The sequence below is a fragment of the Variovorax gossypii genome (genome assembly GCF_003965815.1).
Taxonomy (GTDB): Bacteria; Pseudomonadota; Gammaproteobacteria; order Burkholderiales; family Burkholderiaceae_C; genus Variovorax; species Variovorax gossypii.
On the sequence record NZ_RXOE01000010.1, the window covers coordinates 1 to 57087 of the forward strand.

A 57087-nucleotide genomic window follows, 5' to 3' on the forward strand; every position below is an offset into this window, starting at 1 on the left:
CCGGGAAGAAAAACGAAGAAGGGCCTTCATCTCACCCCTCCTCCGCAAACCCAAGAAACAAAGCATCGAACTGCTCATCCCGAGGCAACCCGGTACTCAACATCCGAACCCCATGCTCCGCAGCAGGATCACTCAGCCAAAGCGAGGCCCCCGCCAGAGGCAAGTCCAGCGACTCGACAGAACTCTCAGGCACACCAGAAGAAGCGCCTTCAACAAACAGCCGATGCAGAACAGCATCGAACCGCAAGGCATCCAGATCCCCATCAAGCCCTTCCAACGCAGCCTGCGTCGCATGAGCCCACCACCGCAACGCAGCAGCCAGCGCCTCCCCCTGCAGCTGCCCAGGCGCCGAAGCATCGAGCTCGATCGCAAGAGCAAACGGAAAGTACCGCCCCACCCCATCCACCGAGGGCATCAACACCCCGATCCAGGCCTGGTCGCCAGCCACCTGCCGACCGAGCGCAAAGCACCAGATGGGCGCTTCCAGATACCGCTCGGTCCAGTCCGCCCGGTCCCGCAGCCGCGACATACCCCGCTGCAGCCACTGATCCCACACCGCGCGGAACGGCTCAGGCAGCCGCCGATGCGCGAAGTCCCCCATGCCCGGCAGCTTGCCGAACCACCCCGGCAGCGCAGTCGATGCAAACAGCAGTGGAGAAGAAGGAGAAGAAGAGGAAGCCTCGCTCACAACCCCTCCGGACATGAGAACTCGCGCAACTCGCGCAAGCGGATCGGATGCTGCACGCTGTTGGTGGTCACCTCGAATCGCGTCTTGCGCGCGCCGATCTGGAAGGTGATGAAGAACTTCTCGGGCGCGTCGCCTGCCTCGAGCTGGCCGTCGTCGAGCGCGCGGAACAGGGCCCATGGACCGTCCACGGCGGCGCCGGAGCTGCCGGTGGTCGAGGGGGGGCTGACCTGGATGCGCACCTGGTTGCTGCCCTTCGGCCCCGGCCACTGCACGGCCATGGGCACGACCGGACCGTGCGCGTATTTCACGAGCTGGCCGTCGACGTCGAGGATGAACTGCGTGATGCCCGCGTCCATCTCCACCGGCTTGAAGTCCAGCCGCATCGAGGGGCCCCGGCCGCCGCCGCGGAAGAAGATCTCCTTGATGCGTGCCGCGCGTTCGAACTGCGCGATTGCCTGCGTGGTGATGGCGCCGCGCTCGGCCACGGGCTTGTAGCGCCACGGGCGCGTGCTGGTGTCGACGATGGAGGCAAGGCGCTTCTGGAAGAAGTCGTCCATCAGGCCGCCGGGGCCGAACATCTGGCCGAAGTCCTCGGGCAGCACGTCGCGCTTGCTGCTCTGCACGAAGGGGTAGCGGCCGGCGATGGCGCGCGCGCAGAACTCGGTCACGGGGCGCAGGTCCTGGCTGAGGTTGCCGCGCTCGGCTACCTGGGCCTGCGCGGCGCCGGCCTGGCTCAGGTTCTCGACCATGGAGCGCACCGGCTCGGGCAGCCGGCCGGCGTCGGACTTGAGCTTGCCGGCCACGTCGCCGGGCGGCGGCGAGGTGCGGCCTTTCACTGCCGTGTCGACGGCGTTGAGGTACACGTACACCTCGTTGAAGAGCTTCAGCGCGTCGTCGATGGGCGCGGGCTGGTTCGGGCCACCGGCGGTGACGAGGCGGCGCAGCGCCTCGAAGCGGTCGTCCACGATGCTCTCGATGCGCTTGCCTGGCGCCACCTGGCGGCCGGGGTCGCTGCCGAACAGGTCTTCCAGGCCCTTGCGGGTGTTGCGCACGGTCTCGGTGGCCTTGCTGACCACGTCCTTGTTGGCGTCGGCGGCGGGTATCAGCGTGGTCTGCTTGACCACGGCGCGCAGGAAGTTGGCGAGCGGCGAATCGACGCCCGAGAGGATGCGCGCGGTCTCGATGTTCTTCTCCAGGCCGTTCACGCGGATCAGGCGCACGTCGGCGAGCAGCGCCTCCCACTGCTTGACGTACTCCTCCAGGTAGAGACGGCGCACGCGGTCGGTCAGCGCGCCGAGCGCGGCCACATCGCGCAGGCGGTCGGCGGCGTTGCGGTCCTGGCCCAGCACCCACGGGTCTTCATTCGCGAGCAGGCCGGTGAGCACAGTCACCTCGTTCTGGAAGCGCTTGTGATAGCCGTCGTAGGTGAACATGCCCGGCACGCCATCGGACAGCGGCTTGCCGCTGATGCGCTCGAACACCAGCGGACCCGAGGGGCCTGTGGCGGTCGCCACGCTGAAGGCCGGGATGTCCTTGCTGGCGCGCTGGCGCTTCAGGCGGCTGAACACGCGCTGCTCCAACGGATAGCTCGCGAGCACGGCGCGCACGCTGCGCACCAGGTTCTCGTCCATCTTCAGCGGCGAGCGCGGTGGACCCTGGGCGATGAGCACGTCGAGCTGGTCCTCGAGCTGCTTGCGCTGGTCTTCGGGAATGCCGCGGTCGAGGTTGCGCGCCCAGTCGAGGGTGATCCAGGCCTTCAGCGCCTCGGCGTCGAAGTGCTCGGGCTGGTAGAGCATCAGGTAGCTCTTGAGCGCCTCGTAGGTGAATTCGAGGTTGTCCTTCTGCGCGGTGCGCAGCTGGTCCTCGATGCGCTTGGCGATCTGCGGCAGGAAGGCGTCGTTGAGCGCGCGCTGGTGCGTGAGCATGGCGGCCGCGTCGAGCTTGTCTCCCTGGTAGAGGCCCAGCGTCATCGACAGCGGCTCGTCGCCCTGGCGGTTGTCGGGCGTCTTCCAGATGTCGCGCAGGCTCTGCAGCACGGGCGCGACTTCCACCAGGTTCTGCACGCGCGCCGGCAGCGCCGCGAGGTTCTGCCGGGCGGGCTCGACGCGGGCCTCGACCGACTTCAGGTAGTTCATGTTCTGCAGCGTGCTGTAGCCCCAGGCCGCGAGCAGGCCGACGGTGAGCAGCGTCATCGCCGTCACGCCGATCACGCGCAGCGTGTGGCGGCGGCGCTCCAGCTTCACGTCGGCGCCGGCCAGGCGCTGCTCGGGGAACACCACCTCGCGCAGCAGCGAGGTGAGGAAATAACTGCGCCCGCTGGACTTCTGCGGCGCGAGCATCGCGCGCTCGATGCCGAAGCTGCGCGCGAGGCTGCCCATCACGCGATCGATGGGGCTGCCTTCCTGCGTGCCGCTGGTGAAGTACACGCCGCGCACCCACGGCGGCTGCGCGAAGCGCGAGCCGGTGAACACCTGCTCCAGCAGGTCGGACAGCAGCGGGCCGATGGAACCGAACTGCGCCGGAAAGCCGAAGATGGCCGCGCGGCGATTGCCGTCGGTCTCGCGCTGCATGCGCGCGATGAGGCCGTCGTTCACCCGGTTGTGCAGCAGCGCGAACTCGCGGTTGAAGGCGGTGGAGAGCCCCTTCTCCTCGACCTGCAGGTTCTCGTCGGCCGGCAGCGTGAAGCCGAAGACCTGCGCACGCTGTTCCTTGCCGAGGTCGTCGAAGTAGTCGGTGAAGCCGTAGAGCAGGTCGCTCTTGGTGACGAGCACGTACACCGGCAGCCGCGTGGTGAGCTTGCCGTCGAGCTCCAGCAGGCGCGCGCGGATCGATGCCGCGAGCTGCGTGCGCGCCTCGGGGCCCTGGCTCAGCAGGTCGGCCACGCTGACGGTGAGGAACACGCCGTTCAGCGGCCGGCGCGGACGCACCTTCTTCAGCAGGCCGAGAAAGCCTTCCCACGCGCTCTTGTCTTCCGACTGGTGGCTGTCCTGCGTGGTATAGCGCCCGGCGGTGTCGATGAGCACGGCCTCGTCGGTGAACCACCAGTCGCAGTTGCGCGTGCCGCCCACGCCGCGGATGGCGCCGGGGCCGAACTTCTCGGCCAGCGGAAAGCTCAGGCCCGAGTTGACCAGCGCGGTGGTCTTGCCCGCGCCCGGCGCGCCGATGAACACGTACCAGGGCAGGTCGTAGAGATAGCTGCCACCCGAGATGGAGAGCCAGTCGCGCCAGCCCGGCTTCTTGCCGGCGGCGTGCATGCGCATCTGCTTGAGCGTGGCGACGGCTTCGCTGAAGCGGGTGTCGAGGATCTTCTGCTCGCCGTTGACCGGCGCATCGGCCTTGGCGGCCGGCGCCTTCATGAGGCCGTCGGTCAGGTGCTGGCTCGCGCGGCGGGCGCGCCAGCGGCGGTACAGCGCGCGCAGCACCACGATGAGCACGATGACGCCGATGACGACTGCGCGCGTGGTCTCGCCTTCGAGCGGCGCGAGCGAGCCGATCTTCACCAGCGGGCCGATCCACCAGATCAGCAGCGCGACGACGATGAGCGCCAGCAGCGTGAGCAGCAGCGGGCTGAACAGGAAGCCGAAGATTTTCTTGATCATTTCGTCGCTCCCGTGGCCGGAGCAGCAGCCGGAGCGGCTGCCGGAGCAGTGGCGACGACGCCTTCAGGCCCGGTCAGCAGCACGACCTCGACGCGGCGGTTCTTCGCGCGATTGGCCGGCGTGTCGTTGGGCGCCACCGGCTCGGCGTCGGCCTTGCCGTCGGAACGCATGCGCGCCGGATCGACCAGCGTGGAGAGCGCCCCCTTCACCGCGTCGGCACGCGCGGCCGACAGGTGCCAGTTCGACGGATAGCGCAGCGAGCGGATGGGCTGGTTGTCGGAGTGGCCGGTGATCAGCACCTCGCCCTTCACCTCGGCCAGCGCCTGGCCGATGCGGCGCAGCACCGGCAGCGACTGCGCCATCGGCTCGGCGCTGCCGGAGCCGAAGAAGGAGTCGCCGCGCAGCCGCACCACGCTGCGGTCGGCCTCGTCGGTCACCGTGACCAGGCCCTGCTTCACCTCGGGCTCCAGGAAGCGCGCGAGGCGCGGCGTCTTCGCCGGCAGCGCGGGCGGCGCGATCTGGATGTTGGGCGCGCGCAGGCTGGACACCGCGGCGTACGTGGTGTCGGAGCGGTAGTTGAGCGTGAGCCGCAGGCCGAACCATGCGAGCGCCAGCAGCAGCGCGAAACCGGCCGCGAACACCCACAGCGGCAGCGATTCGCGCAGCCGCACCGTGCCGGCGCCCTGCCCGCGCCAGTGCGGCGAGAGCTCGGCTTCCACCGGCGGACGGTCCTTGGCGATGAGGTCGGCCAGGCGCTGGCGCACCGAGTCGAGTTGCGCGCGGCCGTTGTCGATCACGCGGTAGCGGCCCTCGAAGCCGAGCGCGAGCACGCTGTAGATCAGCTCCAGCAGCTGGCGGTGCGTGGGCACGTCCTGCGCGAGCTTGGCCAGCAGCTGGAAGACTTTTTCGCCGCCCCAGGTCTCGTTGTGGAACTGCACCAGCAGGCTCTGCTTGTTCCATCCGGCCTGCACGCCCCAGGGCGTGTTGGCCACGGCCTCGTCGAGCGCGGTGCACAGCACGTAGCGCGCGGCGAGCACCGACTCGTTGCCGACGCCGGCGCGGCGCGCGCTGGCGTCGAACTGGTTCACCGCATCGGCGGTCGATGCGCGCAGGGCCGGCACGTTGGGCGGCTGCGCGAGGTTGCGCAGCTTGCCGATCAACACCAGCAGCTTGCCGGCGGCGGATACCAGCGGATTGAGCAGGCCCAGCTCGCCGACGTCGGCGGCCGGCGTGGGATCGGCCCCGCCGAAGAAAGGCGCCGGTGCCGGCGCGGGCGGCGTGCCGCCCGGCGTGCGCGGCTTGGGCTTGATGACCGTGCGTTCCGACTCGAAGGCGGCAAAGGGATCGGGAGGTGTGCTCATGATGGCTCCACGCTGACGGCGCCAATTCGTGGAACGCCGCGGAACCGGCTTTGCCGGGCCGCAAGCACCGCCCCCTGGAAGGGGGTTGGCGTAGCGACACGAAGTGCGCGAAGACTGGGGGTCATGCTCGGATTGCCCAGAATTGAAGGTCGAGGCCGGGGAAGTCGCCCGCGATGTGCATCGCGATGCCGCCCGACTGCTCGAGCTGGCGCCACAGGTCGCTGTTGCGCGTCTCGAGCTCGAAATAGTTGGCGCCCGTGTGAAAGGGAATCTGCCTCGGCGCCACCGGCATCGGCGTGAGCGTGACGCCCGGCAGCGCGAGGTTGACCAGGTCGCGGATGCGCTCCACCGGACCGATCTTGACCTGCGTGGGAAAGCGCGCGCGCAGCGCCTCGCTGGGCATGCTGGCGTTCACCGCGAGAACGAAGGTGGCCTTGCGCTGCAGCTCCACGTCGGTGACCACCGCCACGCGCACGCCGTGCTTGCGGTCGTGCAGCTCGATGCGGATGGCCGACTGCTCGAACACCATCGAGAGGCTGCGGCGCAGGTCGTCCATGAGCGGACGGAAGCTCATGGCGAGGTCGTCGTGGATGTAGGGGCCGAAGCGCGACACGCGGCGCGAGTCGCGAAAGCTCGCGAGGTCGCCCGCGAGGCCCAGCGCATGTTCGAAGAAATGCTGCGGATGCAGCATGGCGCTCTTGGCGAGGTGCGCGAAGATGGCCTCGTTGCGGTTCACGGCCTGCAGCAGCATGAAGTCGGCGATCTCGGCCACGCCGCCTGTGCCGCCCTGTGTGAGGCGGCCGGCCAGCGCCTCGCCGCGCTGGCGCAGCAGGCCCAGCAGCTCGTCGAGCCAGGCGCGGATGACGGCATGGCCGGCCACGTCGAGCAGCGGCGGCAGCATGGCGCGGTCGAGCTGCACCTGGTTGTCGACACGGCGCTCGACCACGCGGGCCACGCCGATGGTGGTCCAGGCGTCGGTGGCCTCGCTGGCGCGCATCAGCCGCGTGTGGAGCTGGCCCAGCTGCAGCATCGCGGTGCGCTCGCCGGCGGTGTTGGAGTCGGGCACTTCCGACTCGAGCACGCGGTGGCGCACCAGCTCTTCATATTCTTCCGCGTCGGCTTCGCGCGCGCCGGCGCGGCGCAGCGGCAGCGCGAGCACCACGGCCTCGTCGCGCATGGACGATGGAATATCGATGGGCTCGGGCAGCGGGTCGACCGCCGGCATGTCGAAGACGGTGCCGTCGCCGAAGACGCCGACCGCGCGCACCAGCGCCAGCTTGCCCAGCGTGAGCGCGGCGGGGTCGATCTCCAGTTCGGCGAAGCCCCACGCATAGGGAGTGGTGGAACGCAGCAGCACGTGCCGCGCGTGATCGGCATGACGCTCGCTCTGCTGCAGGTGCTGAGGCTGCAACAGCATCCCCTCGCTCCAGACCACTTTTGTTCGCCAACTCATCCGCACTCCGTCAACGGCAAGGGTGCCTGAAAGAAACACGAAGTTTCCGGCCCGGTGGACGGGAGGCAAATCCGCCTTAAGGCCTAGCTAATGGCCTAGGCGCGGGGATTTGGAGCTACGGCGAAGGGAGTAGAAAGGAGCGCGAAAGAAGCGCGAAGGGAGCGGCAGGCCCGGCTCAGCGGGCGGCGGCGGCGCGCAGCGTCTCGACCTGCTCCGCGTAGGTCTTCTCGATGCGCTGCAGGCGCTGCTCGCGCGCGGCCTCGTTGACCCACGATGCGGCCATGGCGCGCTGCCTGCCGAGCTGGTGCTCCAGCCGCGCCTGCGGCAGCAGCGCGCTGTCGTCGGCCGCGACGTAGCCGTAGGCCGCGCGCAGGCTCTTGAGCACTTCGCGCTCGGCGTCGCCGCGCGCACCCTTGGCCTTGCCGTAGCCGGTCAGGAAGTTCTGCAGCCGCGCCTGGAACTCGGGCGGGAAGTCGCGCCGCACCACCATCGGTGCGCCGGGCGGTGGCTCCGACTCCCACACCACCTGCAGCCGCTCGGCCTCCACCGGAAACTGCTGGCGGAAGCGCTCGAAGTCGGTGGTGTTGTTGGTGGCCACGTCGGCGTCGCCGTTGGCCACGGCCAGCGCGGTGGCCTGGTGGGTGCCCACGATCTCGCTGCGGAAGCGGGTTTCCATCTCGATGTTGTGCGGCAGGAAGAGCTGGCTCTGCGGCACGATGAAGCCGGTGACGGAGCGGCTGTCGCCGCGCGCGAGCCGCCACTTCTCGGGCTGGGCGAGCAGGCCCTCGAGCGTGTTGAGCGGCCCGGCCTTGCGCACCAGCAGCACGGCGCGGTGCTCGGGCACGCTGGGGTGGCGCGCGATCTGCGCCAGCACCTTCATGCGCCGCTGCATCACGGCGTCGAGCGCCATCTTGGCCGAGAGAAAGGCCATGTCGATCTCGTCGCGGCCGATGGCGCGGTCGAGTTCCTCGTAGGTCGGCACCGAATACATGCTGACCGGCATGCCGAGGGCACGGCCCATGTCGGTCATGAGCGGGGTCCACAGCGCGCGCGATTCGACCGTGCCGCCCAGCGGCAGCACGCCGAAGCGGATCATCCGCACGGCGGGCGGCGGCGCGGCCTTCTCGCCCGGCGCGGCGGCGGTGCCGTGCTGCACCTGCCCCATGGCCGGCGGACCGGCGAAGGCGGCAAGGACGACAAGCGAGGCGAACACCCCGGCGGCCGCGCGCCGCAGCTTCCCGAGCGGCGTCGTCGAGGTCACGGCGACACGTCCTTCAGCACTGCGACCTGGTCCGCGTAGTTGCTCTCGATGCGCTGCAGGCGGGCCTCGCGGGCGGCGTCGTTCACCCATTGCGCGGTCATGGCGTTCTGCTTCGCGAGCTGGTAGGCCAGCTTGGCCGCCGGCTGCAGCGAACTGTTGTCGGCGGCCACGAAGCCGGCCAGGTCGTGCAGCGACTTCAGCACCAGGCGCTCGGCGTCGCCGCGCGGTCCCTTGGCGCGGCCGTAGCCGACCAGGAAAGCCTGCACGCGCTTGCGCAGTTCGGGCGAGTATTCGCGTCGCACCACGATCTGCGCGTGCGGTATCAGGTCCGACTCCCACAGCACCTGCAGCCGCTCGGTCTCGGCCGGAAAGCGCGTCTTGAAGCGTTCGAAGTCGGCGGTGTTGTTGGTGGCCACATCGGCCTCGTTGTTGGCCACGGCCAGCGCGTTGGCCTGGTGCGTGCCCACGATCTCGCTGCGGAAGCGCGTCTCCATCGCGATGTGGTTCGGCAGGAAGAGCTGCAGCTGCGGCACGATGAAGCCCGACACCGACTGCTTCTCGCCGCGCGCCAGCCGCCAGCGATCGGGCTGGTCGAGCAGGTTCTTCAGCGAGTTGAAGGGCGGCGCCTTGCGCGCGAGCAGCAGTGCGCGATAGCCCGGCAGGCCGTCGTGCCGCACCACCTGCGCCACCACCTTCATGCGGCGCTGGGTGACGGCGTCGAGCGCCATCTTTCCGGACAGGAAGGCCATGTCGACCTCGTCGCGCTGGATGGCCTGCTCCAGCGCCTCGTACGAGTTGACCGAGAGCACGCTCACCGGGCGGTTGATGGCGCGGCTGAGCTCGGCCAGCAGCGGGTCCCAGTCGCTGCGCGACTCGAAGGCACCGCCGAGCGGCAGGATGCCAAAGCGCACCGGGCCGTCCAGCGGGCTCACCTGGGCAGGGGCCGCGAGCGGCAATCCGGCCAGCAAGGCGAGCGTCGCCGCACGGAAGAAAGCGGCTGAGAACTCGGCGAATCGGCGCATGGAAGCCTGCATTTCTGGAGCGAAAGACATAGGGCCGGCGCGCATCGGCGGTCTAACATGGGCAGCGCGGACGTCATTAAATATCAATTACAAGCATTTTTTGTGATGTTTTTCCTAGCTTTCCCGCCCTGGAGCGCCCTCATAAGCTCGGCGCCCATGAGTCCGTTGCCCTCATGAACTGGAATTTCCGTGTCATCCGCGGCCTGGCCCGCCTGACCTTCGCCCAGCAGCTGATCCTGCTGGCGATGGTGCCGGCGGCCCTGGCCACGCTGGCGGCGATCGCCGTGCTGACGCGGCAGCATCTGGGCAACCTCACCGAGCTGATGCGGGCCAATGCGCAGACAGTGGCGCTGCAGGTGGCCACCGTGGCGCAGGCGCCGCTGGCGCGCATGGACCGCCGCGCGCTGGCGCGCACCGCCCAGTCGGGCACCTACCAGCCCAACGTGCAGCAGGTGCAGATCTGGACGGAAGACGGCGAGATCGTCGCCAACTCCGAGACCCTCGACCGCGCCCGCGGCGAGGGCCTGCAGGTGGTGGTGCCCATCGTGGGCGACGACGGCCGCCACAACGGCAAGGTGATGGTCGAGATGAGCCTGGCCGCCGTGCAGAACGCGCGGCGCTCGGTGTGGTTCAACGTGGGGCTGGTGCTGGCGATCAGCCTGGTGGGCGTGGGCCTGGCCGGCTGGTGGGCGGCGCGCCGCATCAGCGAGCCGATCCGCGCGCTGGGCAAGGCGGTCGACCGCCTGGGCGCGGGCGAGGACGCGAGCGTGTCCATCGAGGGCACGGCGGAGGTGCGGCACCTGCAGCACGGCTTCAACCAGGCCGCGCGCGCCCTCGCCGAGAGCCACCGGCTGCTGCAGAGCCGCATCAACGAAGCCACCGCCGAGCTGGCCCGCAAGAACCAGCAGCTGGAGGTGGCCAGCCAGGCCAAGACCCGCCTTCTGGCCGCCGCCAGCCACGACCTGCGCCAGCCGCTGCACGCGCTCACGCTGTTCTCCGACGGTCTGGCCAACGGCGAGAGCGACCCGGTGAAGCTGCAGCGCATCGGCCACATCCGCGAATGCGTGGATTCGCTCGACCGGCTGTTCTCCGAACTCCTGAACCTGTCGCAGCTCGACGCGGGCGTGCTGCAGCCGCAGTGGATCGACTTCCCGCTCGACCGGCTGTTCGAGGAGATCAGCCGCAACTTCCGCCCCGTGGCCGAGCAGCAGGGCCTGCGGCTGGTGGTGCGCAAGACCGACGTGTGGGTGCGCTGCGACTACGTGATGCTCTCGCGCATCCTGAACAACCTGGTGTCGAACTCGCTGCGCCACACCATCGAGGGCGGCGTGCTGATCGGCGCGCGGCGGCGCGGCCGGGGCGTGCGCATCGACGTGGTCGACACCGGCGTTGGCATCGCCGCGCATCACCAGGCCCGGGTGTTCGAGGAGTTCTACCAGGTGGAGCCCGCGAGCCGGCAGGCATCGCGCGGCGCGCGCGGCATGGGCCTGGGCCTGGCCACGGTGCAGCGGCTGGCCGAGCTGCTCAACACGCGCGTGGAACTGAGCTCGAAGCTGAACAAGGGCACCTGCGTGCGGGTGCTTGTGCGCTCGGCGCCGGCCGCGCTGCCCGCGCCCGTGGCGCCGGCGGCCATTGCCGCCATCGACGAGGAGGAAGGCCTGGCCAACGTGCGCATCCTCGTGATCGACGACGAGCGCACCATCCTCGAGGGCCTGACGGTGGTGCTCACCAACTGGGGCGCCGAGGTGCTGCCCGCGCAGACCCGCGCCGAGGCGCTGGCCATGGCCGACAGCTGGGAGCGCCCGCCCGACGTGGTCATCAGCGACCTGCTGCTGCAGGGCGGCGACAACGGCCTGGACGTGATCGCCGCGCTGGAGCGCCATCCGCGCGGCATCGGCGCGGGCACTGCCCGCCTGCTCGTGACCGGCGAGACCAAGCCCGACCGCCTGCGCGAAGTGGCCAGCGCCGGCATCACGGTGCTCTACAAGCCCGTGTCGCCGCGCGTGCTGCGCCAGGCGATACAGGCGCAGCGCGCGGCCGCCGCACAGATGACGGGTGCGTAGAACACAGGAGTCTGTCCGTGCGTGAAACACCGCGGAACCGGCTTTGCCGGGCCGCAGGTGTTGCCCCCGGAAGGGGGAAGGCGTGCGCGACACGAAGTACGCGAAGCCTGGGGGAGAGCCGGATATTCCATCGGACATAGGCCGAGCGGCCATTCCCCTCGTGGAATCCGTCACGCGGGCAGGCCACTGCCGACGCTGACATAAGCCCTCCGCCTTATCGCGCTAAGAAGGGGTCGTCCTTACATTGGATCATCGCCCCTCGCTGCGGAAGCAGTCCATGTTTGTTGCCGTGAATCCCGTCCTCCCGCCCTTCTTTCGAAGGCTGTGGCGCGCCGCCCGCACCGTGCTGGCCGCAAGCCTTGCATGCGCCGCGGGCGCGGCTTTCGCGGCGGTCAACCTCACGGTGCTGATGGGCGACGACATGGCGGCTTCCTCCGAGTTCGTGCAGCGGCTGCGCGCGGACCAGGAACCCGGCGGCAAGTTCGAGCTGGTTCGCCTCGGGCCCGGCGGCACCGAGACTCAACCGGCGGCGGAGCAGGCCGCGGACGCCGAACGCGCCGCGAACGCAGGCGTGCGCACGCGCAGCCTGCGCGGAGCTTCCTCTTCGTCTTCTTCCTCCGACGTGCCGCTCACCATGGCCGTCGGCCCCGCCGCCGCGCGCGCCGCCGTCGAGCGGCCGGGACAGGAGCCGCTGGTGCTCGCGATGCTCAGCCGGCTCGAATACGAGACCCTGAAGGCGACCAGTCCGGCGCTCAAGCGCGCCGACCGCCGCGTGGGCGTGCTGCTGCGCGACCCGGCCATGACCGACCAACTCGCGCTGGTCAACGCGGTGCTGCCGCAGAAGCACCGCCTGGGCGTGGTCGCCACGCCCGAGTCGGAACCGCTGGTGCGCGAGCTGCAGCGCGCGGCTCAGGGCGCGAACCCGGCCTGGGACCTGCGCGTGGAATACGCGCCCGACGCCCGGTCGATCGCCTCCGCCCTGCGACTGGTGGTGCCGAACAGCGACGCGCTGCTGGTGCTGCCCGACCTGATCGGCGACAACCAGGCGGCCACGCTCTCGGTGCTGCGCGCCGCCGCCGGCGCCGGCCTGCCGGTGTTCGGCGCCAGCGAGGGGCTGGTGCGGTCGGGCGGACTGGCGGCGGCGGTCTCGACGCCGTCGCAGCTGGCCCAGCAGGCCCGGCAGCTCGGCCAGAAGGTCGCGAGCGCCGGCAACAGCAGCAATGCACCGCTGGTGGAAGCCGCGACGCCCGCCACCGTGCGCGTCAACGCCACCGTGGCACGCGGCCTCGGCCTGCGTCTGCCGGAGGAACGGGAACTGACCGACCGGCTCGCGGCCCCGCGATGAGCAGCGCAGCACCTCCCCACGAACGGGCGGCGCCCACGGCAACGGAGGGCGCGGGCGCGGCACTGCCGCCGCAGTCGCCCCCACCGCCTCCCCCGCCTCCATCGGCCCACACGCTGGTGGTGCGCGGCAACCTGCAGCGCGACCTGTTCCGCCTCGGCGTGGTGCCGTGCGCGGCGGTGGCGCTGGCGCTCACGGGCTGGTTCACGCACAACCGACTGCAGACACTGGAGGCCGCCTTCGACGCCGAGGGCCAGGCCGTGGCGCGGCAGGTGGCCGCCATGTCCGACCTGAGCCTCTACGCGGGCGACGTGCCCGCGCTGCAGAACGTGGCCAACGCAGCGCTGCGCGGCGGGCAGGTGACGCGGGTGGAGATCAGCAACAGCGCGGGCGTGTACGTCACGGCCGGGCCCAAGACCGCCTCGCTCGCGCAGCTGCGCATGTTCACCTCGCCGGTCACGCTGCGCGAGGCATCGCGCGCCAGCGCCTTCGCGCCCGCGGGCTCAACGGCGGCGGGCGACACGCCCATCGGCCTGGTGCAGACCTTTCGCGACACCACCGCCTACACGCGCGAGCGCAGCCGCTCGCTCATCGCGGGCATCGGCATCGCGCTGGTCGCGCTGATCGCGGCCTGGGCCTCGGTGCGGCACATGGCGCGCACGGTGGCGCGGCCGCTTCGGCGCGTGTCGCGCACGGTCGCGGCGCTGGAGGCCGGGCATTTCGAGGTGCGCTGCGACGTGGTGGAAGGCGGCACGCGCGGCACGCACGAGCTCGCCGTGCTCGCGCACGACATCGACCGCCTCGCCGAGCGGCTGCAGCGCAACCGCCAGATCAGCGAGGAGCGCGTGCGCGAGGCCACCGCCGTCGCGCTGCAGCGCATGGCCGAGGCGGAGCAGGCGGCGCTTTCCCGCGCGCGCTTCCTCGCGGCCGCGAGCCACGACCTGCGCCAGCCGCTGCACGCCATGGGCCTGTTCATCGACGGCCTGCTGCCCGGAGCTTCACCCGCGCAGCGCCCGGCGGTGCTGCGGCTGCAGGAAAGCACCGAGTTCATGGGCGTGCTGCTCGACGACCTGCTCGAGATCTCGCGGCTCGACGCGCAGGTGCTGACGCCGGCCATCGCCAAGGTGCCGCTCGCGGAGCTGTTCGACCAGCTCGACGCGCAGCACGCCGCCGCGGCCGTCGAGGCCCGCGTGCGACTGCGCTGGAGCGACCGCGGGCTGGCGGTGCGCAGCGACGCGGCGATGCTGCGGCGCATCGTCGGCAACCTGGTGACCAACGCGCTGCGCCACGCGCCCGAGGGCGGCACCGTGCTGGTGGCGGCCCGGCGCAGCGCATCGGGCGTGCGCATCGAGGTGCGCGACAACGGCGTGGGCATCGCGCCCATCCACCAGGGCCGCATCTTCGAGGAGTTCTACCAGGTGGCGAACACCGAGCGCGACCGGCGCCGCGGCTTCGGGCTGGGGCTGGCCATCTGCGCGCGCATCGCCACGCTGCTGGGCACGCGCATCACGGTGCGCTCGGCGCTTCAGGCGGGCAGCACCTTCGCCTTCACGCTGCCCGCGGCTCGGCTGGCCGACGTGACGCCGCCCCAGCCGCCTGCGCTGGCCCCGGCGCCGCTGGCGGGACTGCGCTGCCTGGTGGTGGACGACGACCCCGCCATCCTCGACGGCAGCCGCGCGCTGCTGGAGCAGTGGGGCTGCCAGGTCGAATGCGTGAGCACCGGCGCCGAGGCCATCGCGCGGCTGGGCACCGGCGACATCCACTACGACGCCGTGCTGTGCGACCTGCAGCTCGCGGGCGACGGCGACGGCGTGGACGTGATCGACGCCGCCAAGCGGCTGCAGCCCGAGGCGCTGGCGGTGCTGGTGTCGGGCGCCACCGGGCCCGAGGTGCTGCAGCGGCTGCGCCATGGCGGCGTGATGCTGCTGACCAAGCCGGTCGCGCCGGCCAAGCTGCGCGCGCTGCTCACCACGCGGCGGCAAATCATGGTCTGACCCCCAGGCTTCGCGCACTTCGTGTCGCTTCGCCATCCCCCTTCCAGGGGGCGATACCTGCGGCCCGGCAAAGCCGGTTCCGCGAAAGCTTGAACTCACCCCCAGGCTTCGCGCACTTCGTGTCGCTTCGCCACCCCCCTTCCAGGGGGCGATACCTGCGGCCCGGCAAAGCCGGTTCCGCGGTATCCCCGGCATTCAGGGTTTCCTGATGCGAAGCACGCCCTCTTCCTCATGCCCGCGAGAACTGCTGGCGGTATGCCGTGGGCGACAGCTTGAAGGCCGAGACGAAGTGCTTGCGCAGCGACACCGCCGAGCCGAAGCCGGCGCCGGTGGCCACGCGCTCCACCGGGTGGTCGGTGGTCTCCAGCAGCCGCTGCGCGAGCGCGAGGCGCTGGTTCTGCATCCACTGGCCGACGGTGGTGCCGGTGGATTCGCGGAAGCGCCGCGTGAAATTGCGCCGGCTCATGAGCGCGCGCCGCGCGAGGTCGTCGAGCTCGTGCGGCGTGTCGAGATGCCGGCCCAGCCATTCGAGCAGCGGCGCGAGGCGGTCGCGCTCGGCGGCGGCGGGCACGGGCTGCTCGATGTACTGCGCCTGGCCGCCCTGCCGGTGCGGCGCCACCACCATGCGCCGCGCGGCGCGGTTGGCCGTCTCGGCGCCATGGCGCACGCGCAGCAGGTGCAGGCAGCAGTCGATGCCCGCGGCCGTGCCGGCGGAGGTGAGCACGCTGCCGTCGTCCACGTAGAGCACCTCGGGCTGCAGCTTCACCTTCGGATACTGCTTCGCGAAGATCGGCGCCAGCTTCCAGTGCGTGGTGGCGGGCCGGCCGTCGAGCAGGCCAGCCTCGGCCAGCACGAATGCGCCGAGGCAGAGCCCCATCACGATGGCGCCGCGCCGGTGGGCGGCCTGCAGCGCGCGGATCAGCTCGGGCGGCGCCGCCGAGCAGTCGTCGCGCCACGAGGGCACGACCACGATCTGCGCGCGGCGGATGGCCTCGAGCCCGTGCGGGACGACGAGCGCGAAGCCGGCGTTGGTGCGCAGCTCTCCCGGCTCGGGCGCGCACACCTTCACGCGGAAGCGCGGCTCGCCGGTCTCGGTGCGGTCCTCGCCGAAGACCATGCAGGGCACGGACAGGTGGAAGGGGCTGATGCCGTCGAAGGCGACGACGGCGACGGTCTCGGCGGTTGGCTGCGGCATGGCCCGATCTTATCGATGAATGGCTTTCGGGCCACTTTCTGGACGTGACGCCGGCGGGAAGAATCCAGTCATCCGAACCACACAAGAGAAGGAGCCCAACATGAGCAACACCACCACGCCGCGCCGCGCACTCGTCGTGATCGACGTGCAGAACGAATACTTCGAAGGCGGCGGCCTGCCGATCGAGTACCCGCCCATCCTGGACACGCTGCCGAACGTGACGAAGGCCATGGACGCAGCCCGCGCCGCCGGCACACCCGTGGTGGTGGTGCGCCACCATGCACCCAAGGGCGCGCCGGTGTTCCAGGCCGACACGCACAACGGCCAGCTGCACCCCGAGATCGCGAAGCGGCCGCACGACCACCTCGTCACCAAGAGCTTTCCGAGCGTGTTCACCGGCACCGACTTCGCCGACTGGATCGCGCGCAACCAGATCGACACGCTGAGCGTGGCCGGCTACATGACGCAGAACTGCGACGCCTCGACCGTGTTCGAGGCCATGCACCGGGGACTGAGCGTGGAGTTCCTGTCGGACGCCAGCGGCGCGCTGCCCTACGAGAACGCGGCGGGCAAGGTCACGGCGGAGGAGATCCACCGCGTCTTCAGCGTGGTGTTCCACAGCAACTTCGCGGCCGTGACCACGACGGATGCATGGATCTCGGCGATGCGCGAAGGCCAGGTCATCCCGAAGGACAACGTGGTGCTGTCCAACCGCCGCGCACGAAAGATTGCGTAACCCCCCAGGCTTCGCGCACTTCGTGTCGCTACGCCCACCCCCCTGCCGGGGGCGATACCTGCGGCCCGGCAAAGCCGGTTCCGCGGTATCCCTGATACGGAGGATCGACGCGACCGCAAAGATCGCCGCTAGAAATCCGCGCAGCCGTTGCGCTTCTCGGTGTCGACGCAGCTCGACAGGTTGGGCCGGGAGCGCACGCGCGACCATTCGCGCGCCAGCACGTCGCCGCCCTGCGTCGCGCGGTCGCCTTCCAGCGGCCCGGTGGCGAAGCAGATCGGCGGCGGGCCGATGTTGCGGTCGTACACCCAGGTGGCGGGCAGGTCGCGCAGCGTGTCGGGGCGCGGCAGGTCGGGCACGCCGCCCACGAAGAGGTTGCCCGGCACCACGTTGACCCTGTAGCCCTCTGCCGAGGTGAAGGCGCCGTTGATCGGGTACACGCCCGGCGGGCTGGCCTGCAGCGCGGGCGAGAACATGAAGCCCGCGAAGCCCGCGCCCGTGTCGCCCAGGATCAGCCCCGTCACGAGGTAGCTGAAGAGCGGGTTCGGATAGCCGAAGGGCCTGGTCGCATTGCCGATGAGCACCGTGGCCACCGGCTGCTGCGCGTAGATGAAGTGATTGGCGCCCGCGGGGATGCTCACCGCGCACAGGCCCGAGTAGGCGCAGTGGTACAGGTTGGGATAGATGCCCGACCCCGCGAGCCCGCCGCGCGTCTCGCCCACCCAGGTGTCGGCCCACACGCGCCACGGTGCGCCGGTGATGCTGTAGCCGCCGGTGTTCTGGAAGCGCGACCCCGCCACCAGGTCGGCTCCGCTGGTGCTGCTCACGTTGGTGCCCAGCAGCAAGTCGCCGCTCAGGGTGCGCACGAACACGGTGTCGGCCGCCATCGAGCCGGCCGACACGACCTGCGGCGCATTGCCCGCCGCGTCGTAGCCGGTGACGCTCACCGAACCCAGCTTGACGGTGTCGACGTCCACGTACCTGAATGCGCCGGCCGCGCCGCCGCCCAAGGTGTCGGCACTGACGTTGTTCGCCGCCTGGTCCAGCAGCACGCTGCCGCCGGTGGAGCGCGCCAGCAGCGTGCCGGCGGTGATCGGCGCGGCTGCCGTCTGCGTGATGTTGCCGCCGGAGATCAGCCCCACGGTCGAAGCCGTGAGCGCACCGCCGAGCTGGATGCCGCCGCCCCCGCCGGTGTTCTGCAGGGTCAGCGCGCCGGGCACGGTGAGCGGGCCCACCACGTTGATGCTGCCGGCGTGCGCGTTGCTGCCGGCCACGATGGTGGGCGCGTCGAGCCGCGTGAACTCGTCGGCCGACACCGCGAAGCCGTTGGCCGCAGTGCCGCCGAGCGTGATGGTGTTGGCCGTGCGGTCCGCCGCGTTGCCGGCCGCGTCCACGCCACCGGGGCGCAGGTTCAGCACGTTGCCGGCGCGCACAGTGCCGGTCAGCACCACCGCGTCGGTGCTGCCGTCGTTGCTCGCGCGCAGCACCACGTTGCGGTTGCCGTCGATGCGTCCGCCGGTGCCGAGGGTGATGCCCGTTCCGTTGGCCTGCGACTCGCCCGCCACGTCGATGTCGCCGACGCCCAGCGTGGTGACCAGCGCGTTGTTGGCGATCAGCACGCCGCCCGATGTGCCGCTCATGGCGCCCGGCGTCACGAGGCCGCGGATGCCGATGTTGCCGTCGACGCTGCGCACCGTGACGTTGCTGAGGTCGACGGCCTGCACGGCCAGCGGCCCGGTGCTCGGGTCCGTCACGCCGCTGCCGATGCCCACGATGGAGATGTCGCCGCTGGTGGTGAGGATCTGGCTGGGCCCGGTGCCCGCGCCGATGCGCACGCCAGTGCCGCCGGGTGCCGTGCCCGAGATCGACACGTCGCCGGTGCTGCTCTGGATGGTCGCGCCGCTCAGCTGCACGGTGGCGGTGAAGCCCGAGAAGGTGGGCGTGCCGCGCTTGCCCGTGATCTGCACCGAGCCGCCGGGGCCTGCGTCGCCCAGCGCAGTGGTCCGCGTATCGATCGTGGTGTTGGTAATGCCGATCGCCTGGTTGCCAGAGGGGCTGGTGTCGGCCGTCATCGTGACGTTGCCGCCGTTGGTGGCGATCTTCGCGCCGGTGAGGAAGATCGATCCGCCCTGCCCGCCCACGCCGGCGTTGAACACGACGTTGAGCGCGCCCGAGTTCGACTGGATCGAGTTGTTGCTGAAGGCGTTGATGTTGTGCGCCGCGTCGAGCTCGAAGGTGAGCGGCGTGGAGCCCTTGCTGCGCACGATGGCCGCGTCGGCCGCGAAGGTGATGTTGCCGTCGAAGGCGTTGCCGCCGGTGCCGGTGGTGATGGTGACGCTGGTGCCGCCGTCCAGCGCGTTGTTGATGTCGCCGTCCTGGATTGTCGAGTTCGCCAGCGGATCGAAGGGGTTGCCCGTGAGGCTGCCCGATGCGGTGCCGTGCGCGATGTTGACGTTGTAGGGGTCGATGGTCCACTTGCCCGCGGTGCCCACGGGCGCCGCGGCGTCCACGCGCAGGCCGGTCAGGTCGAAGTGCGCGGCGGAGGTCTCGATGTTGCCGCCGTTGCCTCCGCTCGCGCCGCCGCGCGCCGACAGGCTGCCGTAGCCGCGCAGCGTGTCGCCCGCGATCACGTTGATCGTGCCGCCGTTGCCGGAGGCAGATTTCGCATCGGCGCGCAGGCTGACCTGGTCGCTGATGGCGATGGTGTTGGTGGCGCGCACGTCGATGGTGCCGGACTGGCCCGCGCCGCCCGCGTCGACGGTGGTCACGTCGTCGAACGAATCGAGCACCAGCACGTTGCGCCCGGCGAGGCTGACGGTGCCGCCCGCGCCGGTGCTGCTCGACACATCGAGCACCGGCAGGAAGACGGTGCCCGAGGGCACGTCGCGCACGTTCACGCGCCCCACGCGCACGTCGCCGCCGCGCCCGTCGATCGCGATGCGCCCGCCCTCGGCGCGCACGGTGCCGCCGGCCTCCATCGCGAGTGCCACCGCCGATGCGTCGTCGCCGATGGTCGCGGCGCCGCCGTCCACCGTGAAGCTCTTGCCGCCCGCCGTGCCCGAGATCGATATGTCGCGCCCCTTGCCGGCCGTGATGCTGCCGCCGAAGATGGTCACGCCGTTGCCGGCGGCGTAGGCCACGCCGGCGCCGCCGTTGGCGGCCGATGCCGAGGTAAGGAAGGCGCTGTTCGCCGTGAGGCCCTGCATGTCGCCGCCGGTGCCGTCGATGGCCACGCGCCCGCCGGAGTCGATGGTCACGCCGCGCATCGAGATGCCGCCGACGTTGCTCGTCGTCACGTCGGGGAAGGAGCTGTCGACGAAGTCCACCGTGCCGCCGTACACCGCCGCGGGGTCGGTGGCGGTCCAGCTGCGCGAGCTGCCGGTGATGCTCACGTCGCCCGTGCCGGTGCGCAGCACCGTGCTGTTGCCCTCGGTGTTGTCGAGCAGCACGCCGCCCGCGCCGATGCCGCCCACGCCGGTGATGGCGATGTTGCCGCCGCCGGTGGTCAGGCTGGTGCCCGAGACCTGCACGCCGTCGGAGCTCACGTAGTAGCTCGGGTCGCCGGCCGAGGTGCTGGTGCCCTGCCCGCGCAGCGTGATGGAGCCGCTGCCGCCGCAGCTGCCGGAGGCCATCGCGCAAGTGTTCAGCGAGCTGTCGAACAGCGAGACGCCCGCGCGCCCGACATTCGGGCCGCCGTCGGTGGGCGCGATGCCGCCGACCGCGTAGCCGTTGGCCGCATCGCCCTGGCCGTAGAAGCGGATGTTGCCGCCGTTGGTGGCGATGCTCGCGTTGTTGAGCTCGATCACGCCGCCGTCGGAGCCGCCGGTCGCGTTGGCGTCGAAGTCGACGTGCAGCGCGCCGCTTTCCGAGCGGATCGACGAGCCGCTGGACATGCGGACGTCGCGCAGCGAGTCGACCGTGAGGCGCGCGTCGCGTCCCTCGGTCTTGACGATGCTCGCGTTGTCCTGGAACACCACGTCGTTCGACTCGCCGTCGTTGGATCCGGTGCGCAGCTTCACGTCGGTGGCGCGGCCCAGCGCGCTGCCGATGGCGGTGGAGCTCACGCGCGTGTCGGCCGTGTTCAGGCCGTAGTTGTCCGGGTCGTAGACAGGCACCGTGTTGTCCACGTTGAGCGTGCCCTTCGAGTCGACCACCCAGGTGCCGTTGGCGCCGCTCGCGCCGCCCGCCGCGTCGATCTGCGCGAGCTCCGTCACCTCGACCTGCCGGGCCGCGGTGGTGATGGTGCCGCCCGCGCCGCTGCCCGCGCCGCGCGCCTGGATCTGGCCGGAGACGTGCGTGTAGTCGGCGCTCAGGCCCACCGTGCCGCCCTGCCCGTTCGCGCCGGTGGCGTTGCTGCGCAGCGCCGAGTCGGGCGACATGCTCACTGCCGCGTTGCCCGTCACCTGGATGCTGCCGCCGTTGCTGCCGCTGGCGTCCGCCGTCAGCCCCGACAGGCGCACGTAGTCCGCGCTCGCGGTGATCGAGCCGCCGGCCACGCCGGCTTCGGAGCCGGTCGCGTCGATGGTGCCGCCCAGCAGCATCTCGTTGGTGCGCGCGGCCGACTGGCCGCCGTCGAGCACGATCTCGCCGTTGCGTGTGGACAGCGAGCGCGCACGGATCACGCCGGTCTGGCTCACCACCAGCTGGCGTGCGTCCACGTCGGCAGCGGCAGCCATCAGCACCACGCGGCCGCCGTCGGCCGTGACCTTGCCGGTGCTCGTGTTCATGAGCTGGGCGGTGGTGGTCTTGTCGGTGGCCTGCAGGTCGGCGAGCTTGAAGGTGGTCTGCCCGTCCAGCGGCACCTTGAATGTGGTGAGCCCGTCGCCGTCGAAGTCCAGGTTCATCGTGAGCTTGCTGGCCGACACCAGGCCCACCGAGCCGCGCGCGACGTTGATCTCGCCGTCGTTGCGCACCGAGCCGCCGACCAGCGCCACGGTGCCGCCCGGCGCGGCGGTGATCGACGCGCCCTGCTCCAGCCTCACCTGCGCCATGCTGTTGGCCGGCCCCACGAAGACCAGCTGCTCGCTCTTGTCGAAAGCCTTGTTCTCCGAGCCCGCCGGCATGAAATTGCTGTTGGCGATGTCCAGCGTGGACGCCACCAGCCCGCCCACGTTGACCGACGCACCGTTGCCGAACACGATGCCGCTCGGGTTGATGAGGAACACGCTGCCGCCCGGCAGGTTGGGGTTGCCGATCAGCGATGTCCTCAGCGTGCCGTCGATGCGCGAGGCCTGGATGGTGCCCCCGTCGCCCACCACGCGGTTGAGCAGCACCGCGCGCGTGCTCGGCTGCGCGATGTTGACCGTGCCGCCCGCGCCGATGGAGAAGGTCTGCCAGCTGGCGATGCCGCGCATCATCGGCTGGGTGATGCTCATGACGCTGCCGCTCTGCGTCATGGTGACGCCGCCGGCAATGGAGTTGAAGCCCGTGGGCAGCACCTGCGCCATGGCGGGCGCGGCTCCTGCGCAGATCAGCGACAGCGCGAGCGGGCGCAGTTGCAGCCGCCGTTGTGTGAATCGGTTGCGTTGCTTCATGGTCAGAACGCCTTGATGAGCTGCACGAAGAGGCGGGGGTTGCGCCCGCCTCCGTCTGTCTGCGCGGGCGGCGTGCCGGCACGCCAGGCCAGCGTCGCGTTGATCGAGAAATTGCCGGGTCGCGACCAGCTCAGGCCGATGCCGTAGCCGCGCAGGCTGTGGCTGTTGACGCCGTCATAGGGCGTCGGGTTGCGCACGATCTTTCCGTGCGCTGCGTCGTAGAAGAGGAAAGGCGTGAGCTCCTCGTTGAGCGACCAGCGCCATTCGACGGTGCCGATCACGCCCTGGTCCACCAGCAGTTCGCCCGAGGGGTAGGCGCGCACCGCGCGCGCGCCGCCGAGCGCGAGCTTCTCGGACGCGTCGAGGTTCTTGCTCGCCCACTGGCCGCCGATCGACAGGTACAGCGAATGGCGCGGCACGATGGCCTGCAGGCGCGAGAGCTGGAAGCTCAGCTTGGTGAAGCCGCCTTCGGTGCGGTGGCCGGTGATGCCCCTGTCGAAGTCGCGGCTCTCGGGGTCGCGGATGGAGAGGTTGCCGTGGTACAGCGTGCCGGAGCTGGCCCAGTAGCCGCCGCCCAGCAGCTCGTCGCGGCGCTCCCAGGTCCAGCCCAGGCTCAGGCCGTTGACGCGCTTCTTCGAGTTGTAGTCGGCCGCGCGCAGTTCGTCGGTGAGGTCTTTCACGTCCACGCCCAGGCGCAGGAAGAGGTTCTGCTGCCGCTGGCGGATCACCGGGTAGCTCAGCGAGAAGTCGAGCACGTTGGCCCGGCCGCGCGCGTCGAGGTCGGCGAACTGGCCTCCCAGCTCGTAGCTCACGCGCGACAGGCCCACGCCCGCGCGCAGCCCGCTGGTGCCGATGGGCGCCTCGTACGCGATGCGGCCGAACTGCAGTGCGTTGCTGTTGGAGACCATCAGGCGCATGTCGAGGTTGTCGCCGATGCCGAAGGGGCTGAGCCAGCGCGCGGTGCCGCCCACGCGGTAGCGGCCCGACTCCTTGGTGCCGTGGTTGTCGCCCTCGGCGGTGAAGGCCCAGCGCGGCGCGGCGGTCACTTCCACCGCGAGGTCGGTGGTGCCGGGCTGCGTGCCCTCCTGCAGGCCCGAGGACACCTTGACGCCGGGCTGGTCCGACAGCAGCAGCATCGCGCGCTCGTAGTCCGGCGCGCTCACGGCGGCACCGGGCTGCAGCGGCGCGAGGAAGCCGCGCACGCGCGACTCGGCAATGGGCGCATCGGGCGCGACCGTCACGTCGACCTTGCCGAGGCGGCCCTCGATCACGCTGATCTCGACGATGCCGTCGCGCACCGTCTGCACCGGCACCACGGCCTGCGCGAGGAAATAGCCTCGCTCCTTGTAGCGCGCCGTGATGGCCTTGGCGAGCTCTTCGAGATCGGACAGCGTCACGTCGCGGCCGATATAGGGGCCGGTGATGGCCTGCAGCTCCTCGTTGCTCAGCGCCTTCACGCCGTTCAGGCGCAGGTCGTTGAGCTTGAATGTCGCGCCGGCGGGTCCGCCCGTGTTGCGCGGCGGCGCGGGCAGGCTCTGCGGGGCTACGGCGCCGGTGGGCGCCTGCGCGATCGGGCGATCGCAGGCACCGCAGGGGTCCTTGGTGGGCAACAGCTCGGTGGCGTTGCCGTCCGCTTCGGCTGCGTGCGTGCGCTGGGCCGCGACGAGCAGCGTCGCGCTGACCAGGGCCGTGACCGCGAAGGCGATCGGCGTGGGACGTTGACGGACTTTCATTTCAACTCCCGACCGTTAAGCGCCAGTTGCCGATCAGGTTGAACGGCGCCCAGAAGAAGGGATGGGACATCTTGGGATCCTTCAGCACCGCGAGCTGCCCGGCCTGCATGGCCTTCTGGATGTCGCGGCCTTTTGAGAGCTCGCCGTAGAGCGTGCCCATGAGCACCGCGGTGGCGTCGTCGGACACCGGCCACAGCGACGCGATCAGGCTGGAGCTGCCGGCCGACAGGAACGAGCGCGTGAAGCCCAGCACCTCGTCGCCCTGCGCGATGCGCCCGAGGCCCGATTCGCAAGCCGAGAGCGTGACCAGCGCGGTGCCGTCCATCGGAAGCCCGAGGATCTCGTGCGCTTCCAGGAAATTCTGCTTGCCGCCTTCGTTGGCCAGCAGGATGCGCGAGTACAGCGGATCGACCGCGTCGGCTTCGGCGTGCGCCGCCACGTGCATCAGCGGCGAGCGCGCGGCCACGTCGCGGAACTGGGTCTTGGTGGCGGCCGCGCCCATGTACACGGCGTTGCGCGGGAACAGCCGCGCGAGCTGCTTCACCTCGGTCTCGGCACCGGGCAGGTCGTACTTGTCCTCGATGCGCGGATTGCCGAAGGCGGTGAGCGACGCGTTCACGCGCGGCGTGCGCTGCGCGAGCTGCACCGCGATGCTCATCGACGGCGCCACCGCCACCGGATGCGTCTCGATGATGTAGCGGCCGTCGAGCCGCAGCGCCTGGAACGGCAGGTAGTGCAGCGGCCCGTGCGGCACCACGACCAGCCGCTGCCCCGGCGCGAGGCCGAGCGGCCCGAGCAGCGCCGCGCCCAGCTTGTCGGCATTGGTGATGGCGGTGCGGCGGCCGCGCACGATCGAATTGCGGAAGGTCTCGACCAGCTCGTTGAGCTCGTCGCGCTTCACCGCCACCGTCTTCTCGGCGATGCTGCTGGGCCCCACCACCCACACCACGAGGCGGTCGGGCAGCGAATGGAACTGCACCACGCGCTCGTCGGCCGCCAGCGTGCGCTGCAGCGTGGCGAGGTCGACGGTGTTGGCGGCCTGCTCGTTGATCTTCGCGCGCCCGCGCACCGCGTCGAGCAGCGCGCGCGAACGGCTGTGCTCGCTCACCTCGAAGGCCTGGCGCGCATCGCCCGCGTCGCTGTAGATGGACACGCCGCGCTCGAACACCGTCTGCAGGTCCGAGAACAGGCCCATCTTGAATTCCTCGCTGCGGAACCTGGCGCGCACCTTGTCGACGTCGCCCAGCGCGCGGCCCACGGCCTCGGCCGCGGCCTGCTTCTGGCCCAGCGCGAGTTCGCTGCGCGCCACGCCGTCCCAGGCCCAGAGGCGGTAGTACTCGGTGTCTGCTCCCACCTGGCGCGCGGTGAGCGCGCGATACGCATCGCGCGCCTCGGCGGGCTTGTTCTCGGCCAGCAGCAGGCGGGCCCGGGTGCGATCGAGCTGCGCGGTGAGCGGCGCGTCCTTCGGCGGGGCCATGGTGCCGAGCACCTCGCGCGCCCGCGCCGGGTCACCCGATTCGATCAGCGCATTGACCAGCGATGCCTGCACCAGCGGCGCATAGCGCTGCGAGCTGTTGGCCAGCGCCTCGTCATAGCTGAGCACCGCGCCTGCATAGTCGCCGCGGCGCGAGCGCACGTCGCCGATCACCTTCTGCACGGGGCCGACCACCAGCTTGGGGTCGCGCGCCTGGTGCCTGAGCGCTTCGCGTGCGAACTCCTCGGCCTTCTCGAGCTGGCCCGAGTAGCTGTAGACGATGGCCAGGTCGCGATTGGCCATGGCCATCAGGTTGGGGTCGTTGGTGGCGTTGGCCAGGTGCAGCGCCTTGCTCGCGGCACGCACGCTCTGGCGAAACTCGCCCGCCTCGGCCAGCGCGACGGCCTGGCTGCAGTACTGGTAGCCCGAGAGCTTGACCGAGTCCTGCCCGTAGAGCACGGCGCCTTCGCTGGTGAGGGCCAGCAGGGTGTCGGTGTCCGCAAGGCGGGCCTGCTCCATCCTGCTGGCCGCGGCCTCGGCACTCGTCGCCTGCTGCTGCGCCGAAGCCACCGAGCCGTAGCCCGCGAGAAGAATGCATGTCAGACCGAGCGCGCCTGCGATTCCCGCACGACGACGTGCAGGGCGCTCCCATCCCCATCTCGAAAACCACGCCATTGGACCCCCGCGCGCGGCCCACGCATCCGCTTTGGCAGGATGCTCGACGTCGCGAAAGTGCGCGCCGTTCAGGCCTCGTGGGGGCGAAGTCTAGGAGTGGCCCTCTATGGCGCCTATTCGCAATACGGTCTAGCGCTAAAGGCTTAGAACCGGCCTCGCCGGCGGCCCTATGCCGGCACGGCGTCGATGTTCGCGCGGTCCCAGTGCCGGTGCTTCGCGATGGCCGCGACGAAGCGCAGCGCGATCTCCGTCGCGCCGGAGCTGTCGCCCAGGTTGGTGACCGGCGTCGCGGCCACCACCAGCCCCGCGGGCAGTTCGTCGGCCGGCGTGTCCTCGGCAATGCCGAGCGTGGACAGCAGCCGCACGCCCTCGCCCACCGTGCAGATGGCCTTGCAGTGCCTGTAGGCCTCCAGCACGAAGTGCACCGCGTCGCCGATGCCCGCCAGCGCGGCGGCGCAGTCCTCGCCGGCCGGCACCAGCACGGCGTCGAACATCACCGAAGGCGTGTTGGCGAAGGTCGCGTCCACGTCGATCTGGCGCTTCGAGGCGCTGGCGATGGTGCCCAGGCGCGGGCCCACCACCTTGCATTGCGCGCCGGCCTGCTCGAGCGCGTCGCGTATGGGCTTGAGCGAGGCGGAGTCGACGCCGTCGGCCGCGATGATCGCGATCCTGCGCGTGCGCACCGAGCCGTCGCCGGTGTCGGCCATGCTCAGCGCGGGCGACTCCTCGATGGGCAGCGCGATGCGATGGTCGCGAAAGCCCGCGCGTCCCGCCGCCGCCTTGGCATCGGGCTCGCCGATGCCCAGCGGCTCGGCCACGCGGCGGGCGAGCTTCTCGTCCACGTGCGCGAGGTTGTCGACCATGCGCTGGCGGATGGCCGGGACCTCCAGCTTCGACAGCTCGAAGCGGAAGGCCGCGACGATGTGCTCCTTCTCGGCCGCGCTCTGGCTCTCGAAGAACAGCCGCGCCTGCGTGAAGTGGTCGTCGAACGAAGCGCTGCGGCGGCGCACCTTGGGCGGATCGATCTCCTCGGGAAAGGACTGGAAGCCGTGGCTGCCGCCGTCCACGCGGAACTCGGTGCCGCTGCCCAGCGTGTTGGGCTCGTAGGCCACCTGGCCGCGCGCGATGGTCTGCCGGTGCATGCCGTCGCGCTGGAAGTTGTGGAAGGGGCACACGCCCTTGTTGATGGGCAGCTCGTGGAAGTTGGCGCCGCCCAGGCGCGAGATCTGCGTGTCGGTGTACGAGAAGAGGCGGCCCTGCAGCAGCGGGTCGTTCGTGAAGTCGATGCCGGGCACGAGGTGGCCCGGATGGAAGGCCACCTGCTCGGTCTCGGCGAAGAAGTTGTCGGGGTTGCGGTTGAGCACCAGCCGGCCGATCTTCTGCACCGGCACCATCTCTTCGGGAATGAGCTTGGTGGGGTCGAGCAGGTCGAAGCCCAGCGAGTGTTCCTTGTCCTGCGGAATCAGCTGCACGCCGAGCTCCCACTCGGGGAAGTCGCCGTTCTCGATGGCTTCCCACAGGTCGCGGCGGTGGAAGTCGGGGTCCTTGCCGGCGATCTTCTGCGCCTCGTCCCACGCGAGGCCGTGGATGCCGAGCTTCGGCTTCCAGTGGAACTTCACGAAGTGGCTCTCGCCGCGGCTGTTGACGAAGCGGAAGGTGTGCACGCCGAAGCCTTCCATCATGCGCAGGCTGCGCGGGATGGCGCGGTCGCTCATGGCCCACATCAGCATGTGGGTGCTCTCGGGCATCAGCGAGGCGAAGTCCCAGAACGTGTCGTGCGCGCTCGCGGCCTGCGGCATCTCGTGGTGCGGCTCGGGCTTGACGGCGTGGATGAGGTCGGGGAACTTCATGGCGTCCTGGATGAAGAACACCGGGATGTTGTTGCCCACGAGGTCGTAGTTGCCCTCGCGTGTGTAGAACTTGACGGCGAAACCGCGCACGTCGCGCACGGTGTCGGCCGAGCCGCGCGAGCCGGCCACGGTGGAGAAGCGCACGAACACGGGCGTCTTCGCGTCCGGGTCCTGCAGGAAGTCGGCGCAGGTGAACTGCGACATCGACTTGTAGACCTGGAAGAAGCCATGCGCCGCCGAGCCGCGCGCATGCACCGCGCGCTCCGGGATGCGCTCGTGGTCGAAGTGCGTGATCTTCTCTCGCAGGATGAAGTCTTCGAGCAGCGTGGGGCCGCGCACGCCCGCCTTCAGCGAGTTGTGGTTGTCCGGCAGCTGCAGGCCCTGGTTGGTGGTCAGGGTCGTCGGGTGCTCGACGGTGAACCCCTCGAGCTGCTGCTGCTTGGCGTTGCCTGCGTCGCCAGCCTTGACGGCGCTGGCGCGACGGCCGGCGGCGGCCTTGTTCTGGGGCGACATCGTGGACTTGCCGGAATCTTTCATTGGGTGGAGATGGGCGTTCAGCCCGTTTCGTTGCCGCCGTCGAGGAACATGTCGAGCACGTTGACCACGGCGATGAGACAGATGAGGCCCGCCACGGCGGCGATGGACCACACGAGGATTTCGTTGCCCCAGGAACTGGCGAACGAGTCGAAAAGCGATGCAAATTCCATCATTCCCTCCGGGTTTCACGCTGCCTGTCTTGCGCATGCCCTGCGCATGTCGCGGGCGAATCCGAAGGTTATGTCCGGCGCGGCTCCAGCCCCGTAGTGGCCGCCCTCCCGCCCCTGTGGGAGAGGGCGCGCGGACCGGGTAGGAGCCTGCCGACAGCCGCCCCGCAACAAGCCGCAATAAGCTGAAATCCGCGAGCAACATCGCGGCCCGACGCTCGCCGCTCCAACCACGATCGAGGAGTAAAAGTGTCGATTTCCGAATGCCGCCGCCCCGGGCAGGACCAGAACCGAAACCACAACCAGAATCACGACAACAGGCACGGCCACCACCTGGCCGACGACCTTCCGCTCATGGCGGCGCAGCTCGGCCTCCAGCGCCGCAGGGCGCTGGCATGGCTGGGCTCCGCGGCGGCGGCGGGACCGGCTCTCCTGCTGGGCGGCTGCGGTGGCGGAGGCGGCTCCGACGCAAGCGGCAGCCTCGCCGGGCTGGTGGCGGCCTCGGGCACCGCCTCGGCGACCACGGCCACGCCGACTACGTCGACTTCGAGCTCGGGCTCTTCCACGACCACCGGCAGCAGCACGAGCAGCTCCAGCAGCAGTTGCACCGCGCTGCCCGGCGAGACGGCGGGGCCGTATCCGGCGGACGGCACCAACAGCTCGTCGGGTTCGACCTCGGACATCCTCACCTCCAGCGGCATCGTGCGCAGCGACATCCGCAGCAGCTTCCTCGGCACCACCACGCAGGCCGGCGGCGTGCAGACGACGCTGACGCTCACTCTGCTGAACACATCCTCCAGCTGCGCGCCGCTGTCGGGCTACGCGATCTACCTCTGGCACTGCGACCGCGACGGCAACTACTCGCTGTACTCGGCGCCCACCGAGAGCTACCTGCGCGGCGTGCAGGTGACCGACAGCAACGGGCAGGTGACCTTCACGACGATCTTCCCAGGCTGCTATTCGGGTCGCTGGCCGCACATGCACTTCGAGGTGTTCCAGAGCCTCTCGACGGCCACGACCGGAAAGAACTCGATCCTGACCTCGCAGCTGGCGATGCCCAGCGCCGTGTGCGGCGCGGTGTACCCCTACGCCACGGGCTACACCAGCAGCGTCGCGAACTTCGCAGCGGTCAGCCTCTCCACCGACAACGTGTTCGGCGACAACACTTCGGCGCAGATCGCGGCGATGACGCCTGCCATGAGCGGCAGCGTCGCCGCCGGCTACACCGCGACGGCAACCATCGGCATCGCGCGCTGAGCGGAGCGAAGAAGGCCGGGACGGAGCACGGCGGCCGTCAGCCGGGCTTGTACCCGAGCAGCTTCATCGCGGCAGCGAGCCCCTTGCGGCTGCGCTCCATCGCGGCCCAGGGCTGGTTGCCGACCTCGAAGCGCTGCGCCGCATTCGCGACCGTCCATCGGTCCGGCCCTGGGAGCTCCGGAAGCTCGTCCCACGCCAGCGGCACCGAAACGCCCAGCCCCGGCCGCGCGCGCGCCGACCATGCGCTGACGGTGGTCGCGCCGAAGCCGTTGCGCAGGTAGTCGACGAAGATCCTGCCCACGCGGTTGCGCGGCCCGCTCTTGGCGACGAAGCGCGCCGGAATGGTCTGTGCGAGATGCGCCACCACGGCCTGCGAGAAGCCCTTGACAGTGTCCCAGTCGTACTGGCGGCGGACCGGCACCACCACGTGCAGCCCCTTGCCGCCGCTGGTCTTCAGGAACGATGGCAGACCCAGCTCGTCGAGCAGCGTGCGCACCAGCATCGCGGCCTCCTGGATCTGCGCCCACGCGACGCCTTCGCCGGGGTCGAGGTCGAAGGTCATGCGGTCGGGCTTGCCGATGGCGCGGGAGGTGGCGTTCCAGGTATGCAGCTCGATGACGTTCATCTGCGCCGCGCCGAGCAGGCCCGGCTTGGTGTCGATCTGCAGCAGCGGCTCGTGACCGGGGTCGAGCGCGGGGTCGAGCAGGCGCACGCCGGGTATCTCGCGCCCCTGCACGTGCTTCTGGAAGAACAGCTCGCCGCCCACGCCTTCCGGTGCGCGCACCAGCGACACCGGCCGCCCGCGCAGGTGCGGCAGCATGAGCTTCGCCACGCCGTCGTAATAGGCGGCGAGCTCGCCCTTGGTGATGCCGCTGTGCTCGTCGATCACGCGGTCGGCGTGGGTGATCTTCAGGGACATGGCCTTGCTTTTCCCTTCGCTGTTTGCGCTGCTTCTGCCGCTCTTCGTTGCCGGCGAGCTTGCCGACGCCTCGATCTCCCGCGTCCGCCGCGCATGCTCGCGCCGCACTTCGTCTGCGGGCTTGTCGCTGCGCAGGCCCTGGAACACGGCCTGGCGCACGCGGTTCTCGCGCGTCCATTCGCCGAACGATATCTCGGCCACCAGCGAGGGCCTGACCCACTGCGCCCTGACGCCGCGCGGCACGGGCTCAAAGGGGCAATCGTCGACGGCCAGCCGGTCGAGCTTCGCCTTGATGTCGGCGAGGCGGCCGGCGTCGAAGCCCGTGCCCACGTTGCCGCAGTAGCGCAGCCGCCCGCTGTCTTCGTCGTACACCCCGAGCAGCAGCGCCCCGAAGCCGGCGCGCGAGCCCTTGGGCGCGGTGTAGCCGCCGATCACGAATTCCTGGCGCTGCTGGTTCTTGAGCTTGATCCAGTCGGGCGAGCGGCGCGACACGTACGGCGAACCCTTGCGCTTGGCCACGATGCCCTCGAAGCCGATGCGCGCGGACGCCGCGAGCAGGTCGCGCGGCGCGGCCTCGAAGGCGTCGCTCAGGCGCAACGGCGACAACCGCCGGCCGGCGAGTACCGCGGCGAGCCTCGCGCGGCGCTGCTCGACCGGCAGCTCGCGCAGGTCTTCGCCATCCAGAGAGGGCGCGTCGAAGAGCCAGTAGACGATGGACGAGGTGGCGCCGCGGTCGAAGGCGTTCTGCAGCGCCTGGAAGTCGGGCGCGCCGTTGGGGCCGTCGACGGTGATCTCGCCGTCGAGCCAGGCCGAGCGCGTGCCCAGCTTCGAGATGGCCTCGACGAGCGCGGGCAGCTTCGCGCTCCAGTCGTGCCCGTTGCGGGTGAAGCAGCGGACCTTGCCCTTGTCGTCGATGCGCGCCAGCAGGCGGTAGCCGTCGAACTTGAGCTCGTAGAGCCAGTCGTGCGGCGACGACGGTGGCGAGGACGCGAGGGTGGCGAGCTGAGGCTCGAGGACGGCGGGCAGCGCGGCTTTCTCTTTCTTCTTCCTGGGTTCCTCTTTCTTCGCCGGCGTGCTGCTGTCTTTCGCCTTCGCCTTCTTCCTCGGCGCCTGCCCCACCTCGTCCACGCCGAGGCCGGTGATCACGCTGGCGGGCTCCTCCTCCACCACGTCGTAGTCGTCGAGCGCGCGCGCCTCGCCGTCGCGCTCCTTGATGAGCAGCCAGGGCTCGTGCGATTCGTCGCCCTTGCCGTGCATGCGCACCAGCGTCCAGTGGCCGTGCAGCTTCTCGCCGCGCAGCTCGAACTTGAGCTTGCCGGCCGCGAGCGCCTTGCGCGCGTCGCCGTCGGGCAGCCAGTCGCCGCGGTCCCAGACGATGACGGTGCCGGCGCCGTACTGCTTCGGCGGGATGGTGCCTTCGAAGTCGGCGTACGAGATGGGGTGGTCCTCGACGTGCACCGCCATGCGTTTCACGCCGGGGTCGAGGCATGGCCCCTTGGGCACCGCCCAGCTCTTGAGCGTGCCGTCGAGCTCCAGCCTGAAGTCGTAGTGCAGATGGCTCGCGTGGTGCTTCTGGATGACGAAGCCCAGCGTGCCCTTGCCGCGCCGGCCGCCGGCCTTGGGCTCCGGCGTGCGGGAGAAGTCGCGCTTGCCGTGGTAGCGCGCCAGCGACTTGCGCGCGGTGGATGACGAGGATGATGCTGTGCGTGCCATGGCGTGCGGTCCTCGACGGGCTCAGGCGGCGCGACGGTGGCGGGCCGGTGCCCTGCGCGCGGTGGCGGCGCTCTTCTTCGTGGCGGTACTGCGCTTCTTCGCAGCGGGCCGCCTGGGTCGCGGCTCTTCCTCTTCATCGGCGTCGGCTTCCTCGTCCTTCGACCTGCCCCCACTGCCACCCGCGCCCCCTTTGCGCAGGCTGCGCTTGAGCAGCTCGGTCAGGTCGATGACCTTGGCGCCGCGGCCTTCGCCAGCCTGCTCGCCTTCTTGCGGTTCGGGCTGGGTCACGGTCTCGGTCTGGCCGGCCTTCACCTTCCTGTCGACCAGCCGCAGGATCTCGTCCTTGAACTCGTCTCGGAATTCCTCCGGGTCCCAGTCGGCGCTCATGTCCTCGACCAGCTCCTTCGCCATCTCGAGCTCGCGCGGGCGCAGGCCGGCCTTCTTCGCGTCTTCGGAGGGTAGCGGCAGGTCGGTCCAGGGGCGGATGTCGGCGCCCCAGCGCAGCAGGTTCAGCACGAGGCCGGGGCCCACGGGCACCAGCGCCGCCAAGTGCTGCCTGGTCTGGATCACCACGCGGGCCACGCCCACGCGCCCGCTGCGCTGCAGGGTTTCGCGCAGCAGCGCGTACACCTTGGCGCCGCGGTTGATGGGCGCCACGTAGTAGGGCCGCTCGAGGTACACGAAGGGAATGCCGTTGGCCGGCACGAAGGTCTCGATCTCGATGGTCTGCGTGGTCTTCGGGTAGGCGGCGGCGATCTCCTTGTCGCTGAGCACGACGTACTCGCCGCTCTCGTACTCGATGCCCTTCACGATCTGCTCGCGCGCGATCTCCCTGCCGGTCTTCTTGTTGATGCGCTTGTAGCCGACCGGGTCCATGGTCCTCTTGTCGAGCCAGTCGAAATCGATGCCGTGGTCCACGGTGGCCGAGTAGAGCGCCACGGGAATGTGGACGAGGCCGAAGCTGATGGCGCCCTTCCACAGGACGCGCGGCGCGGGTGCTTTCTTCGAGACGGGCATGGGTTGCACACTCCTTCACCCCGGAATGTGCGCCGCCCCGGCGCGCGCGATGTAGGAACGCGGCCCCAGGCGCCGTCAGGCCGCGCCGGTTGCGCCCGTGGCCTCGGTCACCGGTCCGAGCCGGCGTTCGCTGGGCCGCGCGAAGTAGAACCACTCGGCGCCCGGCAGCGCCATCGCGTTGGGGAACACGATGAAGCCGTCGTCGGGCGCGCTCACCAGGGTGCCGTCGTGGCGCATGCCGATGGGCTCGCCGCGTTGCACTTCGTCGAAGGTGGCCCAGTCGCGCACGAAGCTGTCTTCCTCGTGCAGGCGATCTGTAACGCTGGCCAGGCGCAGCAGCTTCGGCGGCTGCGCGGGGCCGCCGGAGAGCCCCTCGGGCAGTTCGGCCATGCCCAGCAGCGCCAGGGTGCGGCGGATGGCGCGCCACGCCACCTCGGGCGCCTGCGGATCGAGGTGCTGCCCGCATTCGAGCGTGACGCCGTAGCCGCCGCGGCTGCGGATGAATTCGTTGGTGCCGCGGCCGAAGTCGAGTTCGGCCTCGCTGGCCGGCGCGCCGCCCGAGCGCTGCGCGATGCCGGCGGCGTAGATGTCGAGCCAGCCCTCCACCACGATGGGCGTGCCGATGTGCAGCGCGAGCTGGCCCTCCTCGTACGAGCGGGCGAAGGGCTCCAGCGTGCCGGTGTTGTCGCGCGGGCCGATCATGGCGAAGGCCTCGCCCTCGCTCTGGAAGGAATGCAGGTCGAGCAGCACCTCGTGGCGCTCGATGAGCGGGGCCAGCACGTTGGTCACGCGGGCTTCGTAGTCGGCCGGCGACTCGGAGGGGCGGAACAGGCGGTTGAGGTTGCGCTCGCCCTCGCGCTGCAGGCGCCTGCGGGCCAGCGGATTGGCCACCGGCACCATGGTCAGCTCGCCGCGCAGCAGCCGCAGCGAGCCGGCCTCGAATTCGCCCAGCACGCGCTCGATGCCCAGGGTGCCGGAGATTTCGTCTCCGTGCACGCCGCCCATCACGAGCAGGCGGGGACCGGGGTTGAGCGAGGCGAAGGCGTGGATGCGCAGGCTGTCGGTGGCCACGCCGGCGAAAGGATCGGAAGACATCCGGGGATTATTGCGGAGCCCTTTCCCTGCGCGCAAAGGCGCTATTCGTTTCATAGCACCGGCCGCCGAGGCGCCGCCTACAGGGGCTGCCTCGCCTGTCCTACCGGGCCGGCCGCGGCGGGGGCGCAGGCTCGGCCTCTGTCAAAGGAGTGCATGCATGAACAGCAAGAGCAGCTGCGGCAAGACCAAGGTGGAGCAAGGCGGCGAATCGGCGCCCCGCCTGCCGCACGAGCGCGACCAGTCGTCGGACAGCCAGGAAACGCAGGACGGCAATCCGCCCGAGGTGGGCCGCAAGGCCCACGAAGACGTGGAGCGCGGCGTGGTCGACACCGACCGCGGCCCGCCGAGCGACCGCGTCTACAACGAGAAGCTCAGGCGCTGACGACGCCGGCGAGCTGCCGGCGCATCTCGGTGATGACCGCGCCGTAGTCCTTGGCGTTGAAGATCGCACTGCCGGCCACGAAGGTGTCGGCGCCGGCCGAGGCCACGCGCGCGATGTTGTCGGCCTTGATGCCGCCGTCCACCTCCAGGCGGATGTCGCGCCCGCTCTGCTCGATGCGCTTGCGCGCCTGCTCGATCTTGCGCAGAGCCGAGTCGATGAAGCTCTGGCCGCCGAAGCCGGGGTTGACGCTCATGATGAGGATGAGGTCGATGTCGTCGATGGCCCAGTCCAGCGCCTCCAGGCCCAGCCCGGGGTTGAATACCAGCCCGGCCTTGCAGCCGGCCGCCTTGATGGCCTGGATGCTGCGGTGCGTGTGGGGCGAGGCGTCGGGGTGGAAGCTGATGTAGTCGGCGCCCGCTTGCGCGAAAGAGGCCGCCAGTGCGTCGACCGGCTGGATCATGAGGTGCACGTCGATGGGCACCGGGGTGCCGTCGGCGGTCTTGGCGTAGGGCTTGAGCGCCTGGCAGATCATCGGGCCGAAGGTCAGGTTCGGCACGTAGTGGTTGTCCATCACGTCGAAATGGATCCAGTCGGCGCCGGCCGCGATCACGTCGGTCAGTTCTTTGCCGAGGTGCGCGAAGTCGGCGGACAGGATGGAGGGCGCGATGCGGAACGGGGTGCTCATAACCCCTGATTCTCGCAGCCGGCGCAAGCCCGACCAAAGGCCTCCGTTACCATGCGCCCCATGTCACACAGCCCTTTCAGCGTACAAGTCGAACCGCGCTACCTCGCCGACCAGTCCTCGGCCAAGGACAACATCTACACCTTCTCGTACACGGTCACCGTCACGAACACGGGTTCGGTGTCCGCCCAGCTGATCGCGCGCCACTGGCTCATCAACGACGCCTCGGGGCATTCGCAGGAGGTCAAGGGCCTGGGCGTGATCGGCCAGCAGCCGCTGCTGGCGCCCGGCGAATCCTTCCGCTACACCAGCGGCTGCCGCCTGCAGGCGCCCAGCGGCACGATGCACGGCAGCTACTTCGTGGTGACCGAGGAAGGCGACCGCTTCGACGTGCCCATTCCCATGTTCGTGCTGGAAGCCGACATCGGCGGCGCCCCTGTTTCGCGCGTGCTGCACTAGACGCACCGGGCGTTCCCCAGGCTTCGCTTCGCCTCCCCCTCGCCGGGGGCGACACCTGCGGCCCGGCAATGCCGGTTGCGCGGTGTTCCCCGGCACTTGACTTGACGAGATCGCTCCCATGGCTGCCGCATCGCGCGACTTGCAGGGGCTGCTTGCCGGCCTCGATCCCACGGCCGATGTGGCGCAGCGCCACATCTGGCTCATCGACATCTTCGACTGGCTGCGGGGAGACCGCGCCTCGCCGCAGGCGGCCATCGGCCGCGTGCAGCTGCTGCTGGACGCCATCGAGGCGCGGCCCGAGCTGCGCGAGCGGCTTCGCGCCTGGTGGCGCGCCTTCACGCAGACGGTCGACCTGACCACGCTGCTGGCCGACTACGGCTTCGCCCCGCGCACCGCCTTCGCGAGCGAGCTGAGCGAGCGGCTGCGCCGCAAGATCCTGCCCGGCACGCCCGAGACCACCGACGCATCGGACCTGTTCCGCATGGTGCTGCCCGGCGTGTTCGACGCAGGCTGGATCGCCCTGCTCGACGAGACGCAGCTCGGGCGCATCGGCGCCCTGCTGGCCGACGCGGCGCTCGACGAAGACGGCGCCCCGCGCTGGCGCCACACGGTGATGGACGCCGTCACCTACTGCAGCAGCCAGGTGGTGGCCGCCGGCTTCTCGCCCGAACTCCGCCTGCGCATGAGCACCGACGCTGTCGGCGAGACGCGCCCCTTCCACGCGCTGATGGCCGACCTGGACGAACTGCGCGAGCAGATGTTCGACCGCCCCGGAGAGCCGCGCGACGAAGAGGCCCTGCAGGCCGCCTTCGTGGCCTTCCGCGACCGGCTCGATGCCTGCCGCGCCGGCGCCGCCTCGGTCTACACGCACCTGGAGGACAACGGCATCTCGGTCGGCCTGGTGTTCCGGCTGCGCCAGCTGCGCGAGCGGGTACTGCGCATCCGCGAGCTGCTCGACTGCCTGATGGCGCCCAACCCCGGGCCCAGCGTGGCGCGGCTGGTCGGCCGGCTGGTGCTGGCCGGCGGCGAGCGCAACAGCATCCGGGCGCTGATCGCCTCCAATTCCTCGATGCTGGCCGCCAAGGTGACCGAGCGCAGCGCCGAGACCGGCGAGCACTACATCACCCGCGACCGCGCCAGCTACCTGCGGATGGTGAAGAAGGCGGCCGGCGGCGGCGCCTTCACGGCCGTCACGGTGCTGCTGAAGTTCGGCATCTATGCGCTGGGGCTGTCGGCCTTCTGGAGCGGCCTGGGCTCGGGGCTGATGTACGCGGCCAGCTTCGTCGCGATCCAGCTGCTGCACCTGACGCTGGCCACCAAGCAGCCCGCGATGACGGCGCCGGCCATGGCGGCGCGGCTGCGCGACATCAAGTCGGACGCGGCGGTGGACGATTTCGTCGACGAGGTCGCCAACCTGGTGCGCTCGCAGGTGGCGGCGGTGCTGGGCAACGTGCTGGTGGTGGTGCCGACGGTGGCGGCCATCGCGCTGCTGGCGCAGTTCGCGCTGGAGCGGCCGCTGCTGGACGCCGCCCATGCGGCGGCCACGCTGAAATCGCTGTCGCTGGCAGGCCCGACCGCGCTTTATGCGGCAATCACCGGCATCCTGCTGTTTTCCGCCAGCATCATCGCCGGATGGACAGAAAACGCCTTTGTCCTGCATCGAATGGACTCTGCAATGCGTTACAACCCCCGCATCGGCGCATTTCTCGGCGCCGCACGGGCTCGCCGCTGGGCCGATTTCATGCGCACCAACATTTCAGGCTTCGCCTCCAACATCTCGCTGGGACTCATGCTCGGGCTGCTGCCCGCGTTCGCGGGTTTCTTCGGGCTCGGGCTGGACGTGCGGCACGTGACACTGTCGGCCGGACAGATCGCCGCCGCGGCGGCATCCACCGGCCTGGCGGTGCTGCAGCAGCCTGCGTTGTGGTGGGCGGTGGCGGCGATCCCGGTCATTGGCGCGCTCAATGTGAGCGTGAGTTTCTATTTCGCTTTCCGCCTGGCGCTGCGTGCGCACAGCGTGAGCCTCGGTGACCGCGCGCGCATCCGCAACGCGATCTGGGCCCGCTGGCGCAGCCGCCCGGTGAGCTTTTTCCTTCCTGGATGAATTTGACGAGCTTCTTCAACGATCTGCTGGGTTTCTGGTCCGAGTGGGTGCGCCCCTCAGCCGGCCTGCCCACCGTGCTGTGGTCGCTGCTGCTGGCGGCCGCCGCTGCTTCCGGCCACCTGGTGCAACGCTACCTGGGGTTACCCAAGGTGATCGGCTACTCGCTGGTCGGCGCCGTGGTGGGCTTTGCGGGCTTCGAGGGCGCGATCTGGCCGCTGCGCGGCATCAGCCTCTTCCTGCTCGAGCTCGGCGCGGCCGTGGTGCTGTTCGAGGCGGGCGGGCGGCTGCCGCTGCGCTGGTTCCGCCACAACCCGATGGTGCTGGTGCAGAGCCTGCTCGAGGCCACGCTGACCTACTTCGGCGTGTACTGGGTGCTCACGCTGCTGGGCCTGCCCGAGCCGGTGGCCAACCCGATCGCGCTGATGGCCATCGTCGCCTCGCCGGCGGTGCTCAGCCGCGTGATCATCGACACCCGCGCCGCCGGCCCCGTGACCGAGCGCGCGATGACGCTGGCCACGCTCAACACCTTCTACGCGCTGGCGCTGGGCTACGCGCAGGCCGGGCTGATCGAGCGCGCGCCGCAGACCATGCTGCAGAAGCTCTACCCGATCGCGGTGGTGCTGGGCCTGTCCTTCGTTGTGGGCGCGATCATGGCGCTGGCGCTGCGCTCGGCGCTGCGGGTGATGAGCCCGTCGAGCGAGAACACGTCGATCCTGCTGCTGGCGATCATTGCCGCGGGCGCCGCGCTCACCGCGCACGTCGGCGGCTCCGCGCCGCTGGCCGCGCTGATCGGCGGGGTGCTGCTCAAGACGCTGAACCCCAAGCCCTGGGCCTGGCAGCGGCAGCTGGGCACGGCCTCCTCGCTGCTCACCATGCTGATGTTCGTGCTGGTGTCGATCGTGGCGGCACAGGCCGACTGGACGCTGCCGGTGGCCAGCGTGGTGCTGGCCGTGATCGGCGTGCGCCTGCTGACCAAGATCGCCGGCGTGGCGGTCGCCAACCCCGGCAGCGGCGCGAGCTGGAAGCAGGCCTTCTGGGTCGGCTGCGCGATGTCGCCGCTGTCGTCGATCGCGCTGCTCATCGCCTCCAACTTCGCCACCGCCTCGCCGCTGCTGGGCACGATGATCACGCAGGTGGCCCTGCCCTCGATCCTGTTGATGGAGGTGGTGGGCGCGGTGCTCGCCACCCTGGCCATCCACGCGGTGGGCGAGAGTTCGGTGCCCTGGATGCCCCAGGCCTTCAGCATCACGGAGGACACGCAGCGATGAGCACCGCAGCCAGCAACAACAGCCCCGTCGACCCGGACAGCGACGACGTCCGCTCGGCGCCGCTGCCTTCGGACCCGGAGAGCCGCGCGGTCAAGCTCGAGCCCTTCAACAAGTCGGAGGCGCTGTCGCTCGGCGTGGAGCTCGAGCTGCAGCTCGTGAACACGCACGACTACGACCTCGCGCCCTACGCCGAGGACATGCTGCGCCTGATGGCCCAGACCCCGCTGCCCGGCAGCGTGGTGCCCGAGATGACCTCGAGCATGATCGAGATCTCGACCGACATCTGCCACTCGGCGCAGGACGTGATCACGCAGCTGTCGCCGATCCGCGAGGCGCTGATCCGCAATGCCGACAAACTCAACATAGCGGTGGTGGGCGGCGGTACGCACGCCTTCCAGCAATGGCACGAGCGGCGCATCTACGACAAGCCGCGCTTTCGCGAACTGTCGGAGCTGTACGGCTACCTGAGCAAGCAGTTCACCATCTTCGGCCAGCACGTGCACATCGGCTGCCCCGATGCCGATGCGGCACTGCTGATGCTGCACCGCATGTCGCGCTACATCCCGCACTTCATCGCGCTGTCGGCGTCCTCGCCCTTCGTGCAGGGGCAGGACACGCAGTTCGACTCGGCGCGGCTGAACTCGGTGTTCGCGTTCCCGCTGTCGGGCCGCGCGCCCTTCACGCTGAGCTGGAAGGAGTTCGAGGCGTACTTCGAGCGCATGACCCGCACCGGCGTCGTGCGCAGCATGAAGGACTTCTACTGGGACATCCGCCCCAAGCCCGAGTTCGGCACCATCGAGATCCGCGTGTTCGACACGCCGCTCACCGTGGAGCGCGCCGCCGCGCTCGCGGGCTACGTGCAGTCGCTGGCCGCCTGGTTCCTGCAGGAACAGCCCTTCGAGCCGACCGAGGACGACTACCTCGTCTACACCTACAACCGCTTCCAGGCCTGCCGCTTCGGCCTCGACGCGGTGTACGTCGACCCGGCCACCGGCCAGCACATGCCGCTGCGCGACCACATCCTGATGACGATGACGCAGCTCGAATGGCACAGCGAGGCGCTCAACGCCACGCAGGCGCTGGGCGAGCTGCGCACCAGCGTGGAGTCGAACCGAAACGATGCGCGCTGGCTGCGCGAGAAGCAGGGGAAGGAAAGGCTCTTGGCCGAGGTCGTGCGGCAGGCGGCGTTGAGGTTCCGCGGGCAGGCCTGAGGCATTCGGCGCGACGTCGGCACAGCGAGCGCGACTATTCGCCCGAGTCAGTCCGTGTCGGCCAGGGCCGCATGCGGCTTTGCCTCCAATGGAAGAAGCCGCGCTGAAACAGCATGCGCCTTGCCGACCAGCAACACGCCAAGCGCCAGTTGTCCGATGCCTATCCAGCCGTCGATATGCCGTATGGCATCCAGCGTCCAGAGCGTCTGGCCATTGGCAATCCACAGTACACAGATGGAGAGATAGCCCAGCACCGGCCCCACCGCCTTGAATGCAATCACGAGAAGTCCGAGCGCCACGCATGCCACGACCATGGCCTGCCTCGCGGGAAGCTGCAGCGCATCGTCGAACCGGGTGCGCGGAATCAATCGATGAGCGATGGCCATCGGAAAGAACCAGCACAACAAGCCGACCAGGAGATAAAGGCCTCCGATGATGTACGGCACCCACACGGCGTCGGGGTTGTTGGTGCCGGCCTTGAGGGCCAGGGCGATGGAGACGGCCTGAATGGCGCTGACTCCCATCCAGATGGCGAAGAGCCGTGATGCGAGACCGACGATCTGTTGAGGCGTCATCGAATTGCGCTTGCGCGTCGTGGTGATTGTTGAAAGATTTAGCGGGCGCGCGGCACGTCGCGCGGCGAAAGCAGAAGGAAGTCGACGCCCTGCACCCGGCTGGACTGCATGTCGAATTTCGAGAGGCTGGCTTGGCCCAACAGCGAGACGCAGTCCGCGCAAACCACCGCGGGCACGTTTTTCAGCTCGAAGGGCCCTACCTTCATTGTGTCGAGCACGATGGCCTTCGCGGCTACCTTGCGGCCATCGGCCGTGGTCATCTTGACCATCGGATCGACGATCCGGTACTTCGCCTGCGAATCGCGCAGCAGCGACTCGGCCAGACTGGTGAGACTGGCACCGGTATCGACCATGAAAGGCCGAGCTTTCCCCGCGCCGACCGCGACAGGCGCGAAGAAGTGGCCGGCATACAGAGGCAGGCGCAGCGACATGCGCTCTGCGTCTTGCTCTGTTGTCTGAGCGATGGCGGTCTCGATGGATATTCTCTGCGCGACAAACCGGGGTTGCTGGCCCCGTGCCTCGAGTTGGCTGTCATACCCTTGCAGCAGCGACAGTGCTTCGTAGGGTCGTTGGGATCGAACCAGCACGCCGGCAAGGCGTTCACGCACATCGACCAGAGTCGGAACCACGGAAAGCGCCTTGTAAGACCACTCGATCGCCTGCGGCAATTGCCCGAGCTTTTCGTAGCTGTCCGCGAGATATGCAAAGAGATCGTAGGCCCCCGCACCAAGATCAAGCGAGCGCTTGAACTGCACCACGGCCTCTTCGTGCTTTCCGCGTTGGTTCAGGACCATGCCAAGGCGGGCGGCAGCGAGCGAATCTTCAGGCCGCACGCGAACAACGTCGCGCCAATTGATCTCCTGGCAGTTCAGATCGTGCAGTCGGGCGCAGCGCTCGGCTTGCGCCCTGAAGTCGTCGGCGGACATCCTGTCCTTGTTGAGCCAGCGCTGGGCATAGCCGCGTTCCGTGAGATTCGTGGCGGCCGACAAAGAGAGCAGCACGACACAGCTGCCGATGAAAGTCTTCACGCCCTTTCGCTGGTTTGGCCCGTCGCCCCACAGCGATGCAATGCCGACCGCCAGCATCGGCAGCAACAGTGCCCCGATGCCCGCCCCGACCACATACGGCCAGGCGGCGTTTTCAACCACCGGGAAGACAAGGGAAGAACCAACGAGCGCGAGGCCCAGGACAACCGCCGTCGCCCACATTGCGCGGCCCGCGCGCTCCTGGCCACGGCGTGCACGCCGCGTGAAACCGACCTCTTCCACCGCCGATCCTTCGCCGCGCCTGCTCGGCAGGTCCTCCAGCAGCGTCGGTTCGCGGCGCCCCTCGAATGCGTCCATTGGCGCCCCCCGCGCCTGTGGCGCTTGTTGTTGCTTCCGATCTCGCGGCGATTACAGCATACATAAGGTTACATGAGTGCGGATTGCACGCCAAGGCAGAAGCGGACAACGACGATGCGTGGCAGCCAACTGCACGAAAGACTGAAGGAAGAACAGCAGCAGACGGTAGCGACTGCCGAAAGCAGCGCTCTGCCCCCACGGGCAGGCTGGCGCCGGTCCGCGCGTCAGAGCGCGACCTGCGCCATCTTCCGCAGGTAATGCGCGAGCGGCGGCGTCGCCTTGTCCCGCACCTTCGCCAGGTCGTCGTAGCGGCGCACGCGCAACGATTCGTCGGCGAATGGCTCGCGCATGAAGGCGTCTGCCTCGTCTTGCGTGTGAGGGCCGCCCTGCAGCACCAGGCTGTGCTTCGATGCGGGAGACAGGGTGTCCCAGTAGCCGTCCTGCGTGCAAAGGTAGCGCTTCGCTTCCACGTGCAGGCGGATCGGCGCCAGCACGCCCGGCGGAAACACCCCGTGAAGGAAGGGCAGCGCGATGTACTGGTGCAGGTCGTCGCGCGCCGGCATCGCTTCGCCCTCTTCGGATGCCTCTTCCTCCTGCTGCGCGCTTCCCGGCGCGAGCAGGTGGCCGAGGTCGTGCAACAGCGCCGCCACCACCGTCTCGGTGGTCTCGCCCGCTTCTTCGGCGAGCGCCGCGCATTGCAGCGCGTGGTCCAGCTGACTCACGGCTTCGTGGCCGTATTGCCGCTGGCCGGGGCCGGCCAGCAATTGGGCGATGTCGTCGAGGGTCAATGCCATCGCGGCAGTCCTTGCCTGTTCAGATCAGCACCTTGCGGATGCGCGCCGACACCAGGTCGATCGCGCTGACGCTGATCACGATGATGATCATCACGGCGCAGGTCTGCGCGTACTGGAAGCCGCGGATGATCTCCCACAGCACCACGCCGATGCCGCCCGCCCCGACCATGCCCACCACCGACGCCGAGCGCACGTTCGACTCGAAGCGGTAGAGCGCGAAGGAGATCCACAGCGGCATCACCTGCGGCAGCACGCCGTACACGATCTCGTGCAGGGCGCTGGCGCCGGTCGAGCGGATGCCCTCCACCGGCTGCGGGTCGATGGCCTCCACCGCCTCGGAGAAGAGCTTGGCCAGCACGCCGGTGGTGTGCACCCACAGCGCCAGCACGCCGGCGAAGGGGCCGAGGCCCACGGCCACCACGAACAGCATCGCGAACACCATCTCGTTGATGGCGCGGCAGCTGTCCATGAGGCGGCGCGTCGGCTGGTAGATCCACCACGGCACGATGTTGGCCGAGGCCAGCAGCGCCAGCGGCACGGCCGTGGCCACCGCCAGCACGGTGCCCCACAGCGCGATCTGCAGCGTGACCACCATCTCCTGCAGGTAGATGCGCCACTGCGTGAAGTCGGGCGGGAAGAACTCGGCGGCGTAGGTCGCCATGTTGCCGCCGTCCCGGACGAGGTCGAGCGGGCGCATGTCGGCGCCATTCCAGGAGGCCGCGAGCAGCAGGAGCAGCGCGGCCCAGGAGAGCTGCCACGCCAGGTTGCGCTTGGGAGCCGTCGTGGCGAGCGGCGGGCGGTTCATCGGGATCGAGGAGGACATGGGAGGCGAACGAGCGGTCGTCGGGAAGAAAGCGGCGCTGCGCTCAGTTCAGCGCGGCCAGCTTCTTGTCGATGTCGGCCAGCTTCGCCTTCCTGTCGGCGTCGCCCAGCGCAGCATCGGCCTCGATCTTGTTGCGCTGGCCGAAGAGTTCGATCTGGCGGATCGGCAGCAGCTGCTTGTCGCTCGATTCCTTGAAGCCCGCGAGCTTCGAGATCTTCATGACGATCTCCTTCTCGCGCGGATCGGTCTTGGCGTAGTTGATGAAGAAGTTGCGGATCTTCGTCTTCGTGGCCTCGGGCAGGTCCTTGCGCATCACGAGCGGGTCGAGCGGGATCAGCGGCGAGGTCCAGATGACGCGGATGTCCTTGTACTTCTCGGGGAAGCGTTCCTTGATCTTCTCCAGGTTCTCGCTGTTGTTGGTCGCGACGTCCACCTGCTTGTTGGCCACGGCCAGTGCGTTCGCCTCGTGGTTGGCGCTGCGGGTGATGCGGAACGCGGTCTTGGCGTCGATCTTGTTCTGCGCGAAGACGTAGAAGCCCGGCACCAGGTAGCCCGAGGTGGAGTTCGGTTCGCCGTTGCCGAAGCTCAGGCTCTTCGCGTTCTTCAGCACGTCGTCGAGCGTCTGCAGCGGGCTCTCGCGGTTGACGATGAGATAGGAGTAGTAGCCCAGAGTGCCGTCGGCGTTGACCTTCTGCGCGAACACTTCGCCGTTGGCGCGGTCCACGGCTTCCATGGCCGACTTGTTGCCGAACCAGCCGAGCTGCACCTTGTTGAAGCGCATGCCTTCGATGATGCCGGCGTAGTCGGGCGCGAAGAAGGCGTTGACCTTCAGGCCGGTCTGCTTGCTCAGGTCGTCGATCAGCGGTTGCCAGTCGGCCTTGAGGTTCTGCGACGACTCGGTAGAGATGAGGCCCATGTTGAGGGTGTCCTGCGCGAACGCGCCGGCCATGCCGAGGCCGAACGCCGCGGCGGCGATGAGTTTCTTGATCATGGATGGCTCCAGGAAATGAAAGAGGAACGAGGGAGTGAAAGAGGGGACGGAGAGAAAGACGCGGCAGGCGCCCGGAGGCGCCCCGAAAAAAATCAGACTGCGCTTGCCGGCTGGGCCGTCCACGGCACGGCAACCGGTGGCGCGGGCTCGGGCGCGACAGGCCGCAGCAGCTCTTCGGCCTGCACGCCGTACAGCTCGTGCAGCAGCGCGGGCGTGAGCGCGGACGAAGGCCCGTCGAACACCACGCGGCCCTGGTTCAGCGCGACGACGCGCGGGCAGTACTTCATTGCGACATCGACCTGGTGCAGCGAGACGATGACGGTGCAGCCGTCCTCGCGGTTGATGCGCGCCAGGATTTCCATGACCTTGCGCGAGGACTCCGGATCGAGCGAGGCGATGGGCTCGTCGGCCAGCACCACCTTGGCGCCCTGCACCAGCGTGCGCGCGATGGCCGCGCGCTGCTGCTGCCCGCCCGAGAGCGTGGAAGCGCGCTGCGCATGGCAGTCGGCGATGCCCACGCGCGCCAGCGCATCGAGCGCCTGCGCGCGCTCCTGCGCGGTGAACACGCGCGCCAGGCTGCGCCACCACGGCATGCGGTGCAGCGAACCCACGAGCACGTTGACCAGCACCGGCAGCCGCGCGACGAGGTTGAACTGCTGGAACACGAAGCCCACCTGCGAGCGCACCTTGCGGATGTCGCGATGGATGCGCCCGCCCTTCTGCACGCAGCATCCGTCGATCTCCACCAGCGACTGCGAACCGCCGTCGGCCGCCACCAGCCCCGCGATGTGGCGAAGCAGGGTCGACTTGCCGGAGCCCGAGGCGCCGATGAGCGCGACCATGTCGCCGCGCGCCACGTCGATGTTGATGTCGCGCAGCGCGTGCCGGCCGTTGGCGAAGTGCTTGTCGAGATGTCGGATGCGCAGGAGGGTGTTCATTGCTTGTCTCAAAGTCGTCTAGACAAGTGCAGTTTCACCAGCCCGTGTGACGAGCCGGAGACACTTCGGCGACGACGAAATGTCAGGGCGGTTCAGACCACCCTTCGGCCTTCGCGCCACACGCCGCGCACCACCGGGTACCGCGCACCGTCGGGCAGCGTGCACATGCGCACCTGCACCAGGTCGGCGCGCAGGCCGACCTCGAGCACGCCGCGATCGTTCAGGCGTGCCGCGCGCGCCGGCGTGCGCGTCACCATGCCGACGGCCTGCGGCAGCGTGACGATCCCGTCATGCACCAGCCGCATCGCGGCGCCCAGCAGGCTGCCGGGCACGTAGTCGGAGGAGAGGATGTCGAGCAGCCCGTAGCGCGCCAGCTCGGCCGCCGCGACGTTGCCGGAGTGCGATCCGCCGCGCATCACGTTCGGTCCTCCCATCACGTTCGAGAGGCCCAGCCCGTGCGCGGCGCGTGCCGCGGCCAGCGTGGTCGGGAACTCCGACATGCTCGCGCCCTCGGCGTGCGCCTGCTCCACGTGCGCCACCGTGGTGTCGTCGTGGCTCGCGAGCGCGATGCCGTGCGTGCGGCAGTATTCGACGAAGTAGCGCCGGTGCGGCAACGCGTACTCGGCCTGCAGCGCGCCGGCCTGCGCCACGCGCTCGTCGAACTTGCTGTCGCTCCAGCCCTTCTTGCCGGTGTAGTAGACGCGGGCGATCTCGATGTTCTCCCACTGCCGCTGGCCCGGCGTGTGGTCCATCAGCGAGATCAGCGACAACCGCGGATGGCCATGGAAGGGCTCGAACAGCTCGACCGTGTTGGGCGCGGGCAGCTCGCAGCGCACGTGCAGGTGGTGGTCCGCGCGCAGCAGGTCCTGCGCGGCGCAGGCGTCGAGCGTGGTCAGCGTCGCTTCCCAGGTGCTGCCGCGCACGCTGTCGGGGTCGGCCTCGCCCACGCCGAGCGCATCGAACACCGTCGTGATGCCGGCGGCGGCCATCTCGGCGTCGTGCGCCAGCAGCGCGGGCAGCGGGCCCCAGTGCACCTTCGGGCGCGGCATCAGGTGGCGCTCGAAGTTGTCGGTGTGCACTTCCACGAGGCCGGGCAGCAGGAAGTCGCCGTCGAGGTCGATGGTGCCTTCGGCGGTGGGGCCTCCGTCGATGCTGGCGATGCGCCCGCCATAGACGGTCAGCGCGCCCGGAACCACCTCGCCCGGCAGCACCATGCGTGCGTTGGCGAATACCGTCGTCGTGCTCATGGCCGGCTGCTCCTGAAGGCGCCCACGTCGACACGGCGCGTCGCGACCGCGGCGCCGACTTCGGCATCGTGAAAGATCCCCACCGTGGCCGCGCCGCGCGCGGTGGCCTCGCGGATCAGCGAGATCACGGTGTCGGTGTTGGCCGCGTCGAGCGAGGCGGTCGGCTCGTCCAGCAGCAGCAGCGGCTTGGGCTTGATCATGTTGCGAGCGATGTTGATGCGCTGCTGTTCGCCGCCCGAGAAGGTCGCAGGCGGCAGGTGCCAGAGCCGCTCGGGAATGCGCAGGCGCGCGAGCCAGCGGCGGGCCTCCTCGCGCGCGGCCTCGATGGCGGCGGGGTCATCGCCCGCGTCCTCGGCCAGCGGCTCGGCCACCACGTCGAGCGCCGGCACGCGCGGGATCACGCGCAGGAACTGGCTCACGTAGCCGATGGTGTCGCGCCGCAGGCTCACCATCTCGCGCGGCGTCGCCTGAGTCACGTCGATCGGGCCGGCCGGCGACTGCACGGTGATGCGCCCCGCGCTCGCGCGGTAGTTGGCATAGACCAGCTTGAGCAGCGTGCTCTTGCCGAGGCCGGAGGCGCCGTCGAGCACCACGCACTCGCCGGCGGACACGCTCAGGTCCACGTCGTCGAACACGGGCAGCTCGAGGCTGTTCTGGCGGTGCAGCGTGAAGCGCTTGGCCACGCCCTGGAGTTGAAGCATCGGAGGAGCCATCATGGTTGCAGTACCGAGGAAACGAGCAGTTGGGTGTAGGCGTGCTGCGGGTCGTCCAGCACCTGGTCGGTGAGGCCGGCCTCGACCACGCGGCCCTGCTGCATCACCAGCATGCGGTGCGCGAGCAGGCGCGCCACCGCCAGGTCGTGCGTGACGACGATGGCCGCGAGCTGCATCTGCCGCGTCAGCTGGCGCAGCAGGTCGAGCAGGCGCGCCTGCACCGACACGTCGAGGCCCGAAGTGGGCTCGTCCATGAACACCAGGCGCGGCTGCGTCACGAGGTTGCGCGCGATCTGCAGGCGCTGGCGCATGCCGCCCGAGAAGGTGCGCGGCGCGTCGTCGATGCGCGCCGGGTCGATCTCGACGCGGCCCAGCCACTCGGCGGCGGTGGCGCGCAGGCGGCCGTAGTGGCGCTCGCCCAGGCCCATGAGCCGCTCGCCGACGTTCGCGCCGGCCGACACGTCCATGCGCAGGCCGTCGGCCGGGTTCTGGTGCACGAAGCCCCAGTCGGTGCGCGCGAGCATGCGCTGCTGGGCCTCGGTCATCGTGAACACTTCCTGCAGGCCGCCTCCGCGCACCTGGAACTCGACGCTGCCTGCGTCGGGCTTGTCGCGCGCGGCAATGGCGTTGAGCAGCGTCGATTTTCCGGAGCCGGATTCGCCGACCACGGCGAGCACTTCGCCGGGCCAGAGGTCGAAGGAAGCGTCGTGCAGCGCCACGCGCTCGCCGTAGCGCTTGGCGATGCCGCGCACGCGCAGCAGGGGAGATTTCGTGTCGGGGGCGTTCATGCAAGAGCCTGTTCGGGTTCGCTGCGGGGCGCGGGAGCCTGGGGCTGCTGCTCCTGCCGGCGCGAATGGCAGTGGTCGGAGTCGGAGCACACGTGCATGCGGGTGCCGCGGTCGTCTGTGATGATTTCGTCGAGGAAGCTGTCGGTCGCGCCGCACAGCGCGCAGGGCACGTCCCAGCGCTGCACCTCGAAGGGGTGGTCGTCGAAGCACAGGCTCTCGACCGGCGTGTAGGGCGGCACGGCGTAGATGCGCTTCTCGCGCCCCGCGCCGAAGAGCTGCAGCGCGGGGTTCATGTGCAGCTTGGGGTTGTCGAACTTCGGGATCGGCGAGGGCGACATCACGTAGCGGCCGTTGACCAGCACCGGGTAGTCGTAGGTGGTGGCGATGTGGCCGTAGCGCGCGATGTCCTCATAGAGCTTGACGTGCATCAGGCCGTACTCGGCCAGCGCGTGCAGCGTGCGGGTGGCGGCCTCGCGCGGCTCCAGGCGCTGCATCGGTTCCGGCACGGGCACCTGGTAGACCATCACCTGCCCTTCGGCCAGCGGCGCCTCGGGAATGCGGTGGCGGGTCTGGATGAGCGTCGCATCGACGGTGCGCGTGGTGGTTTCCACGCCTGTGGTGCGCTGGAAGAAGCGGCGGATGTTGACCGCGTTGACGGTGTCGTCCGAGCCCTGGTCGATGACCTTGAGCACGTCCTTCGGCCCGATGACCGCGGCCGTGACCTGGATGCCGCCCGTGCCCCAGCCGTAGGGCAGCGGCATCTCGCGCGAGCCGAAGGGCACCTGGTAGCCGGGGATGGCCACGGCCTTGAGGATGGCGCGGCGGATCATGCGCTTCGTGCGCTCGTCGAGGTAGGCGAAGTTGTATTCGGTGGTGGCGGTGGTCATTGCGGCTCTTCTCCTGCGCCGTTGGCGCGCATCTTCCGAACGAGTTCGAGCTCGGACTGGAAGTCGACGTAGTGCGGCAGCTTCAGGTGCTGCACGAAGCCCGAGGCCTCGAGGCTGTCGCTGTGCGAGAGCACGAACTCCTGCATCTGCGCGGGTGCCTCGACGGGCTCGCCCAGCTCTTCCGCGCGCAGCGCGCGGTCGACCAGGCTCATGGCCATCGCCTTGCGTTCGCTGTGGCCGAAGGCCAGGCCGTAGCCGCGCGTGAACTGCGGCGGCTCGGTCTTGCTGCCGGCGAACTGGTTGACCATCTCGCATTCGGTGAGCGCCATGTCACCGATGGAGATGGCGAAGCCCAGCTCCTCCGGCACGATCTCCAGCTCGGCCGTGCCCACGCGGATCTCGCCGACGAAGGGATGGCTGTGCGAGTAGCCGCGCTGCGTCGAATAGGCCATGGCCAGCAGGAAGCCTTCGTCGCCGCGCGCGAGGTTCTGCAGGCGCGTCGCGCGGTCGGCGGGAAAGCGCAGCGGCGTGCGCGTGAGGTCCACGGGGGCCGGGTCGCCGGGCGGTACTTCGTGCGTTTCGATGAGGCCTTCGTGGTTCAGCAGGTCGACCACGCGCGGCGTGAAGGCAGGAGCCTCAGCCGTCGGTGTCGCAGCGGGTGCGGCGGCCTGCTGCTGGCCGTTCGCGAGCAGCGTGAAGTCGAGCAGGCGCTGCGTGTAGTCGTAGGTCGGGCCCAGCACCTGGCCGCCGGGCAGGTCCTTGAAGGTGGCGGAGATGCGGCGGTCGAGCTGCATGCGCGCCGTGTCGAGCGCAACGCTGCAGCCCAGGCGCGGCAGCGTGGCACGGTAGGCGCGCAGCAGGAAGATGGCTTCGACCACGTCGCCTGCCGCCTGCTTGATGGCGAGCGCGGCGAGTTCGGGGTCGTACACCGAGCCTTCGGTCATCACGCGGTCGACGGCGAGCCTGAGCTGCTCGCGGATCTGCTGCACCGACAGCTCGGGCGTGTCTGCATTGCCGCGGCGCTGTTCGGCCAGCAGCCTGTAGCTGTTGAGGATGGCGGTCTCGCCGCCCTTGACTGCAACGTACATCTCAAGCCTCCTGCTCGATGCGCGTGGTGCGCGGAAGGCCGACGATCTGCCCCGGCGCTGCCAGGAACATGTCGACGCCGCGCGGAAAGGCCGCGTGGTTGGCGGACCACTGCGCGGCGAAGGGCGTCGCGCCGGTGCGCGGCAGGCCTTCGACGGCAACCGATTCGCTGTCGCGGATGCCGGGGCCGCGCAGCGTCCATGCGCCGGCACCGCCTTCGGCAAGGCCGGCCACGTCGACCACGCAGGTCGTCGACTGGTCGGGATAGGCGTCGCTGCCCTGCGCGAAGCTGTCCAGGCGCGGGCATTCGTCGCCCTGCGCCACCCATGCGAACTGCGCGGCCTCGGGCTTGTTGACCAGCACGCAGCCGGTGTGGAAGCGCAGCCAGGCAGCGGCGTCGCTGCCGGCCAGAGAGGGCGAGAGCCAGAGCGTGCAGTCGGGATCGAGCAGCGCGAGCAGCAGCGCGGCGGAAGCGGGGTGGCCGCGCGACGGTGTCTGCGCGTCGTGCGCGAGGGCGACCACACGGCCGGGATGCGACAGCGCATGCAGCGCCGTGCGGAACACCGACTGGCTGCCCAGTGCCGCGTCGGAAAAACCGGCGCCTAGAGTGGAAAGATCGAGCGCGCTCATTCGGAATCGTCCTCGCCTTCGGCATCGCCGGCTTCGCGCGCGACGGTGAAGAACTCGACCTTGCTGCTCTGCGCGCTGGCCTGGCGGCGTGCGCGCAGCTGCTGGAGATGGCGGCGCACGGGAGCGAGCAGCTGGGCATCCAGCGCCGGTTGGCGTTCAGGGTCTTGCAGCAGCGCGTCGGCCACGGCGGCCAGTTGCGCATGACGGTGCGAACGGCCCATGACGTAGGCGACGCCCACCGCGGAGCCGGCCTCGCCCAGACGCAGGGCGCAACGCGTGACCGTGACTTCGCCGAGGTTGAAGCGCTCGCCCGAGCCTCCCGCGCGGCCCTGCACCATCACGAGGCCGGTTTCCGGCGCGCGCAGCCACTGTGGCGTACCCTGCGCATGAGCACCGAGCGCCGGCTCGAGCAGCTCCAGCGGAGCCCGCGCCAGCGTGGCCATCCACTGGGCGCGATCCAGCGGGCGCCCGGGCGGTTCCGTGTCAAAAGCATGAAACATGTAAGTGATACTCTCAAAGTTGTATAGACAAATTCAACAACCGGCGCGAGCTTAGAGAGCGCTCAAGACGACTTCATGACAAGCACTACAAGTTCATCCGCATCGCTTCCCGCCCGCCCGCCGCGCGACAGCTTCTGGACCCGCATCGCAGCCGACATCGCCGACGCCATCGCGCGCGGCGTCTATCCGCCGGGGCAACGGCTTCCTCCCGAACACGCACTGGCCGAGCAATACGGCGTCAACCGCCACACCATCCGCCGCTCGCTGGCCGACCTCACGAGCCAGGGCCTGCTGCGCGTGACGCAGGGCAGCGGCACCTACGTCGAGGAATTCGCGATGGACCTCGCGCTGGTCAAGCGGCCCCGGCACCACCAGCGCATGGCACTGGCCGGCCTGCGTGGCGCGCTGAGCGTGGTGGCCGCCAGCACGGTGCGCGCAACCGCCACGCAGGCCCGGGCGCTGGACGTGGCGGCACGCAGCACGCTGCTGTGCCTCAACGTGATCGGCGATGCCGAAGGACAGCCGCTGCACTTCAGCGAGCGCTTCTTCCCGCTGCCGCGCTTCGCGACGCTCGAGGATGTGGTGCGCGAGACCGGCTCCATCACCGCGGGCTTCGCGGCCCACGGCGTGGACGACTACACGCGGCGCGACAGCCGCATCACCGCGCAGATGCCCGAGCCCACGGTGGCGTCCCACCTGCGCCAGCCGGTGACCCGGCCGGTGCTCTTCGTCGAGAGCGTCAACATCGACACCGCCGCCGTGCCCATCGAATACGCGCGCACCTGGTTCGCGGGAGACCGCATCTCGCTGACGGTGACGCACGATGAGTGAACACCGCTACGCCGCCTACTTCGCGCCGCCGGTCGAAAGCGCATGGTGGGAGGCCGGCAGCCGCTGGCTGGGCCGCTGCGCGGCGAGCGGGCGCACATGGCCGCTGCCCGACATCGCGGGAGTGCCCGCGGAACTGCAGAAAAGGCTCACCGCCGCGCCCCGGCGCTACGGCTGGCACGCCACGCTCGCGGCGCCCTTCGTGCTGAAGCCCCGGTTCGCCGAGGCGGAGCTTCGCGCCGGCATGCAGGCGCTCTGCCGCACGCTGGAGCCCTTCGACATGCCCGCGCTCGAAGTCGCGCTGCTCGACGACTTTCTCGCGCTCGTGCCCGCTCGCCCCGACGCATCGCTGCGCGCGGCGGCCGATGCCTGCGTGATGCAGCTGCACGCCTTCGCCGAGCCGCTGCCGTCTTCGGAGCTCCAGCGGCGCCGCGCGGCCGGCCTCACGCCCGAGGAAGACGCGCTGCTGCTGCGCTGGGGCTATCCCTTCGTGATGGACCGCTTCCGCTTCCACATGTCGCTGACCGGATCGCTGCGCAACGTCGAGCCGGATGTCGTGGCGGCCTTGCAGGCGGCGGCACGGCAGCACTTCGCGCCGCTGCTGTCTTCTCAGCCTCCGCTGCGCTTCGAAGCCATCAGCCTCTTCGCCGAGCCCTCGTCCGGGGCCGACTTCATGTGCCTCGCGCAGATGGGGCTGGGCCGATGACCGGCCGCCTCGTCTACGTGGCCGGCCCTTCCGGCGCCGGCAAGGACAGCCTGCTCGGCTGGCTGAAGGATCACCTTCCGCACGACGCCCCTGTCGCCTTCGCCCGCCGAACCATCACGCGCGCCGCGGCCGCCGGCGGCGAGCAGCACGACAGCGTCGACCTGCCCGACTTCCTGCGACTGCGCGAAGCAGGTGCCTTCGGGCTCGACTGGGAAGCCAACGGGCTGTGCTACGGCGTGCGACATACCGAGCTGACGCCGCCGCGCGACGGCGGCACCGTCATCGTCAACGGATCGCGCGCCTATCTGCCCGAAGCCGCGCGGCGCTTTCCGCGGATGACGGTCGTGCATGTCACGGCCAGCGTGGAGACGCTACGCCGCCGCCTGACGGCACGGGCACGCGAGTCCGCCGAGATGGTGGAAGCCCGCGTGCAGCGCTCGCTCGATTTCCGCATTCCGCCGGGGCTGGCCGCCATCGAGATCCACAACGAGGACGTTCTTGCGGACGCCGGCGCCCGGCTGATGCAGGCGCTGAGCCTGCCGCGCAGGGAACTTCATCCGGCGGCGTAGCGCTTATGCTCTCACCCCCATGGGTGAATTCGACCTGATCGCACGCTACTTCAAGCGCCCCGCCACGCGCTCCCCGCTCGGCGTGGGCGACGACTGCGCACTGCTCGCGCCGGCTCCCGGCATGCAGCTCGCCGTTTCCTCCGACATGCTCGTTGAAGGGCGGCACTTCCTTTCCACCGTCGATCCGGCCCGGCTGGGCCACAAGGCGCTGGCGGTGAACCTCAGCGACCTGGCCGCCTGCGGCGCGAAGCCGCTGGCCTTCACGCTCGCGCTGGCGTTGCCGGGCGTGGACGAGCCCTGGCTCGAAGGCTTCTCTCGCGGCCTGCTCGCGCTGGCCGACGCGCACGGCTGCGAGCTGGTGGGCGGCGACACCACGCGCGGCCCGCTCAACATCTGCATCACGGTGTTCGGCGAGGTGCCGGCCGGCGCGGCACTGCTGCGCTCGGGCGCGCGCGCGGGCGACGACATCTGGGTGAGCGGCACGCCGGGCGAGGCGCGGCTGGCTCTCGAGGTGTTCCGCGGCACGATCGCGCTGCCGGCGGACGCCTTCGACACGGCGCGCAGGCGCATGGAGCAGCCGACGCCGCGCGTGGCGCTCGGGGAGGCCCTGCGCGGCATCGCCTCTTCGGCCGTGGACGTGAGCGACGGACTGATCGGCGACCTGGGCCACATCCTCGCATCGAGCGGCGTGGGCGCCACGCTGGACGCCGACGCGGCCACCGCGCTGATCTCGGTCGACACCGGCAACCTGGGAGAGGAACTGCGCCGCACCTGCGCGCTCTCGGGCGGCGACGACTACGAGCTGGTCTTCACCGCGCCCGCCTCGGCGCGCAACGCGGTCGGTCAGGCAGGCATGGACAGTTCCACGCGCGTCACGCGCATCGGCCGCATCGAGGCCGACGCCGGCCTGCGCATCGTCGACGCGGCCGGCGCGCCGATGTCACAGCGCTTCGGCTCGTTCGACCATTTCGTCTAGTTTTCCTGCAATCCCTCTCTTTCGGGAAACACCGAGGAACCGGCTTTGCCGGGCCTCAGGTGTTGCCCTCGGAAGGGGGTTGGCGAAGCGACACGAAGTGCGCGCAGCCTGGGGGAGGACCTAGCCTCCGCGCACCACCGCCTGCATCTTCTGCTGGGCGGCGTTGATGGCCGCCGACTGGCCATTGAGTTGCTGCAGCATCTTGTTGAGCTCGGCCTGCACGGCAGGGTCGGTCACGGCGACGCTGCTGCCGCTGATCTGGATCTTCGACTTGTTCTTCTCCAGGAAGTCGCCGATGGCCAGCGCGCTGTCGAACACCTTGTCGAGCGCGGGGAACACTTCCTTGAATGTGGCGGAGGGCGTGGTCACGGTCTTCTCGAAGGCCTTGTCGTAGACCTGCTTCAGGTCGTCGGGCTGCTTGAGCTGCGCGTGCGCGGCATCGGCCTTGGCGGACTGCTGGTCGAGCGCGGTGCGCAGGCCCGTGAGGCCGTCCTTCGCGGCCTTGAGGTCGTCGCGGCGCGCGGGCAGGTCGGCGATGGAACGCAGCGCGCCCTTGGCCATGATCTGCGTCATGGGCTGGCTCACGGACTTGTTCATGCCTTCGTTGAAGTCGGTGATCACGGCGTAGTGCTGCGCGTAGTCGCCGAAGGAGGCTTTTTCTTCCGCGGTGGGCACCGGCACGCGCAGGCCGGGCTTGTCGAGCACGCGGGTCTGCAGGAAGGAGATGAAGGCCTTGCGCTGCTCGGCCTCCTTGTTGCCGCAAGCCACCAGCGCAAGGCTGAAGGCGACGAGGAGCGTCATGGCCCCGAGACGTTGAATGAAAGTTCTCATGGGCCGGGCCCTCCTGTTTGTTGTGCCGGAAAAATTATAGGGAGCGCTTCAGCGCATCGATGAAGGCTCGCGCCGCGGCCGATAGCGAATGGCCGCGCTTGGTGACGATGGAGATGTCGCGCGCCACGCGCGGCGAGCTCAGCACCTTGATGACCAGCGACGGGTCGGCCTCCGCGCGCGCGAAGGCCGAGGGCATGATCGACGCGCCCATGCCGGCGGCCGTCATCCAGATGGCGGTGGAGAGGAACGACACCTCGTTCACCACGTCGAGCGCCACGCCGGCCTCGGCCGCGGTGCCGTCGATGAGCGGCCGCACGCCGTAGCCCGGTCGCACCGTGATGACAGGGTGGCCGCCCAGGTCGCTCCAGCGCACCACGCGGGCCTTGGCCAGCGGATGGTCGTCGCGGCAGACCACGGCGAGGTGGTCGCGCATGAGGCGCTGCACCTCGACCTCGGGGCCGGGCCGCTCGGGCGTGCCGATGCCGAAGTCCACGTGCTCGCCGATGATGCGCGAGACGAACTGGTCGGGCGCGCAGTCGTTCACCAGCACGCGCACGCCGGGATGCTGCTCGTTGAATGCGCGCATCGCGTCGGGCAGCAGGAAGGCCGCGAGCGTGGGCGTGATGGCGAGCGTGACGCGGCCGCGCTCGAGCGTGGCAAGTTCGCGGAAGTCGTTCGACAGCGAATCCACGTCGCGCAGGATGCGCTCGACCGTCATCATCATCTGCTCGGCCGCCGCCGTGGCCTTGAGCGAGCGCGTGGTGCGATCGAACAGGCGCGTGTCCAGCCCTTCCTCGAGTTGGCGGATCAGCATGCTCACCGCCGACTGCGTGACGAACAGCCGCTGCGCCGCCGCGCTGAGCTTTTTCAGCTGGTAGACGGCGAGGAACGCACGCAGCTGGCGGATCGTAGGACTGAAGTTCGTATTCATCAGCAAAGATGATATTTCATTAGAAATTTCTTGATTTACGAATGAATCCGGCCATCGTTCAATCATCGGAAAAACGCATCACATTCAAGGAGTCTCGATGGCAGCACCCCTTGCCCGCGGGAAGAGCGCGCGTCGCCGGCAGC

At 69.8% G+C, this 57087-nt stretch carries 46 protein-coding genes (1 of these 46 only partly in view); 15 read left to right on the forward strand and 31 right to left on the reverse strand.

What is annotated here, in order from left to right:
• Window positions 1-31: 31 nt before the first annotated feature.
• The 6 genes from tagF to phnD (EJP69_RS26390) form a co-directional block, all read right to left on the reverse strand.
• A complete protein-coding gene (tagF, locus tag EJP69_RS26365; RefSeq protein ID WP_170217236.1) occupies window positions 32-688 on the reverse strand; it encodes a type VI secretion system-associated protein TagF in 657 nt (218 codons plus the stop codon).
• The gene (gene tssM / locus EJP69_RS26370; protein ID WP_093204097.1) at window positions 685-4287 is read right to left on the reverse strand and encodes a type VI secretion system membrane subunit TssM; all 3603 of its coding nucleotides are present in this window, start codon (window positions 4285-4287) and stop codon (window positions 685-687) included. The genes tagF and tssM overlap by 4 nt, the downstream gene beginning before the upstream one ends.
• Entirely contained in the window at window positions 4284-5648 is a 1365-nt protein-coding gene (locus EJP69_RS26375) for a DotU family type VI secretion system protein (protein ID WP_126473238.1), read from the reverse strand. Before EJP69_RS26375 ends, tssM begins: the two co-directional genes overlap by 4 nt.
• Window positions 5649-5769: 121 nt before the next feature.
• The gene (gene tssK / locus EJP69_RS26380; protein ID WP_126473240.1) at window positions 5770-7101 is read right to left on the reverse strand and encodes a type VI secretion system baseplate subunit TssK; all 1332 of its coding nucleotides are present in this window, start codon (window positions 7099-7101) and stop codon (window positions 5770-5772) included.
• Between the two features lie 175 nt (window positions 7102-7276).
• A complete protein-coding gene (locus EJP69_RS26385) occupies window positions 7277-8362 on the reverse strand; it encodes a phosphate/phosphite/phosphonate ABC transporter substrate-binding protein (protein WP_240652291.1) in 1086 nt (361 codons plus the stop codon).
• Window positions 8359-9396 (reverse strand): phosphate/phosphite/phosphonate ABC transporter substrate-binding protein, encoded by a 1038-nt coding sequence (gene phnD, locus EJP69_RS26390; RefSeq protein WP_126473497.1) that lies wholly within the window; start codon window positions 9394-9396, stop codon window positions 8359-8361. Before phnD (EJP69_RS26390) ends, EJP69_RS26385 begins: the two co-directional genes overlap by 4 nt.
• 161 nt (window positions 9397-9557) lie before the next feature.
• On the opposite strand from phnD (EJP69_RS26390), the gene EJP69_RS26395 reads away from it, so the two are divergent.
• From EJP69_RS26395 to EJP69_RS26410, 3 genes are all read left to right on the forward strand, one after another.
• Window positions 9558-11447 carry an ATP-binding response regulator gene (locus EJP69_RS26395; protein WP_093301692.1) on the forward strand — a complete coding sequence of 630 codons (1890 nt, stop codon included), beginning with the start codon at window positions 9558-9560 and terminating at the stop codon, window positions 11445-11447.
• A gap of 289 nt (window positions 11448-11736) precedes the next feature.
• Window positions 11737-12792 carry an ABC transporter substrate binding protein gene (locus tag EJP69_RS26405; RefSeq protein ID WP_240652292.1) on the forward strand — a complete coding sequence of 352 codons (1056 nt, stop codon included), beginning with the start codon at window positions 11737-11739 and terminating at the stop codon, window positions 12790-12792.
• On the forward strand, window positions 12789-14783 hold the full coding sequence (locus EJP69_RS26410) for a hybrid sensor histidine kinase/response regulator (protein WP_126473246.1): 1995 nt from the start codon (window positions 12789-12791) through the stop codon (window positions 14781-14783). The genes EJP69_RS26405 and EJP69_RS26410 overlap by 4 nt, the downstream gene beginning before the upstream one ends.
• Window positions 14784-15012: 229 nt before the next feature.
• Here EJP69_RS26410 and EJP69_RS26420 read toward each other — a convergent pair whose 3' ends face one another.
• Entirely contained in the window at window positions 15013-15978 is a 966-nt protein-coding gene (locus tag EJP69_RS26420) for a GlxA family transcriptional regulator (RefSeq protein ID WP_126473248.1), read from the reverse strand.
• A gap of 100 nt (window positions 15979-16078) precedes the next feature.
• On the opposite strand from EJP69_RS26420, the gene EJP69_RS26425 reads away from it, so the two are divergent.
• Window positions 16079-16714, forward strand: coding sequence for a cysteine hydrolase family protein (locus tag EJP69_RS26425; protein ID WP_126473250.1), 636 nt, complete (start codon window positions 16079-16081; stop codon window positions 16712-16714).
• A gap of 128 nt (window positions 16715-16842) precedes the next feature.
• On the opposite strand, the gene EJP69_RS26435 is transcribed toward EJP69_RS26425, so the two are convergent.
• From EJP69_RS26435 to EJP69_RS29585, 5 genes are all read right to left on the reverse strand, one after another.
• Window positions 16843-22245: a filamentous hemagglutinin N-terminal domain-containing protein gene (locus EJP69_RS26435; RefSeq protein ID WP_126473252.1), complete on the reverse strand. Its 5403-nt coding sequence runs from the start codon at window positions 22243-22245 to the stop codon at window positions 16843-16845.
• A 2-nt stretch (window positions 22246-22247) separates the two neighbouring features.
• On the reverse strand, window positions 22248-23978 hold the full coding sequence (locus tag EJP69_RS26440; protein ID WP_126473254.1) for a ShlB/FhaC/HecB family hemolysin secretion/activation protein: 1731 nt from the start codon (window positions 23976-23978) through the stop codon (window positions 22248-22250).
• 1 nt (window position 23979) lies between these two features.
• Window positions 23980-26022 carry a CHAT domain-containing protein gene (locus EJP69_RS26445; protein ID WP_240652293.1) on the reverse strand — a complete coding sequence of 681 codons (2043 nt, stop codon included), beginning with the start codon at window positions 26020-26022 and terminating at the stop codon, window positions 23980-23982.
• Window positions 26023-26294: 272 nt separating this feature from the next.
• Window positions 26295-28490, reverse strand: coding sequence for a catalase (locus EJP69_RS26450; protein ID WP_240652302.1), 2196 nt, complete (start codon window positions 28488-28490; stop codon window positions 26295-26297).
• 41 nt (window positions 28491-28531) lie between these two features.
• Window positions 28532-28684, reverse strand: a complete 153-nt coding sequence (locus EJP69_RS29585) for a hypothetical protein (RefSeq protein WP_170217237.1) — start codon at window positions 28682-28684, stop codon at window positions 28532-28534.
• A gap of 246 nt (window positions 28685-28930) precedes the next feature.
• On the opposite strand from EJP69_RS29585, the gene EJP69_RS26455 reads away from it, so the two are divergent.
• Window positions 28931-29938: a dioxygenase family protein gene (locus EJP69_RS26455; RefSeq protein ID WP_338067663.1), complete on the forward strand. Its 1008-nt coding sequence runs from the start codon at window positions 28931-28933 to the stop codon at window positions 29936-29938.
• 37 nt (window positions 29939-29975) lie between these two features.
• Here the strand turns inward: EJP69_RS26455 and ligD are convergent, their stop codons facing one another.
• From ligD to EJP69_RS26470, 3 genes are all read right to left on the reverse strand, one after another.
• A complete protein-coding gene (gene ligD / locus EJP69_RS26460) occupies window positions 29976-32570 on the reverse strand; it encodes a DNA ligase D (protein WP_126473260.1) in 2595 nt (864 codons plus the stop codon).
• Window positions 32571-32591: 21 nt separating this feature from the next.
• Window positions 32592-33587, reverse strand: a complete 996-nt coding sequence (ku, locus tag EJP69_RS26465) for a non-homologous end joining protein Ku (RefSeq protein ID WP_093301681.1) — start codon at window positions 33585-33587, stop codon at window positions 32592-32594.
• A gap of 75 nt (window positions 33588-33662) precedes the next feature.
• Window positions 33663-34682, reverse strand: coding sequence for a succinylglutamate desuccinylase/aspartoacylase family protein (locus EJP69_RS26470; protein WP_093204062.1), 1020 nt, complete (start codon window positions 34680-34682; stop codon window positions 33663-33665).
• Between the two features lie 157 nt (window positions 34683-34839).
• Between EJP69_RS26470 and EJP69_RS26475 the strand changes: the two genes are divergently transcribed.
• Window positions 34840-35064: a hypothetical protein gene (locus EJP69_RS26475; protein ID WP_240652294.1), complete on the forward strand. Its 225-nt coding sequence runs from the start codon at window positions 34840-34842 to the stop codon at window positions 35062-35064.
• Here EJP69_RS26475 and rpe read toward each other — a convergent pair.
• Window positions 35054-35749, reverse strand: a complete 696-nt coding sequence (gene rpe, locus EJP69_RS26480; RefSeq protein WP_093204059.1) for a ribulose-phosphate 3-epimerase — start codon at window positions 35747-35749, stop codon at window positions 35054-35056. The genes EJP69_RS26475 and rpe overlap by 11 nt on opposite strands.
• Before the next feature lie 60 nt (window positions 35750-35809).
• On the opposite strand from rpe, the gene apaG reads away from it, so the two are divergent.
• From apaG to EJP69_RS26500, 4 genes are all read left to right on the forward strand, one after another.
• A complete protein-coding gene (gene apaG, locus EJP69_RS26485; RefSeq protein WP_093204281.1) occupies window positions 35810-36205 on the forward strand; it encodes a Co2+/Mg2+ efflux protein ApaG in 396 nt (131 codons plus the stop codon).
• 118 nt (window positions 36206-36323) lie between these two features.
• Window positions 36324-38309: a site-specific recombinase gene (locus EJP69_RS26490; RefSeq protein ID WP_126473261.1), complete on the forward strand. Its 1986-nt coding sequence runs from the start codon at window positions 36324-36326 to the stop codon at window positions 38307-38309.
• Window positions 38306-39577 (forward strand): cation:proton antiporter, encoded by a 1272-nt coding sequence (locus EJP69_RS26495; protein WP_093204054.1) that lies wholly within the window; start codon window positions 38306-38308, stop codon window positions 39575-39577. The genes EJP69_RS26490 and EJP69_RS26495 overlap by 4 nt, the downstream gene beginning before the upstream one ends.
• Window positions 39574-40788, forward strand: coding sequence for a YbdK family carboxylate-amine ligase (locus EJP69_RS26500; protein WP_093204051.1), 1215 nt, complete (start codon window positions 39574-39576; stop codon window positions 40786-40788). The genes EJP69_RS26495 and EJP69_RS26500 overlap by 4 nt, the downstream gene beginning before the upstream one ends.
• 47 nt (window positions 40789-40835) lie before the next feature.
• On the opposite strand, the gene EJP69_RS26505 is transcribed toward EJP69_RS26500, so the two are convergent.
• From EJP69_RS26505 to phnG, 13 genes are all read right to left on the reverse strand, one after another.
• A complete protein-coding gene (locus tag EJP69_RS26505; RefSeq protein ID WP_126473263.1) occupies window positions 40836-41363 on the reverse strand; it encodes a hypothetical protein in 528 nt (175 codons plus the stop codon).
• Between the two features lie 38 nt (window positions 41364-41401).
• Window positions 41402-42706, reverse strand: coding sequence for an aspartyl protease family protein (locus EJP69_RS26510; protein WP_126473265.1), 1305 nt, complete (start codon window positions 42704-42706; stop codon window positions 41402-41404).
• 224 nt (window positions 42707-42930) lie between these two features.
• Window positions 42931-43500 (reverse strand): HD domain-containing protein, encoded by a 570-nt coding sequence (locus EJP69_RS26515; protein WP_126473267.1) that lies wholly within the window; start codon window positions 43498-43500, stop codon window positions 42931-42933.
• Window positions 43501-43519: 19 nt separating this feature from the next.
• The gene (gene phnE, locus EJP69_RS26520; RefSeq protein WP_126473269.1) at window positions 43520-44323 is read right to left on the reverse strand and encodes a phosphonate ABC transporter, permease protein PhnE; all 804 of its coding nucleotides are present in this window, start codon (window positions 44321-44323) and stop codon (window positions 43520-43522) included.
• Window positions 44324-44366: 43 nt separating this feature from the next.
• Window positions 44367-45314: a phosphonate ABC transporter substrate-binding protein gene (phnD, locus tag EJP69_RS26525; protein WP_093204044.1), complete on the reverse strand. Its 948-nt coding sequence runs from the start codon at window positions 45312-45314 to the stop codon at window positions 44367-44369.
• Window positions 45315-45406: 92 nt separating this feature from the next.
• Window positions 45407-46252, reverse strand: a complete 846-nt coding sequence (phnC, locus tag EJP69_RS26530) for a phosphonate ABC transporter ATP-binding protein (RefSeq protein ID WP_093204041.1) — start codon at window positions 46250-46252, stop codon at window positions 45407-45409.
• Between the two features lie 92 nt (window positions 46253-46344).
• The gene (locus tag EJP69_RS26535; protein WP_126473271.1) at window positions 46345-47499 is read right to left on the reverse strand and encodes an alpha-D-ribose 1-methylphosphonate 5-triphosphate diphosphatase; all 1155 of its coding nucleotides are present in this window, start codon (window positions 47497-47499) and stop codon (window positions 46345-46347) included.
• Window positions 47496-48212 carry a phosphonate C-P lyase system protein PhnL gene (gene phnL / locus EJP69_RS26540; RefSeq protein WP_126473501.1) on the reverse strand — a complete coding sequence of 239 codons (717 nt, stop codon included), beginning with the start codon at window positions 48210-48212 and terminating at the stop codon, window positions 47496-47498. The genes EJP69_RS26535 and phnL overlap by 4 nt, the downstream gene beginning before the upstream one ends.
• A complete protein-coding gene (gene phnK, locus EJP69_RS26545; RefSeq protein WP_093301670.1) occupies window positions 48212-49000 on the reverse strand; it encodes a phosphonate C-P lyase system protein PhnK in 789 nt (262 codons plus the stop codon). The genes phnL and phnK overlap by 1 nt, the downstream gene beginning before the upstream one ends.
• On the reverse strand, window positions 48997-49887 hold the full coding sequence (locus EJP69_RS26550; RefSeq protein WP_126473273.1) for an alpha-D-ribose 1-methylphosphonate 5-phosphate C-P-lyase PhnJ: 891 nt from the start codon (window positions 49885-49887) through the stop codon (window positions 48997-48999). The genes phnK and EJP69_RS26550 overlap by 4 nt, the downstream gene beginning before the upstream one ends.
• Window positions 49884-50975: a carbon-phosphorus lyase complex subunit gene (locus EJP69_RS26555; RefSeq protein ID WP_126473274.1), complete on the reverse strand. Its 1092-nt coding sequence runs from the start codon at window positions 50973-50975 to the stop codon at window positions 49884-49886. The genes EJP69_RS26550 and EJP69_RS26555 overlap by 4 nt, the downstream gene beginning before the upstream one ends.
• A 1-nt stretch (window position 50976) precedes the next feature.
• Entirely contained in the window at window positions 50977-51603 is a 627-nt protein-coding gene (gene phnH / locus EJP69_RS26560; protein ID WP_126473276.1) for a phosphonate C-P lyase system protein PhnH, read from the reverse strand.
• Entirely contained in the window at window positions 51600-52103 is a 504-nt protein-coding gene (gene phnG / locus EJP69_RS26565) for a phosphonate C-P lyase system protein PhnG (RefSeq protein WP_093204024.1), read from the reverse strand. Before phnG ends, phnH begins: the two co-directional genes overlap by 4 nt.
• A gap of 75 nt (window positions 52104-52178) precedes the next feature.
• Here phnG and phnF point away from each other — a divergent pair, with 75 nt between their 5' ends.
• The 4 genes from phnF to thiL are packed head-to-tail and all read left to right on the forward strand — an operon-like array spanning window position 52179 to window position 55182.
• On the forward strand, window positions 52179-52934 hold the full coding sequence (gene phnF, locus EJP69_RS26570; RefSeq protein WP_126473278.1) for a phosphonate metabolism transcriptional regulator PhnF: 756 nt from the start codon (window positions 52179-52181) through the stop codon (window positions 52932-52934).
• Entirely contained in the window at window positions 52927-53637 is a 711-nt protein-coding gene (locus tag EJP69_RS26575) for a DUF1045 domain-containing protein (RefSeq protein WP_126473280.1), read from the forward strand. Before phnF ends, EJP69_RS26575 begins: the two co-directional genes overlap by 8 nt.
• Entirely contained in the window at window positions 53634-54206 is a 573-nt protein-coding gene (gene phnN, locus EJP69_RS26580) for a phosphonate metabolism protein/1,5-bisphosphokinase (PRPP-forming) PhnN (RefSeq protein ID WP_126473281.1), read from the forward strand. The genes EJP69_RS26575 and phnN overlap by 4 nt, the downstream gene beginning before the upstream one ends.
• 19 nt (window positions 54207-54225) lie before the next feature.
• The gene (gene thiL, locus EJP69_RS26585) at window positions 54226-55182 is read left to right on the forward strand and encodes a thiamine-phosphate kinase (RefSeq protein WP_126473283.1); all 957 of its coding nucleotides are present in this window, start codon (window positions 54226-54228) and stop codon (window positions 55180-55182) included.
• A gap of 120 nt (window positions 55183-55302) precedes the next feature.
• Here the strand turns inward: thiL and EJP69_RS26590 are convergent, their stop codons facing one another.
• Window positions 55303-56013, reverse strand: a complete 711-nt coding sequence (locus EJP69_RS26590) for a DUF3053 domain-containing protein (protein WP_093204011.1) — start codon at window positions 56011-56013, stop codon at window positions 55303-55305.
• 34 nt (window positions 56014-56047) lie between these two features.
• The gene (locus EJP69_RS26595) at window positions 56048-56944 is read right to left on the reverse strand and encodes a LysR family transcriptional regulator (protein ID WP_093204009.1); all 897 of its coding nucleotides are present in this window, start codon (window positions 56942-56944) and stop codon (window positions 56048-56050) included.
• Between the two features lie 97 nt (window positions 56945-57041).
• Between EJP69_RS26595 and EJP69_RS26600 the strand changes: the two genes are divergently transcribed.
• Window positions 57042-57087, forward strand: the 5' portion of a protein-coding gene (locus EJP69_RS26600) for a tripartite tricarboxylate transporter substrate binding protein (protein WP_126473285.1). The gene runs 974 nt beyond the window's last position; 46 of the gene's 1020 nt are visible here — the first part of the coding sequence; it begins with the start codon at window positions 57042-57044; its stop codon lies off the right edge, out of view.

What these genes read in the sequence shown, in the direction of transcription:
- EJP69_RS26575 (WP_126473280.1), top strand. Translation starts at nt 52,927, where the DNA reads ATGAGTGAACACCGCTACGCCGCCTACTTCGCGCCGCCGGTCGAAAGC.
- phnC (WP_093204041.1), bottom strand. Translation starts at nt 46,252, where the DNA reads ATGAACACCCTCCTGCGCATCCGACATCTCGACAAGCACTTCGCCAAC.
- EJP69_RS26590 (WP_093204011.1), bottom strand. Translation starts at nt 56,013, where the DNA reads ATGAGAACTTTCATTCAACGTCTCGGGGCCATGACGCTCCTCGTCGCC.
- EJP69_RS26475 (WP_240652294.1), top strand. Translation starts at nt 34,840, where the DNA reads ATGAACAGCAAGAGCAGCTGCGGCAAGACCAAGGTGGAGCAAGGCGGC.
- phnL (WP_126473501.1), bottom strand. Translation starts at nt 48,212, where the DNA reads ATGGCTCCTCCGATGCTTCAACTCCAGGGCGTGGCCAAGCGCTTCACG.
- EJP69_RS26595 (WP_093204009.1), bottom strand. Translation starts at nt 56,944, where the DNA reads ATGAATACGAACTTCAGTCCTACGATCCGCCAGCTGCGTGCGTTCCTC.
- apaG (WP_093204281.1), top strand. Translation starts at nt 35,810, where the DNA reads ATGTCACACAGCCCTTTCAGCGTACAAGTCGAACCGCGCTACCTCGCC.
- EJP69_RS26375 (WP_126473238.1), bottom strand. Translation starts at nt 5,648, where the DNA reads ATGAGCACACCTCCCGATCCCTTTGCCGCCTTCGAGTCGGAACGCACG.
- rpe (WP_093204059.1), bottom strand. Translation starts at nt 35,749, where the DNA reads ATGAGCACCCCGTTCCGCATCGCGCCCTCCATCCTGTCCGCCGACTTC.
- tssM (WP_093204097.1), bottom strand. Translation starts at nt 4,287, where the DNA reads ATGATCAAGAAAATCTTCGGCTTCCTGTTCAGCCCGCTGCTGCTCACG.
- EJP69_RS26510 (WP_126473265.1), bottom strand. Translation starts at nt 42,706, where the DNA reads ATGGACGCATTCGAGGGGCGCCGCGAACCGACGCTGCTGGAGGACCTG.
- thiL (WP_126473283.1), top strand. Translation starts at nt 54,226, where the DNA reads ATGGGTGAATTCGACCTGATCGCACGCTACTTCAAGCGCCCCGCCACG.
- tssK (WP_126473240.1), bottom strand. Translation starts at nt 7,101, where the DNA reads ATGAGTTGGCGAACAAAAGTGGTCTGGAGCGAGGGGATGCTGTTGCAG.
- ligD (WP_126473260.1), bottom strand. Translation starts at nt 32,570, where the DNA reads ATGGCACGCACAGCATCATCCTCGTCATCCACCGCGCGCAAGTCGCTG.
- EJP69_RS26550 (WP_126473273.1), bottom strand. Translation starts at nt 49,887, where the DNA reads ATGACCACCGCCACCACCGAATACAACTTCGCCTACCTCGACGAGCGC.
- EJP69_RS26425 (WP_126473250.1), top strand. Translation starts at nt 16,079, where the DNA reads ATGAGCAACACCACCACGCCGCGCCGCGCACTCGTCGTGATCGACGTG.
- EJP69_RS26490 (WP_126473261.1), top strand. Translation starts at nt 36,324, where the DNA reads ATGGCTGCCGCATCGCGCGACTTGCAGGGGCTGCTTGCCGGCCTCGAT.
- phnD (WP_126473497.1), bottom strand. Translation starts at nt 9,396, where the DNA reads ATGCAGGCTTCCATGCGCCGATTCGCCGAGTTCTCAGCCGCTTTCTTC.
- phnF (WP_126473278.1), top strand. Translation starts at nt 52,179, where the DNA reads ATGACAAGCACTACAAGTTCATCCGCATCGCTTCCCGCCCGCCCGCCG.
- phnN (WP_126473281.1), top strand. Translation starts at nt 53,634, where the DNA reads ATGACCGGCCGCCTCGTCTACGTGGCCGGCCCTTCCGGCGCCGGCAAG.
- EJP69_RS26495 (WP_093204054.1), top strand. Translation starts at nt 38,306, where the DNA reads ATGAATTTGACGAGCTTCTTCAACGATCTGCTGGGTTTCTGGTCCGAG.
- EJP69_RS26410 (WP_126473246.1), top strand. Translation starts at nt 12,789, where the DNA reads ATGAGCAGCGCAGCACCTCCCCACGAACGGGCGGCGCCCACGGCAACG.
- phnH (WP_126473276.1), bottom strand. Translation starts at nt 51,603, where the DNA reads ATGAGCGCGCTCGATCTTTCCACTCTAGGCGCCGGTTTTTCCGACGCG.
- EJP69_RS26555 (WP_126473274.1), bottom strand. Translation starts at nt 50,975, where the DNA reads ATGTACGTTGCAGTCAAGGGCGGCGAGACCGCCATCCTCAACAGCTAC.
- EJP69_RS26440 (WP_126473254.1), bottom strand. Translation starts at nt 23,978, where the DNA reads ATGAAAGTCCGTCAACGTCCCACGCCGATCGCCTTCGCGGTCACGGCC.
- EJP69_RS26470 (WP_093204062.1), bottom strand. Translation starts at nt 34,682, where the DNA reads ATGTCTTCCGATCCTTTCGCCGGCGTGGCCACCGACAGCCTGCGCATC.
- ku (WP_093301681.1), bottom strand. Translation starts at nt 33,587, where the DNA reads ATGCCCGTCTCGAAGAAAGCACCCGCGCCGCGCGTCCTGTGGAAGGGC.
- phnE (WP_126473269.1), bottom strand. Translation starts at nt 44,323, where the DNA reads ATGTCCTCCTCGATCCCGATGAACCGCCCGCCGCTCGCCACGACGGCT.
- EJP69_RS26420 (WP_126473248.1), bottom strand. Translation starts at nt 15,978, where the DNA reads ATGCCGCAGCCAACCGCCGAGACCGTCGCCGTCGTCGCCTTCGACGGC.
- phnK (WP_093301670.1), bottom strand. Translation starts at nt 49,000, where the DNA reads ATGAACGCCCCCGACACGAAATCTCCCCTGCTGCGCGTGCGCGGCATC.
- EJP69_RS26395 (WP_093301692.1), top strand. Translation starts at nt 9,558, where the DNA reads ATGAACTGGAATTTCCGTGTCATCCGCGGCCTGGCCCGCCTGACCTTC.
- EJP69_RS26515 (WP_126473267.1), bottom strand. Translation starts at nt 43,500, where the DNA reads ATGGCATTGACCCTCGACGACATCGCCCAATTGCTGGCCGGCCCCGGC.
- EJP69_RS26500 (WP_093204051.1), top strand. Translation starts at nt 39,574, where the DNA reads ATGAGCACCGCAGCCAGCAACAACAGCCCCGTCGACCCGGACAGCGAC.
- EJP69_RS26450 (WP_240652302.1), bottom strand. Translation starts at nt 28,490, where the DNA reads ATGTCGCCCCAGAACAAGGCCGCCGCCGGCCGTCGCGCCAGCGCCGTC.
- phnG (WP_093204024.1), bottom strand. Translation starts at nt 52,103, where the DNA reads ATGTTTCATGCTTTTGACACGGAACCGCCCGGGCGCCCGCTGGATCGC.
- EJP69_RS26435 (WP_126473252.1), bottom strand. Translation starts at nt 22,245, where the DNA reads ATGAAGCAACGCAACCGATTCACACAACGGCGGCTGCAACTGCGCCCG.
- EJP69_RS29585 (WP_170217237.1), bottom strand. Translation starts at nt 28,684, where the DNA reads ATGGAATTTGCATCGCTTTTCGACTCGTTCGCCAGTTCCTGGGGCAAC.
- EJP69_RS26505 (WP_126473263.1), bottom strand. Translation starts at nt 41,363, where the DNA reads ATGACGCCTCAACAGATCGTCGGTCTCGCATCACGGCTCTTCGCCATC.
- EJP69_RS26535 (WP_126473271.1), bottom strand. Translation starts at nt 47,499, where the DNA reads ATGAGCACGACGACGGTATTCGCCAACGCACGCATGGTGCTGCCGGGC.
- phnD (WP_093204044.1), bottom strand. Translation starts at nt 45,314, where the DNA reads ATGATCAAGAAACTCATCGCCGCCGCGGCGTTCGGCCTCGGCATGGCC.